Genomic DNA, 55916 nt, shown 5'->3' on the forward strand with positions numbered 1-55916 from the left:
GCGGCGGCCAGGCGCATCGCAGGGCTGGCTCGCCGCCTTGCCTCTTGGTAAAATACCGAATTGGGCGGCGCCCATGCAAGCGCACACGCCGCCATCACACGCAAATGGAAAGATCCGCATGAGCCACCCTACCGCCTTCTCCGGCAGCCTGTTCGTGGTCGCCGCGCCATCGGGCGCCGGCAAATCGACACTGGTCAATGCATTGCTGGCGCAAGAGCCCGGCATCAAATTGTCGATCTCGACCACCACGCGCGCCCCGCGTCCGGGCGAGCAGCATGGCCGCGAGTACTATTTCACGACGGCGGAAGACTTTGTCGCGCGCGCCGACCAGGGCGAATTCCTGGAATGGGCGGAAGTGCACGGCAATTACTACGGCACCTCGCGCATTATGGTGGAACAGCAAATGGCCGCCGGCACCGATATCCTGCTGGAAATCGACTGGCAGGGCGCGCGCCAGGTGCGCAAGCAATTTCCCCGCGCGGCCGGCATTTTCATCCTGCCGCCATCGATCGATGCGCTGGAAGAACGCCTGAACAAGCGCGGCCAGGACGAGCCGCACGTGATCACGCGCCGCCTGCTGGCGGCCGGCGGCGAAATCGCACACGCTCCCGAGTTCGAGTATGTTATTATCAATGAAGAGTTTACGGTCGCTTTGTCCGAACTGAGCGCGATCGTGAGAGCGGCCCGTTGCCGGTTTGCGCAACAAGCGGCCCGCAACGCATCGCTATTCGCCCAGCTGGGCCTGCACGCAGAGTAAAAACGCTGCAACGGCACGCCAGTTCACACAGCACCACGCAAAAATTTTAGGAGTTACTATGGCCCGTATCACAATCGAAGATTGCCTGAAGCAGATCCCTAACCGTTTCCAGCTGACCCTGGCTGCGACCTATCGCGCACGTCAGTTGTTGCAAGGCCACACCCCAAAGGTGGAAGCCAAGGACAAGCCTACCGTCGTCGCACTGCGTGAAATCGCTGCCGGTAAAGTCGGCATCGAAATGCTGAAAAAGGTCCCGATGTAAGTGGGAACCCGCGTGCCGGAACAGTGCTGACCCCTGGTTCTACCGTATCCTTTATTCACACTGTGAAGCAACGCGACGTTTTATGAGTCTGACCCCAGCCGACACGACTTCCGCAGCACTGCCGCCCCTGGCCTCGCGCCAGGCGGCAAAATCGCAGGGCGCTTCCGCGCCCGGCGCCGGCACGTCCGGCAGCAACACCCCCGCAGTACCGCCAGCGCCCGCCCTCGGCGTGGCTTCCGTCAGCCATCTGGCCGACAAGCTGGCCGAATACCTGTCTCCCGCCGACCTGAAAAAAGTCAAGGAAGCCTACCGCTTCTCCGACGAAATGCACCTGGGCCAGATGCGCCGCTCGGGCGAGCCGTATATCTCGCATCCGATCGCCGTCGCCGAAATCTGCGCCGACTGGAAGCTCGACGCGCAAGCCATCATGGCCGCCCTGCTGCATGACGTCATGGAAGACCAGGACGTCAAGAAGGAAGAATTGATCGAGCGCTTCGGCGCTCCGGTGGCGCACCTGGTCGACGGCCTGTCGAAGCTGGAAAAGATCGAATTCCAGAGCCAGATCGAAGCACAGGCGGAAAACTTCCGCAAGATGCTGCTGGCCATGGCATCCGACGTGCGCGTGATCCTGATCAAGCTGGCCGACCGCCTGCACAATATGCGCACCCTGGACTTCATGACGGCGGCGAAAAAACGCCGCATCGCCAGCGAGACCATGGAAGTGTACGTGCCGATCGCGCACCGTCTCGGCCTGAACAACATCTACCACGAGCTGCAGGACCTGTCGTTCTCGCACCTGTATCCGATGCGCTACCGCACCCTGGCGAAAGCCGTCAAGGCGGCGCGCGGCAACCGGCGCGAGGTGGTCAACAAGATCATGGAAGCGGTGAAAAGCACCTTGTCCATGGCCGAGCTCGAAGCCGACGTCACGGGCCGCGAAAAGACCCTGTACGACATCTATAAAAAGATGCGCAGCAAGCATTTGTCGTTCTCGCAAGTGCTGGACGTGTACGGTTTCCGCGTGGTGGTGGGCAGCTTTGCCGACTGTTACGTGACCCTGGGCACCCTGCACAGCCTGTACAAGCCCATGCCGGGCAAGTTCAAGGATTACATCGCGATCCGCAAGCTGAACGGCTACCAGTCGCTGCACACGACCGTCATCGGCCCGTACGGCACGCCCGTGGAATTCCAGATCCGCACGCAGGAAATGCACCGCACGGCCGAGTCCGGCGTGGCGGCGCACTGGCTGTACAAGAGCGGCGAATCGAACCCGTCCGACCTGCAGCAGCGCACCCATGCGTGGCTGCAATCGCTGCTCGACATCCAGCAGCAGACGGGCGACTCGGCCGAATTCCTCGAACACGTCAAGGTCGACCTGTTCCCCGATTCCGTCTACGTGTTTACGCCGAAATCGAAGATCATCGCCCTGCCGCGCGGCGCCACGGCCATCGACTTCGCCTACTCGATCCACACGGGCATCGGCGACCAGACCGTGGCCGTGAAAATCAACAACGAAACCTCGCCCCTGCGCACCGAGCTGCACAATGGCGACATCGTGGAAATCATCACCGATTCCTCGTCGCGCCCCAGCCCGACGTGGCTGTCGTTCGTGCGCACCGGCAAGGCCCGTTCGGCCATCCGCCACCACTTGCGCACGATCAACCTGCCCGAATCGATCGCCCTGGGCCAGCAACTGCTGTCACAGGCGCTGCACACCCTGAACATCGACGCCGACCTGCAAGCGCCATTGGTCGAACGCCTGCTCAACGAATCGAGCGCCAATTCCATGGACGAGCTGTACGCGGACATCGGCATCGGCAAGCGCATGGCCACCCTGGTGGCGCGCCACATCTTCGGCTTGATCGGCGGCGAAGCGGCCAGCATGCCCGTGGAACACAATAGCGGCAGCGAACTGGACCCCGTCACCATCTGCGGCAGCGAAGGCGTCTCGGTGCAACTGGCGCCCTGCTGCCTGCCGATTCCGGGCGACCAGATCATCGGCCAGCTGCGCCGCGACCAGGGCTTGCTCGTGCACACGAGCGACTGCTCGCAAGCGAAACGCCAGCGCGCCAAGGAACCGGACCGCTGGATCGCCGTGCGCTGGGGAACCGAACTGAACCGCCGCTTCGACTGCCGCATCAAGGTCTTGATCAACAGTGAACGGGGCATCCTCGCCCGCGTGGCCGCCGAAATCGGCGAATCGGACGCCAACATCATCTATGTCGGCATGGACGAAGACAAGGACAACGTGCTCGACCAGCTGCGCTTCACCGTGCAGGTCAAGGACAGGGTCCACCTGGCCGCCCTGCTGCGCAATGTGCGCAGAGTGGCCGGCGTCAACCGCATCCTGCGCGAGCGTAACTGATTCACGCGGCAAAAAGCTGGGGTCAGACCCGCCGGGGGAATACGTCCCAATGGGACGTATTCCGATCGCGAAGCGACTGACCCCGGATCTCCGCTGCGGGCTACCGGTTCAGTTCCGCAACGCGTCGTAAAAACGCCTGATCCCCCACCGCAAATTCAGCATTGACTGCTTCTCGCAGTTGTCCGATGCAGCGATCGCCTAATTCATCCTGAAATAACGATTGGTATGTCTTTTGCCGCTCAAGCACATCACATCCAAGTTGCATATATAAAGAATGCGGAGACAGCAGATCATCATGCACGCCCTGCGCATTGCTTCGATAACTGGACCAGCAATATTGACCAGGCAATGCCACGATACCGGCCCTGACAGGGTTAAGTTCGATATAGCGCTGGCAAATCAATAAATAACGCTCGCCCTGTACCAGGCAAGATTTGTAGCGGCCCTCCCACAAACTGCCGGTGCGGCCATAACGCCAGTTGAAATACTGCACATAACGCTGGTTCAGCATTTTCATCAGCAACGACAGGGACGTTGTGCTTTGCGTGGAAAGCAATAGATGCACATGATTATTCATCAGCACATACGCATGCAGATGGCATGGTGCAAGCGCCAAACAACTGTGCAGATAATCCAGATAACGCTGCTTGTCTTGCCCATCAAGAAAGCAGGCTTGGCGATTCACGCCACGTTGCACCACATGTAACGGAACGCCGGGCAAGACGAGCCGAAGGCGACGGGGCATGGCAACTCCTGATACCAACTGAATGGTCAGTGTGCCAGCGCGCGCCTCTGGCGTCCTGCGTCACCGCAAGCTTACCCCTCCCCCGGCGCCGGATACGTCACTTCCAGCAACTCCAGTTCCTGCTCGCCCAGCGGCGTGTTGAGGGTGATCACGTCGCCTTCGCGCGCCTTGGTGATGGTGCGGGCCATGGGCGAGACCCAGCTGATCTTGCCGTTCAGGGGGTCGAATTCGTCGATGCCGACGATGGTGATGGTGTGCGTTTCGCCGTCGCTGGTGCGGTAGGTTACCGTGGCGCCGAAAAACACCTGGTCGTTACCATGGTGCACGCTGGGATCGACGATGGCGGCCAGGTCCATGCGTTTGGTGAGGAAGCGGATGCGGCGGTCGATTTCGCGCAGCCGGCGCTTGCCATAGATATAGTCGCCATTTTCCGAACGGTCGCCATTCGACGCCGCCCAATGGACGATGCGCACCACTTCCGGACGGTCGACGTCGATCAGCTGCAGCAGCTCTTCCTTGATGCGCTGGTAGCCGGCCGGCGTGATGTAGTTCTTGGCGCCGGCGGGAATGGCCAGCGCCAGCGCGACCGCTTCTTCATCGTCGTCGTTGTCCGATTCTTTTACAAAGGCTTTATTCATCTGCCTATTGTAGCCCCGCCAGGAAGCCATGGGCACACGGGATGCGGGCGCAGGCGGGCTTTTTTGACGTATCATCGTGGCAATCGCGGCAAACGTGGGCCGCACACGGAGACGGATGAAAAAAATCTACAGAGTCAGGCGCTGGCTGTTCGCGCCGCTGGTCTACCTGGCCGCCATCTGCCTGCTGATCGAGGAATGGCTATGGGCGACGGGCGCGCGCATCATGCAGGTGGTGTCGCAATTTCCGCCCCTGCATGCGCTCGAAGCGTGGATCAAGCGCCTGCCGCCGTACTGGGCGCTGGCCATCTTCATGCTGCCGGCCGTGCTGCTGTTTCCCGTCAAGCTGCTGGCCCTGCTGGCGATCGCGCGCGGCCATGCGTTTTCCGGCATCGGCGTGATCGTCATCGCCAAGCTGGGCGGCGCGGCCGCCGTTGCGCGCCTGTATTCGCTGACGCGCCCTACCCTGCTCAGTTTGCCGTGGTTTGCGCGCTGGCATGGCCTCTTCATGGAAACCAAGGACCGCTGGATCGCCCGGCTGCGCGCCACGCGCCCGTGGCGCCGTGTCAGCCGCCTGTCGGCCGCCCTGGGCCGCGCCCGCCGCGCTTGGTGGCAGCGCTTGCGCAAGGGCACGCCAGGGCGTCATAATTCCCGCCCAGCCAGGGTGCTGCGCCGCTTTGCCGCCTTCTGGCGCGCCCGCCGCTGATGAAGAAAGGCAACTCCATGCACGACACTCCCCGGCTGGCCCCCGCCCTGCGCGCGGCGGCGCCGGAAATCTACCTGTACGACGCGGCCAGCTTGCAATTGCTGGACGCCAACGATGCCGCCTGCGACAACTTGCAGTATGCGCGCAAGGAATTGCTGGCGATGACGCCCTTCACGCTGGCGCCGCAGCTCGACGCGCAGCAGCTGGCCGCCGTGCTGGCCACTCTGGACGACAGCATCGGCGCGCAAGCCCGGCTGCACGTGCAGCAGCGGCGCTGCGATGGCAGCCTGTATTCGCTCAGCCTGCACCTGTCGCGCGCCCAGCGCCAGGGGCGCCCCCTGTTGCTGGCCGAGGGCGAAGACTTGCGTACGCCGCAGGCGACGGCCGCCGCCCTGGCGCAGGTGCAGTCGCGCTTCAACGCCATCGTCTCGAATACGCCGGGCCTCGTGTACCAGTTCTGCCTGCATGCGGATGGACGGGCGTCCTTTGCCTACCTGAGCGAAGGCTGCCAGGCCCTTCTGGGCCTGAGCCCGGCGCTGCTGCACGCGCGCCCGGAACTGTTTTACCAGTTGATCCTGGCCGACGACCGCGCCTCGTATCTGGAATCGATGCAAGCCTCAAAAAGCGCCTTGTGGAGCTGGAACTGGGAAGGCCGGATCTGGATCGATGCCTGGAAGGACGTCAAATGGATCAACCTGCGCTCGACGCCGCGCGCGCTGGCCGACGGCACGGTGCAATGGGAAGGCATCATGACGAATATCACGGAAAGCCGGCTCGAACAGATCGAAGTGCGCCAGTCGCGCGCGCGCCTGGCCGAGCTGACGGCGCATATCGACAAGGTCAAGGAACACGAACGCACGCGCCTGGCGCGCGAATTGCACGATGACCTGGGCGGCAATTTGACGGCGATCAAGATGGCGCTGGCCATGCTGGCGCGCCGCCTGCCGCCGGACGACCCGCTGCTGCAGGAAAAGGCCGACTATGTCGATGCCCTGGTCGACCGCAGCATCGACGCCGTGCACCGCATTTCGCTGGACTTGCGCCCCTCCATGCTGGACCTGGGCCTGGTCGCCGCGCTGGACTGGCAAGTCAAGGAATTCGCGCGCCAGGCCGGCATCGAGTGCCAGTTCATTTCCAACCGCCAGCACATCGAACTGGAGCTGGACCAGGCGACCAGCCTGTTCCGCATCGCCCAGGAGGCGCTGACGAATATCGCCAAGCATGCGCAGGCGAGCAAGGTCAGCGTGCGCCTGGCCAGGCAGCGCCAGCATATCAGCCTGACCATCGCCGACAATGGCGTCGGCATGCGCCTGTCCGACCGCGCCAAGCCGCAGTCGTTCGGCATCCGCGGCATGGCCGAACGGGCCAGCGCGCTGGGCGGCAGCCTGAGCCTGATGGATGGGCCGGACGGCGGCACCATCCTGAGCATAAAAATCCGTCTGACCACCCCGCGAGAGGCGATAATAGCGGCTGCAGCCAGTGCGCCCGCGCACAGCGGGCCGCCGCCAGACGCGGCCTAGTGGGTGAATTAGATAGGAAACAATGCAGTCATGAAAGAAAAAGCCACCATCCGGGTATTCATCGCCGACGATCACGCGATCGTGCGCGAAGGCTTGAAGCAAATCCTCGCCGACACGAAAGACATCATCGTGGCTGGCGAAGCCGAAAATGGCCACGACGCCATCAAACTGTTCCGCGGCTCGAAATGCCAGGTGTTGTTGCTTGACATCTCCCTGCCCGACCGCAGCGGCATCGAGGTACTCAAGCAGATCAAGAAGGAAAAGCCGGAACTGGCCGTGCTGATGCTGTCCATGCACCGCGAAGACCAGTACGCCATCCGTTCGCTCAAGGCGGGCGCGGCCGGCTACCTGACGAAACAGAGCGCGCCGCGCGAGCTGGTCACGGCCATCCGGCAAGTGGCGCAAGGGTTGAAATACATCAGCGCCTCGCTGGCGCAGGAACTGGCCAACACGGTGGGCGAAGACCACGAAACGGCCTTGCACGACACCTTGTCGGACCGCGAGTACCAGACGCTGGTCATGATTGCCTCGGGCAAGGCGGTGGGCGCCATCGCCGAAGAGCTCAAATTGTCCGTGAAAACCGTCAGCGAATACCGCGCCCGCTTGCTGGTCAAGATGAAGCTCAAGAACAGCGCGGAACTGACGCATTACGCCATCCGCAACCAGCTGGTGGATTGACGGCAAAGCGGCATGCCCGCTGGCATCGGGCGAATTGACAGGACTTATCCTTGCTTCTCGCACAATAAGTTCTTTGCCAACTCGCATATCATGAGGATAATGAGAAATATCTAAAAAGGCTGTGCCTACATGTCCAGTAAATTGCCATCCTCACCAGCAGGCGCTCCCGCTGGCGCCACGAATACCGCCGCCGCTGCGGCGATGAACCCGGCCGATATCGCCCGCGAAGCGTTTCGCCGCCTGGCCACGCGCCGCATCGCCCCCACGCCGAGCGCCTACCGCGACATCTACAATGAAATCGCGGGCATCAGCGAAGCGGCCGAGACGCCGGCTACGCCGGGAGCCGTGCTGGCCGCCAGCGCCCCCACGGAGAGCGGTGCGGAAAACGTCCTGACGCAATTCGCCGCCAAGATGAGCGAATCGGCGGGCGAACTGGGCGACTTTGGCAAGCGTTTCCAGCGCGCCCTGAAAGCGCGCGACTGGGATGGCTATGCACGTACCCTGGCGCAACTGGCCGAGAAACAGGTCAAGAAAAGCGGCGGCATCGAATTGCCGCCCCTGCCGGACGGCGAACAGACGCGCACCCTGCGTGAATTGCTCAGCCGCACCCTCGGCTTTGCCGTCGCCACCTTGCTGACGGGCACGCCCGCGCTCGTGGAAGAAGCCGAATCGCTGGGCGCGGCCATCAAGCTGGCCCACACGGAAGAAGCGCTGAACGAAGCGGCCCTGCGCCTGAAACAGCTGTGCTATCAGATCGAACTGAAAAGCGGCGACACGGCCGAGCAGCAGGAATTGCTGCTGCGCCTGTTCAAGCTGCTGCTGGACAACGTCAGCCAGTTGCTCGACGACGACAGCTGGCTGCGCGGCCAGGTCGACGCCGTGCAAAACCTGATCGCCGGTCCGCTCGACCAGCGCGCGCTGGAAGACGCCACGCGCAGCCTGAAGGAAGTCATCTACAAGCAAAGCCAGCTCAAGCACAGCCTGTCCGACGTCAAGCTGACGGTCAAAAACATGATGATGACCTTCATCGACCGCCTGGGGCAAGTGGCGGCCAGCACGGGCGACTTCCACGAAAAGATCGGCGGCTATTCGGAAAAGATCAGCCAGGCGGAAAATATCAGCGAGTTGAACAGCGTTCTCGACGAAGTCTTGCGCGAAACGCGCATGGTGCAGAACGAGGCCTTGCGCGCGCGCGACAAGATGGTGCTGGCGCGCCAGGAAGTGCAGGACGCGGAACAGCGCATCCACACGCTGGAAGCGAAGCTCCAGCATATGAGCGAGCTGGTGCGCGAAGACCAGCTGACGGGCAGCCTGAACCGCCGCGGCCTGGACGACGTGTTCGAGCGCGAGACGGCCCGCTCGGACCGCCGCGGCACGCCGCTGTGCATCGCCATGCTGGACCTGGACGACTTCAAGCGCCTGAACGACACCTATGGCCACCTGGCCGGCGATGCCGCGCTGAAGCACCTGGTGAAAATCGTCAAGGAAACCCTGCGCTCGATGGACGTCATCGCCCGCTTCGGCGGCGAGGAATTCCTCATCCTGCTGCCGGAAACCACGGTCGAAGCGGCCTCATCGACGATGACGCGGCTGCAACGCGAGCTGACCCGGCATTTCTTCCTGCACGACAACGAAAAAGTCTTGATCACCTTCTCCGCCGGCGTGGCCCTGCGTCTGCCCAACGAAGACCAGGCCGAACTGGTCAAGCGCGCCGACCGCGCCATGTACCAGGCCAAGCAGACGGGCAAGAATCGGGTGGTGGTGGCGGATTGAACCCTGCCCGCCCCCACGCCATGCCGTCCCGCTGCCCCAGCCGGACGGCATTTTTCATAATATAAACGACAATGTTTTCCTCGCTCTAGCGCACCGTCGGCATGCGCACGATATGAAAATAAAACTATTTTTACCCTCAAGTTTCTTTAAATCATGTCGTTTAGCGCGCGGCCAAGCACAAACTGAAGGGCTAAAAATTAAAATTTAAAGCTGTTTTCGCCATAAATTTTCCCGCAGAGCAACCGTTACCTTAAACAACAGCGGCTTGATTGTCCCGGAACAGCGGGGCAGGCCAAAGTGACTAGCACATAGCGCAATGTAGTACCTGTCTGGAGAATTATCATGGCTGCAGTAATTAATACCAACATCTCGTCCCTGAATTCGCAACGCAACCTGTCGACTTCGCAGTCGTCCCTGACCACCTCGCTGCAACGCCTGTCCTCCGGCTTCCGCATCAACAGCGCCAAGGATGATGCTGCTGGCCTGGCGATTTCCGACCGCATGACGTCGCAAATCCGCGGCATGACCCAAGCCACCCGCAATGCCAACGACGGCGTTTCGCTGGCCCAGACGGCTGAAGGCGCGTTGGCAAGCTCGGGCGACATCCTGCAACGCATCCGCGAACTGGCCGTGCAATCGTCGAACTCGACGAACTCGTCGAGTGACCGCCAGGCGCTGCAAACCGAGGTAGGCCAACTGAGCTCGGAACTGAACCGTATCGCCCAAACAACTTCGTTCAACGGCCAGGCGCTGCTGGACGGCACCATGGGTACGGCCAACTTCCAAGTCGGCGCAGATGCGAATCAGCTGATTTCGGCCAGCGGCGCAAACTTCCTGACCAATACCTACGGCAACAACCGTACGGAAACCGACGCTGCCCAAGTCAAGATCACCGCCACCAACACGGTAGCGGCAAAAGATGTCACGATCAACGGTTCGCTCGGTAGCGGCAAGTACACCACCGTGGCAGGCGACACGGCCAAGAGCATCGCCGCCGGCGTGAACAGCCAAACGTCGAAAACCGGCGTCACCGCCTCGGCCCGGACCGATATCGGCCTGACCCTGGGCCAGGGCGAAGCGTATTCGTTCACACTGAAAAGCGACAACACCAACGCAGTGGCGATCTCGTTCTCGGTCGGCACCGCCGGCGGCACGGCGAATGACTTCGCGGCAGGTATCAGCGCCATCAATGCGCAAACGGCTAACACCGGCGTGACGGCGCAGTACGACTCGGCCAACAAGGGCATCAAGCTGAGCCATTCGACCGGCAACGACATCGTCCTGACCAATACCGCAGCAGTCGCCAACACGACATTTACCGCCAGTACCTATAAAACCGATACGGCAACGGCCAAAGATGTCCTGACGGCAACGCCACTCGACATCAAGGGTGTCGGCGCGGTAGGCTTTGGTAACGGCCGCGTGACGTTCGACTCGGACAAGAGCTTTGAAGTCAAGGATGCCGGTTCGGGCTACGCCCTGGCCGCGACCTCGAGCCTGAAATCGGTTGCATCGCTGGACGTAACCACGTTCGACGGCGCCCAGCTGGCACTGAAAATCGCCGACTCGGCACTGGCTTCGGTCAACAGCCAGCGCGCCCAGTACGGTGCTTTGCAATCGCGCTTCGCCTCGGCGATCTCGAACCTGCAATCGACCACGGAAAACCTGTCCGCATCGCGCAGCCGCATCGTCGATACCGACTTCGCAGCAGAAACGGCCAGCATGACCCGTGGCCAGATCCTGCAACAAGCTGGTACGGCCATGCTGGCGCAAGCGAACTCGCTGCCAAACGGCGTCCTGAGTCTGCTGCGCGGTTAATCGTCGATTAGCTTCGCAACATCGCTGGACTCAGGTTCCCCTGCCGGATTTTTTCGGCAGGGGAATTTTCACTAGGAGAGCACCATGACTATCGACGCGATAGCGGCCGCCTCCGCGGCCAGAATAGACAAGAGTTACGCCGCGACGGACGCGTCGCCGGCACGCCCGGCAACACCCCCCCGCGCCACCACGGAGCAGAGCGCCGTCACCGCACAGCAAGCCAGCCGTGAACCGAGCCGCGAGCAGCTGGACCAGGCGGTATCGGACCTGAACCAGTCTTCGCAAATGAAGACGCAGGGCCTGGAGTTTTCCATCGATGAAGACAGCCAGCGCACAGTGGTCAAAGTGATCGACCAGGAAACCAAGGAAGTCCTGCGCCAGATTCCCTCGAAAGAAGCCTTGGCCCTGGCCAAGACCTTCGATGCGGCCAAAGGCTCCCTGATCAGCCAAAGCGCATAGAATAATGGCATTGCCCACGGCAGCGCAGCATCGTGGCAGCAGGCATCAGCAGTACACCGGGGCAAGGTAGTCCAACTACCCGGCCCCGCATTTCAATACAAGAAAGATAATATTTTCCATTTTCACCCTTCTTATTCCCCCGCCGCTGAAAACAGCGCGGTAAATCCCCCTCTCAAGTCCTGATTGATTCTGCCGATAACAGCTTATATTAGCGTTTTCCTAGGAGCATTCCGTGGCTATCACCCCTACAATATCATCGCCGGGCATCGGTGCCGGCGCCAGCGGCCTGGACGTGAACGCCCTCATCGAGAAGCTGATGGCTGCCGAAGCAGTGCCACTGAATGGCTTTGACAAGAAAACCGCGTCGTACCAGGCCAAACTCAGTGCAATGGGCACGCTCAGCGGTGCCGTCAGTGCTTTCCAGGGATCGCTGACGGGCTTGAGCAACAGCGCGAACTTCCGCGCCGTCAGCGCCACGCCAGCGGATTTGACGGTGATGACCGCCAGCGCCGGTGCCAAAGCCGTCGCCGGCAACTATAATATCAACGTCACTCAGCTGGCACAGTCGCAAACGCTGACGTCAGGTGGATTGAGCAACAAGCTCTCCACCATCGGCAGCGGCGCCAAAACGACCATTTCCTTCCAGCTCGGCTCCTTGACCGGCGGCACTTTCGGCCTGGCCGGCACCGCCTTTTCCGCAGCGACCATGCAGAATGGCATCAGCAATGGTTCCCTGATATTGAATGGCACTGCCATCCCCACCGACAGCGGCACGAAAAGCGCGCGCGCACTGGCCGATGCCATCAATGCCAAAAGCAACACCACCGGCGTGACGGCCACGGCGCAGCCGACCATCAGTCCGGCCACGCTGTTCAGCGGCTTCGGCAATGTTGCGACCGGTGCCGACGGCACTTACACGCTGTCCGTTGGCGGCGTCGAGATCACGACCCAAGGCAACGGTGTGGGCGCGGGAGCGGGCTTGACCGCCGCCTCGCTCGATACCACACTGGCAGGCCCGAACGCCGTTTCGAACGCGCTGGCGGCAGCCAACATCACGGTCACCGGCAGTGCAGCCGATGGCAGCCTGAAATTTACCCGTGCCGATGGATCCAACCTGGAAATCGAGGAAGTCGTCACCGGCACGGTGTCGGGCGGCATCGGCCATGCCACGGGCGCAGCCACGACAGGGTCGAATGCCACCTTTGGCAGCTCCGTGACATTGAGCTCCAGCAACGCAAGTCCGATTCTCATCGCCGGCAGCAATCCCGCGGCAGCCGGATTGACGGCTGGCAGCGGCGGCGCGTATATCGGCGCCTCGTTCGCGCAGGACGGCACGCAAGCGACGGGGTCCGTCGTGATCGATTCGACCAACAATACCTTGCAGGGCATCCGTGATGCGATCAATAACGCAGGTCTCGGCGTTACCGCCAGTATCGTTTCCGACGGCAGCGACAATCCCTACCATCTGGTGCTGAGCTCAACGAAGACCGGCGCCAATTCGACCATGAAAATTTCATTGGCGGCATCGGAAGGCCAAACGGTCGATCCCGCTCTGGCCAATTTGCTGTCCTATGACCCCGCAGGAACACAAAACCTGAAGCAAAATAGCGCAGCGCAGAATACATTGCTCAGCGTAAATGGTATTCCCATCACCAGCAGCTCAAACAGCATCGATAGCGCGATCGAAGGCGTCACACTCAATGTGATCAAGGTTGGCAGCACGTCGATGTCGGTGGCAAAAGATACATCGACCGTCAAAAACAGTATCAATTCCTTCGTCAAGGCCTACAACGACCTGAATACGGCGATTGCGAAATTGACGTCTTACGATGCAGAAACAAAGAAGGGCGGCGTCCTGCTCGGGGATTCGACGGCACAATCCATCCAGAGCCAGCTCAGGCGGCAGTTGAGTTCATCGATCACAGGCTTGAGCGGCGGCCTGTCGTCCTTGAGCCAGGTCGGAATTTCTTTTCAGAAAGATGGTAGCCTGGCACTCGATGGCACCAAACTGGACAAAGCTATCAGCAGCAACTTCGGCGATATTGGCGGCTTGTTTTCCGCTCTGGGAAAAACCTCCGACAGCACGGTATCGTTTAACAGCTCGACGGCGGCAACCAAGCCGGGCACCTATGCCCTGATCATCAGTACCATGGCCAGCCAAGGCAGCCTGAAGAGCACCGCACCGTTGCCTGCCAGCACCACTATCGCCAGCGATACGACCTGGAGCGTGACCCTCAATGACACCGACCCCAGCGCCGCAAAAAATACGGCGAAGGTCACCATTCCGGCTGGCACTTATACGCCGAAGCAACTGGCCTCGCTGCTGCAATCGTCGATCAATGGCGTCAAGGCGTTTTCTGATACAGGCTCAACGGTAACCGCTGCCGTCGAAGCCGACGGCACCCTGAAGATCGCCTCCAGCCGCTATGGTTCCGTTTCCAACTTTTCCATGGCCAGTTTGACGGGCACGCCTGTCGCCAATCTGTTTGGCGCCGCCACCTCCGTCAAAGGGACGGACGTGGCCGGCACCCTGGGCGGCCAACCCGTGGTCGGCTCTGGCCAGACACTGACGGGCGCCCCGGGTTCCACCGCGGAAGGCCTCAAGGTCGATGTCACCGGCGGCACCGTCGGCGACCGCGGCACGGTCAGTTTTTCCCAAGGCTATGCATATCAGCTCAACAACCTGGCGACCTCGTTTCTCGGTACCGACGGCATGCTGACCAACCGCAGCAAGGGTATCAACGACAGCATCAAGGCCGTTGCCACACAGCGCGACAAGTTTTCGGAAAAGCTGGGCGATATCGAGGCACGCTACCGCGCCCAATACACGCGCCTGGACGTGACGCTGAGCAAACTGCAGTCGACGCAAACCTATTTGACCCAGCAGCTGGCCGCCATCGCCGCCAACCGTTAAGCCCAATCGTCAGGAGAATATATGTTTGGAACCCAACAACGCGGCGTCAACGCCTATGCCAAGGTCGGCCTGGAAACGGGCATCGGCTCGGCCTCGCCGCACAAGCTGATCGTGATGCTGTACGACGGCGCCCTGGTGGCCGTGCTCAGCGCGCAGATGCACATGAAATCGGGCAATGTGCCGGAAAAAGGCAAGTCCATCTCGAAAGCCATCCAGATCATCGACAATGGCTTGCGCGCCAGCCTGGACAAGGACGCGGGCGGCCAGATCGCCGAAGGCCTCGACGCCCTGTATGAATACATGAGCGCGCGTCTGCTGACGGCCAACCTGCAAAACGACATTACCCTGCTGGAAGAAGTGCAGCGCCTGCTGACCGACCTGCGCGAAACCTGGAACGCCATCGGCGCCACGCCGGCCGCCATTCCCGGCGCCGATTTGAAACGTATGCCCAGCCTTGCGAGCGCCTGATCCATGATGACCCATCAAGAAGTCCTGACCACCTACGAAGCCATGCAGACCCTGACGGGCCGGATGGTGACCGCCGCCACCAACGCCGACTGGGACGAGCTCGAAGCGCTGGAACAGCGCATCAGCGCGCATGTGGCCGCGCTGAAGGCGAATGAAGCAAAAGTCGTGCTGGAAAGCGCCGGCCGCCAGCGCAAGGTCGCCCTGATCAAGCAGATCCTGGAAGACGACCGCAAGATCCGCGACCTGACCATGCCGTGGATGGCGCAATTGTCCAAGCTGATCAACAGCACGGGCACCGAGCGGCGCCTGGCCAACGCCTACGGCGTCTAAACGCCCACGGGGCAAGGCGAGCTATCATGTTGCCGAAGATGGATGCGATCGGCATGACGCCCCTGACCCCGGTCAAGCCCACGCGGGCTGCCGATGCCGTCGCCGACCCGCGCCAGGCCGAGTTCCAGCGCTCGCTGCAGGGACTGATCGGCAAATCCATGCAGGGACAGGTGCTGGCCCGCATGGGCGACGGCAGCTTTCTCGTGCGCGTGGCCGGTACGCCAGCCCGCATGCAGCTGCCCGCGGGCGCCCAGGCGGGCACGGAAATCCCGCTGACCTTGATTGGCATCAATCCCCGCCCCTCTTTTCAAATCGGCAATAACCGCGACCAGCCCGCCAGCGCCCTGCTGACGTATGCGGACGCGGAAGCCGAGCCCGAGGCTGCCGACCTGCGCGGCCCCCAGGCCGGCGCCGCCCAGGCCGGCACGCGCGCCAGCAGCACGGCCGCCACCCTGCTCAGCCGCGCACCGCTGACGCCAGCCAATCTGCTGCCCGCCTTGGCCGGCGACACGCCGGCGCCGGAGCTGAGCACGACCGCGCGCGCCATCAGCACAGTGCTCAGCCAGGCTGAAAGCGTGCCCGGCGCGCCCCTGTCCCTGGTCGGCAAGACGCCGCTGATGGCCACGCCAAACGCCGCCCCGGCCCAGGTGGCCCAGAAACTGCAGGATGCCGTCGGCAGCAGCGGCCTGTTCTATGAATCGCATGTGGCCGAATGGGCCGAGGGCAAGCGGCCGCTGGCCTCGCTGTTGCTGGAACCGCAAATGCAGAAGGCGGCACAGGGCGACGTCGTCAGGACGGGCACCGACCTGGCATCGGCGCAACTGATCAATTTGCAGCTGCATACGCACGAACAGGCGCGCGTGCAGTGGCAGGGCGAAGCCTGGCCCGGCCAGAAGATGCAGTGGGATATCAGCCGCGATGCGCCGGAAGGACAGCAGCACGAGAGCCGTGACGCCGACGAGGAAGCGACGGCCTGGCGCAGCAATGTGCGCTTCCAGTTTCCCCTGCTGGGCGACCTGGCCGCGCACGTGGTGTTGCAGGGCGGCAGCGTGGCCATCCAGCTGCAAGCGGGCAGCGAAGGCAGCGCCGATACCTTGCGCCAGCATGCGGCGCGGCTGGAAGCGTCGCTGGCCGCGGCCGGATGGCCATTGTCATCGTTGACGATCGCCGGCAAGCCGCAGGCGGCTGGAGAAGACGATGCTTGACGACACCAAGCGCAAGGTGCCGCAGACAGCCGTCGCCCTCGCTTACCAGAGCGGCACGCCGGCGCCCAAGGTGGTGGCCAAGGGCAGCGGCCTGATCGCGGACCAGATCATCAGCACGGCGCGCGAACACGGCGTCTTCGTGCATGAGTCGAAGGAATTGGTGGCGCTGCTGATGGATGTCGACCTGGACCGCCAGATTCCGCCCGGCCTGTATCGGGCGATTGCGGAACTGCTGGCCTGGTTATATCATATTGAATCTGCGAATGGCGGGCCGATTCCGCCGCCGCCCGACACCAGCGTCAACCTCACCGATACATAGACAGGCATCAATGCAAGCACATATTATGGATTCCGGTCTCGAAAACTGGCATGATTTTGAAGTGGAATCGCGGCGGGAAATCATTGCCTTGCTGCGCGGCATCAGCGAAAAGAACCAGCTGATCCGCATGCTGATCCACGGTGAGTCCGATGTGTGCGTCACGTCCATCCTGGAAGTCGATGCCGACCACAACACCGTCATCCTCGACCGTTCCGTGAACGCCGACCAGAACCGGCGCATGGTGGCCGCCACCGGTATTTCGTTTGAAACCTCGCTCGACAAGATCCGCATCCTGTTTGCCAGCGCCCTGGTGGAAGAGTGCAACCATGGCGGCACGCCCGCCCTGAAAATTGCCATACCTGAAACACTGATCCGCCTGCAGCGGCGCGAGTATTACCGCATGACGACGCCCGTGAGCAATCCCGTGCGCGTCTCGATTCCCCTGCCGCCCTCACTGGGCGGCGCCGACACCCTGTTTCCGCTGGCCGACATCAGCTGCGGCGGCATCGCCATCCTCGACAATAAACTGATGCTGGGCGAAACCATCGGCAGGGACTATCCCGGTTGCCGCATCGACCTGCCCGACGTCGGCATCGTCACCGCGACTTTGCAAATTCGCAATTCGCTGGACATGACCCTGCTCAACAATAAGCTGAACCGCCGCCTCGGCTGCCAGTTCGTCGACCTGCCGCGCAGCATGCTGGCGCACGTGCAGCGCTATATCACGCGCCTTGAACGAGAACGCAATGCGCGCATGGCGGGGCTGGGTTAATTCAATCCAGAGTCAAAGCTTAACGTTTCGCAAAAGCGTAGCGAGCGGCGATGATTTGCGGCCGAGACGCGCAGCTGTGCTATAGCACAGCGAGCATCGCAGGCCGCAAAGCGCGCCGCGCAGTAGCTTTGGCGATACGTTAAACTTGCATATTCATGATCTCATGATATGCAGCAACTAATTTATTCCTTACCTGCACCGTCGCCTGGAATTCGATGCTCGACTTTTGCATCGATACCATCACGTCCGACAGGCTGACCTTTTCGTCACCCATGGTAAAGCGCTGCCCCAGCGCCGACGAAGCCTGTTGCGCGCCGCTCACGGAATCGAGCGCGCTCTTGAAGGCATCGGCAAAATTCACCTTCGCCGCCGGCATCTCGGTCTGGATCGCCGGTATTTTCGCCTCCGGCCGCGTGGCCGCCGACTTCAGTTGCGCGATCATCGCCTCGATCCTGCTGCTATCGATACCGCCTGTTTTCACTTCGCCTCCCGATTCTGGTGTGCTTCATAACTGTTCCATGCCTGTTGCACCCAGAGAACAAAACCCTGGCTTGCAAGGCAACGACGGGTACAATAACTTCCGTCACATGTTGCCAGGGTTCCACAATACCAGCGCCAACGCCAGCCGCTCGGCCGAGCAGGCGGCAAAAGCGCCTTCTATTTGGACGATTGAAGCGCGTGACAGTGGCGGATAATTCTGCATATCGCCCCCTCCTCCAGTGGAAGCGGCCCCCACTCACTACCCAACATACGCGCCCCGGAAGGCAATCATGGCTGTAGCCGAAGAAATCGATGTGAACCGCATACCGCCGGAACCGGCGCCTGGCCGCTCGCCCGTGGAGTCCGTGCAAGCTTTCGCCAAGACGCCGATGGGCAAGAATTTCCTGCGCGGCCTGGGCGTGGCGGCACTGGTTGCCATCGGCGTGGCCCTGTACATGTGGAACCAGCCGCCCGAGTACAAGGTCCTGTTTTCCAACTACACGGACCGCGACGGCGGCGCCATCACCGCTTCGCTGGACCAACTGGGCATCAAGCACAAGTTTTCCGAAGGCGGCGGCGCCATTCTCGTGCCGTCCGAGCAAGTCCATGACGCGCGCCTGAAACTGGCCGCGCAAGGCTTGCCGAAGGGCGGCAACGTGGGCTTCGAGCTGATGGAAAACCAGAAGCTCGGTGTCTCGCAATTCCTCGAACAGGTCAATTTCCAGCGCGCCCTCGAGGGCGAACTGGCGAAATCGATCGAATCCGTGTCCGCCGTCGATACGGCGCGTGTCCACCTGGCGCTGCCCAAACCGTCCGTCTTCGTGCGCGAACAGCAAAAACCGACGGCTTCCGTGCTGCTGAACCTGCACCCGGGCCGCGGCCTGGACCAGCTGCAGGTGAGCGCCATCGTGCACCTGGTGGCGTCGAGCGTGCCGGAATTGCTGCCAATCAATGTCACCGTGGTCGACCAGGCCGGCACCCTGCTGTCGAACCAGGAAAAGGACAAGGACCGCGCCAACGGCATCAAGAGCCTGGACCCGAACCAGCTGAAATACGTGCAGCAATTGCAGCAAAGCGTGATCAAGCAGGTCGAATCGATCTTGCTGCCCATCGTCGGCGAAGGCAATGTGCGCGCCGAAGCGACGGCCGATGTCGATTTCTCGCAAAGCGAACAGGCGGCCGAAACCTACAAGCCGAACTCGCCGCCGGAAGCGTCCACCATCCGCAGCCAGCAAACGAGCGAATCGACGGGCGCCGGCAATGCCAACCCGTCCGGCGTGCCGGGCGCGCTGTCGAACCAGCCGCCAGGCGTGGCGACAGCGCCATTGACGGCCGAGGCGCCGGGCGCCCCGGCTGGCGCGCCGACGGCGCCGACACAGAAGGAATCGACGACCAATTATGAAGTCGACAAGACTGTGCGCTACGAGCAGAAATCCATGGGCGGCCTGCGCCGCCTGTCGGTGGCCGTCGTCGTCAACTACCGCCGCAGCTTCGACAAGGATGGCAAGGTCACGGTCAAGCCGATTTCCCCTGCCGAAATGGTCCAGATCAACAATCTGGTCAAGGAAGCGATGGGCTACAACAAGGAGCGCGGCGACAGCTTCAGCGTGGCCAACTCGCCGTTCGACGGCATCGACCGCGCGCCGGAAGGCAAGCTCGAGTGGTGGCGCGACCCGGCCAACTTGCCGCTGGCCAAGGAACTGGCGAAATTCCTCATCACGGCCCTGATCCTGCTGTACATCTTCATCAAGATCGTGCGCCCGATGCTGCGCCCCGTGATGCGCAAGATCGACGATTTCGGCGCTCCGCCGCCCGTCATCGAGCCGGAACTGGCCAAGGAGGGCGAGGAAAACGAAGTCCTGCTCAGCGAAGCGGAGCTGGAAGAGCTGGAAGAAGATACGGCGCGCGGTTATCGCGAAAACCTGGCGATGGCCAGAAAACTGGCGCAGGAAGACCCGCGCGTGGTGGCCAACGTAATCAAAGCATGGATAGGCAATAATGACTGAGACAACGGGACTGCAAAAAGCATCGATCCTGATGCTGGCACTGGGCGAGAGCGAAGCGGCCGAGGTCATGAAATTCCTCGGCCCGCGCGAAGTGCTGAAACTGGGCGCCGCCATGGCCACCATGAAGGGCATCGCGCACGAGCAGGTGGTCGAGGTGCTCGGCGACTTCCGCGCGCAGACGGAACTCAATTCCACCGTCGGCCTCGATTCGGACGAATACATCCGGCAAGTGCTCACCAAGGCGCTGGGCGACGACAAGGCGTCCGTGCTGCTGTCGCGCATCCTGGGCGGCAAGGATGCCTCCGGCATCGAATCGCTGAAATGGATGGATTCGCAATCCGTGTCCGAGCTGATCCGCAACGAACACCCGCAGATCATCGCCACCATCCTCGTCCACCTGGAACGCGACCAGGCCTGCGAAATCCTCGGCCACTTCACGGACCGCCTGCGCAACGACGTGGTCTTGCGCATCGCCACCCTGGACGGCGTGCAGCCGGCCGCCTTGCGCGAACTCAACGACGTGCTGACGAAACTGCTGTCGGGTAACGAAAACATCAAGAAATCGTCGCTGGGCGGCGTGCGCGCGGCAGCCGAAATCCTGAACTTCATGAGCGGCGAGCAGGAAGGCTCCGTCATGGACAATATCAAGAACTACGACAACGACATGGCGCAAAAGATCATGGACGAAATGTTCGTGTTCGACAACGTGATCGATATCGACGACCGCGGCATCCAGCTGCTGCTGCGCGAAGTGCAGTCGGAAATGCTGATCATCGCCCTCAAGGGCGCCTCGCAGGAACTGCGCGACAAGATATTCAAGAACATGTCGCAGCGCGCCGGCGAGATGATGCGCGAAGACCTCGAATCGAAAGGCCCCGTGCGCCTGTCGGAAGTGGAATCGCAGCAGAAACAGATCCTGCAGATCGTGCGCCGCCTGGCGGACGAGGGACAGATTGTCTTAGGCGGAAAAGGCGAGGATTCGTTTGTCTAATTTGATTCCCAAAGAGCAGCAAACCGCGTACCAGCGCTGGGAAATGACCTCGTTTGGCGACGAGCGCCCCAGCGTGGTGGCGGCGCGCAAGCTGCTCGAACCGGATCCCGAACCGGAATTCGATCCATTTGCCGAGCTGCACGAGGAAGAGCCAGCCCCGCCGCTCGAATACCCGACGCAGGAAGAACTCGACGCCATCCGCGAGGAAGCGCGCGCCACGGCCTTCGAGGAAGGCCGCGCTGCCGGCTATGCGGAAGGCCACGCGGCCGGGCATGCCGACGGCCATGCCGAATCGTATGCACAAGGCAAGGCTGCCTCGGCCGTGGAACTGGCGCACCTGCAAACCATCGCCGTCGATTTCGGCACGGCCGTGCACCATGCCGACGAACTGATCGCCAACGACGTGATGGAACTGGCCCTGCAGCTGGCCAAGGGCATGCTCAAGACCGCCTTGCCCGTGCGCCCCGAACTGATGCTGCCGATGGTGCGCGAAGCCATCGAATACTTGCCTGTGCTGCAACAACCGGCCTTGCTGATGCTCAATCCGGAAGACGCGCAAGTAGTACGCGACGGTATCGGCGATGAACTCGACAAAGGTGGCTGGCGCGTCATCGAAGATCCGTCCGTGGAACGCGGCGGTTGCAAGATCGACACGGCCAGCAATCAGATCGACGCGCAGGCATCCACCCGCTGGCAGCGCCTGACGCATGCGCTGGGCAAAGACCTGGACTGGCTGGCGCCGTGAGCGAGCCCGTCAAAGGCCCCACTGCCCATGCGGCGCGCTGGCGCGCCTACCTGAGCGATTGTTCGGCCGTGGTCGGCTTTGTCGAACCGATGCAAATTTCAGGCCGGGTCACGCGCGTGGCCGGCCTGGTGATGGAAGCGGTGGGCCTGCGCCTGGCCGTCGGCGCCGCCTGTACCGTGCCGCTGCCCAATGGCGGCCGGGTCGAGGCGGAAGTGGTGGGTTTTGAAGGCGACCGCCTGTTTTTGATGCCGCAAAGCGACGTCGAGGGCATCGTGCCCGGCACGCGCGTGTTTTCCGTCGAGCCGGCCATCCCCCGCCCCGGCAGCGTGGCGCACCCGCGCCGCCGCCCCAGCGACCGCGCGCGCCATCTGCCCGTGGGGCCGCAACTGCTGGGCCGCGTGCTCGACGGCGCGGGCCGTCCGCTTGACCAGCTGGGCCCGCTGCACACGACCGACAGCGCCCCCATCAACGTACGCCCCGCCAATCCCCTGGGCCGCGCGCCCATCGTCGATACGCTCGACGTGGGCGTGCGCTCGATCAACGCGATGCTGACCGTGGGCCGCGGCCAGCGCATGGGCCTGTTCGCCGGTTCCGGCGTCGGCAAGAGCGTGCTGCTGGGCATGATGGCCCGCTACACGGAAGCGGACGTGATCGTCGTCGGCCTGATCGGCGAACGGGGCCGCGAAGTGAAGGAATTCATCGAGCAAATCCTCGGCCCCGAAGGCCTGGCCCGTTCCGTCGTCGTGGCCGCGCCGGCCGACACGCCGCCGCTGATGCGCCTGCAAGGGGCCGCATATGCGACGGCGATTGCCGAACATTTCCGCGATCAGGGGCAAAATGTGCTGTTGATCATGGATTCGCTGACCCGCTACGCCATGGCGCAGCGCGAAATCGCCCTGGCCATCGGCGAGCCGCCCGCCACCAAGGGCTATCCGCCATCCGTCTTCGCCAAGCTGCCCGTGCTGGTGGAACGGGCCGGCAATGGCGAGGAAGGCGGCGGCTCGATCACGGCCTTCTACACCGTGCTGACCGAGGGCGACGACCAGCAGGACCCGATCGCCGACTCGGCGCGCGCCATCCTGGACGGGCATATCGTGCTCAACCGCCGCCTGGCCGAAGCGGGCCATTATCCCGCCATCGACATCGAGCAATCGATTTCGCGTGCCGCCCACTCGATCACCACGCACGAGCACCAGCAGCAGGCGCGCAAGCTGAAACAGCTGTATTCGCGCTACGAGCGCAGCCGCGACCTCATCAGCGTGGGCGCCTACAGCGCCGGCACCGACCCCGTGCTGGACCAGGCCATCGCCCTGCATGAAAAGATCGAGGCGTTTTTGCAACAGCAAATCACGGAGCGGGTCAGCATGGATGAGAGCTTGGGGCAACTTACCGCTCTATTCGACTGATTAGGACTTGCATAGCGGGAATATAATCAGCCATGGCTTCTCCTTCCCAACTTGCTACCCTGATCGACCTTGCCCAGCGCGAAACCGACGATTGCGCCAAGCGCCTGGGCGCGGCCCTGAAAGCGCTCGACGATTGCCGCCAGAAGCTCGACATGCTGTCCGGCTACCGCGACGACTATGCCAAGCGCTTCGAGGCGAGCATGAGCAACGGCATCACGCCCATGGCTTACCGCAACTTCCAGGCCTTCATGGTCAAGCTCGACAGCGCCATCCTGGGCCAGCAGCAAGTGGTCGAGCATGCGCAGACGCGCAGCGAGAATGAAAAGATGCGCTGGCAACTGGCCGAACGCAAGCGCATGTCGTACACCACCCTGAACAACCGGGCGCAGGAACAGGCGCTGAAGCTGGAAAACAAGCGCGACCAGAAAGCAATGGATGAGCACGCGGCGAGACAAGCCTATTACAAACGCTAAGCAACACTGAGGCAGCATCATGCAAACCCAGCCAACACCGATTTCCCAGATCATCTCGCCAAACGCCACGCCCGGTGCCGCCAACCGCAGCCAGCCATCCACCAGCGGCGCGGCGGGCGACTTCCAGCGCACCCTGAACCGCCAGATCGAGCAACGCCAGGCCAGCCGTAATATGGCGCAAGCCCCAGCGCCGGCGCCGGCACGCCCCGCCAGTCCTGCGGCCGCGCCAGCACCCGCGACGCCGGCGCCCGCCAATGAAGCGAAGCCGGCGCAAGCGGGCACCGAACAGGCGGCCAGCAGCGAGCAGCCGCCCGCACCAGCTACCGAGGCGGCGCCCCCCGCCAACTGCGACAGTGACAGCGCCACGGCAGAGGCCAGCGTGCCCGCCGTTCCCGCGACAACAGTCACGCCGCCAGCCGATCCGGCCGCCGAGATGCTGGCCCTCGTGGGCAGCATCCAGCTGGCCATCCAACCGCCGGCGCCAGCCGCCAAGGCCGTGCCGGAACTGCCGGCGCGCGCCAGCGTCAAGGCCGACGGCAAGGGCCTGGCAACCGGGCCGTTACTGGCAGCCGGCCAGGGCAGCGGCAAGGCCGCCGCCACCGTCATCGCGCAAGCGGACAGCGGCGACTTTGCCGACAGCCTGGGCCAGGCCCAGGGCAAGGCGGCCGCCACACCAGGCGCCAGCGTGCCGGCAGGCAAGGCCGAGCCGGGCAAGCTGACCGTCGACGCCCAGCTGGCGGCCACCGCCAAGGCGGGCGCCGCCGTAGCCGAACCCATCCTCAAGGAAACGCCTGCCGACCTGAGCCGCCTTGCGGCCCAGTTGCAGCCGGGCGCGCTGCAGCAGGCCGCGGCCGCCGTGGCCGTGCCGGCCGACAAGCTGACGGGCCGGGTCGGCTCGCCGGCCTGGGACCAGCAACTGGGGCAGAAAGTCGTGTGGATGGCGGCTGGCGGCGACCAGAGCGCCACCCTGACCCTGAATCCGCCCGATCTGGGGCCCGTGCAGGTGGTCCTGACGGTCACCAATGACCAGGCCGATGCCGCCTTCATGTCGGCCCAGCCGGAAGTACGCCAGGCGCTGGAAGCGGCCATGCCGCGCCTGCGCGAAATGATGAGCGAAGCGGGCATCGCCTTCGGCAGCGCCACCGTCTCGGCCGGCACGCCGGAACAGCAAAACAACGGCGAGCGCGCCGCCTCGGGCGAACGCCGTGGCAATGCTCAGGGTGGCGGCACCTCCGGCGGCGAGATCGCCATCGCGCCGGCAGCCGGCGGCCGCAGCCGACCCAGCCTGAGTGCCGTGGATACCTTTGCCTGACGACAATTCGTCGTCCGCAGGCCACAGGCGCGCGCCTCGGCATAACTTTTCGTATAAAAACAGCGAGTTGAGGGCGCTTCCGCCCTCTTTTCACTGCATCCTTCTGCGCAGAATTTGCCGATAATGACATAATGGCGTCGTGATCCACTTCCATGCACCCGAGTACCATTGAAAGCAAATCCAAAAATGAAAGCAGATCCGAAAGCAGATGCAGGCCTGGCCCCCGCCGGTGCCTCGAAAAAGAAGCTTCTGATCATCGTGCTGGCCTCGGTGCTGGTGGCCGGCGGCATCGGCGGCGGTGCCGCCTGGTACTTCTTGCATGGCAAGGCCGATAAAGAAGAAGCGGCGCCGAGCAAGAAAAAACACGCCGCTTCCAAGGCAGGTCCGCCCGTTTTCGTCCCCGTCGATGCCTTCACCGTCAACTTGCAGCCGGAAAATGGCGAGCAATATCTGCAGATCGCGTTTACCCTGCAGGTGGGCAGTCCGGAAGAAATGGATAGCATCAAGCTGAACATGCCGAAAGTGCGCAGCCGCTTGTTGCTGCTGCTGTCCGGCAAGAAGGCGTCCGAACTCAATACCGTGGAAGGCAAGCAGCAGCTGGCGGCCGAAATCATCAATCAGGTGAACCAGCCGTTCGAGGACAAAGGGCCGGAGCAGGACGTGACGGACGTATTATTTACCGCATTCATCATTCAATAAGCAGCCATGGCCGATAATTTCCTCTCCCAGGAAGAAGTCGATGCCCTTCTGAAGGGCGTCAACGGAGACCAGGACGACGCGCAGACGCCGGAAGATGTCACGGGAGTTCGTACCTACAACCTGGCAACCCAGGAGCGCATCGTGCGCGGCCGGATGCCGACGTTGGAAATTATCAACGAGCGTTTCGCCCGGCTGCTGCGCGTGGGCCTGTTCAACTTCCTGCGCCGCAGCGCCGAGGTGTCGGTCGGGTCCGTGCGCGTCTCGAAGTACAGCGAGTTCATCCGTAATCTGGTGGTGCCGACCAATCTGAACCTGGTGCACATGAAGCCGCTGCGCGGCACGGCCCTGATGGTCTTCGATCCGGGCCTCGTCTTCCTGCTGGTCGACAATCTGTTCGGCGGCGACGGACGCTTCCATACACGCGTCGAAGGGCGCGACTTTACGCAGACGGAGCAGCGCATCATCCTGCGCATCCTCGATATCGTCTTCGAGGCCTATACCAAGTCGTGGGAGCCGGTCTTCCCCGTCGAATTCGAATATATACGTTCAGAAATGAACACGCAGTTCGCCAACATCGCCACGCCGAACGAGGTGGTGGTGGCGTCCACGTTTACGGTGGAACTGGGTTCCGTTTCCGGACAAATCCACTTCTGCATGCCGTATTCGATGATCGAGCCGATCCGCGATTCGCTGACCTCGAGCCTGCAGGGCGAGGCGCTGGAAGTGGACAAGCGCTGGATCCGCCTGATGACGCAGCAGATCCAGATCGCCGAAGTCGAGCTGGTGGCCTCGCTGGGCACGGCGCGCGTGTCGTTCGACGAGATTTTGAACATGAAGGTGGGCGACATCATCCCCCTGAATATTCCCGAACTGATCGCCGCCACCGTCGACGGCGTGCCCGTGATGGATTGCACGTATGGCGTGTTGAACGGACAATATGCGCTGAAAGTCGAAAAGTTGCTGGCGAATGCCGACAATATGAATAACCATTAAGAAATACCCGGATCGCGCTGCGGTCCGTATCCGTACAACAGGAGAAACACATGTCTGACAACCAAGACGACCAAAGCGCGGAAGACGATTGGGGCGCGGCCATTGCCGAGCAGGCCAAGGCGGAAGCAGAAGCGCTGCAGAACCAGGCCGCCACTACGGCCAGCGCGGCGAGCGCCGCCGTGTTCAAGGACTTTTCCAAGCAGGCATCGAAGTCGGAAACGCACAACGATATCGATTTCATCCTCGATATTCCCGTGCAGCTGACGGTCGAACTGGGCCGCACCAAGATCGCCATCAAGAACCTGCTGCAACTGGCGCAGGGTTCCGTGGTCGAGCTCGACGGCCTGGCCGGCGAACCGATGGACGTGCTGGTCAATGGCTGCCTGATCGCCCAGGGCGAAGTGGTGGTGGTCAATGACAAGTTCGGCATCCGCCTGACCGACATCATCACGCCTTCCGAACGCATCCGAAAATTGAATAAATGAAGCCTGGCCTGTTGATTTCCACCGTGCTGCCGCTCCTGGCGGCATGCAGCATTGCCCACGCGGAACCGGCAGCCGCGTCGGCGCCGGCGGCCAGCGCCGCCAGCGCTTCCGTCGCGGCAGCAAGCGAGACACCGCCCGTTGCCGCAGCAACGGTGCCGGCCACCTCGCCTGCCGCCGCCCTGCCCGCCATGCCGGCGGGCGCGCCCATGACGATGGCGCCGACAAGCTCGGCCGGCAGCCTGCTGCAAACCATCTTCGCGCTGATGTTCGTGCTGGCCCTGCTGATCGGCCTGGCCTGGTTCATGAAACGCTATGGCCCCAAGGTCATGGGCGGCAACAACAAGATGCGCGTCGTCAGCTCGCTCAACCTGGGCGGACGCGAACGCATCGTCCTCGTTGAAGTGGCCGACCAGTGGATCGTCGTCGGCGCCTCGCCCGGCAGGATCAACGCGCTGGCCACCATGCCGCGCCAGGAAGGCGAGTTGCCGCAACTGGCGACGGCGCAAAACGGCCCCGCGGCCGCCAATTTTTCCGAGTGGCTGAAACAGACCATCGAAAAACGCAATGGGAAATAAGCAGCAGATGGCGTGGTCCACCTTGAAGACTCCCCTGACCTGGCTGCTGGCGGCCGCCGCCCTGGCCTTGCCGCTGTGGGCGCTGGCCGAACCGGGCATCCCGGCCTTCAACAGCACGCCGGCGCCGGGCGGCGGCCAGAATTACTCACTGCCGGTGCAGACGCTCATCCTGATGACGTCGCTCACCTTCCTGCCGGCGGCCCTCTTGATGATGACCTGCTTTACGCGCATCATCATCGTGCTGTCCCTGCTGCGCCAAGCCATCGGCACGCAATCGGCGCCACCGAACCAGGTGCTGGTGGGGCTGGCCCTGTTTTTGACCCTGTTCGTCATGGGCCCCGTGTTCGACAAGATCTACACGGATGCGTATCAACCGTATCAGGAAAACAAGATCAGCATGCAGCAGGCGATGGACAAGGGCGTCGATCCCCTGAAAACCTTCATGCTCAAGCAGACGCGCCAGGCCGACCTGGCCCTGTTCGCCAAGATGTCGCGCTCGGCGGCCCTGCAAGGTCCGGAAGACGTGCCGCTGCGCATCCTCGTGCCCGCCTTCGTCACCAGCGAACTGAAGACGGCGTTCCAGATCGGCTTTGCCATCTTCATCCCGTTTCTGATCATCGACATGGTGGTCGCCAGCGTGCTGATGTCGATGGGCATGATGATGATGTCGCCGGCGACGATCTCGCTGCCGTTCAAGCTGATGCTGTTCGTGCTCGTCGACGGCTGGCAGTTGCTGCTGGGCTCGCTGTCCCAGAGTTTTTACTAGGGGAAGTACGATGACACCCGAAAGCGTCATGACCCTGGGCCGCCATGCGATGGAAATCACCCTGATGGTGGCCGCGCCCATGCTGCTCGTCGCCCTCATCATCGGCTTGATCGTCAGTATCTTCCAGGCGGCCACGCAGATCAACGAGGCGACCCTGTCCTTCATTCCCAAGCTGGTCGGCATCTTCGTCGCCATCGTCGTGGCCGGCCCGTGGATGCTGTCCGTCATGCTCGACTACATGCGCCAGGTGTTCACGGGCATCCCGAACCTGGTCGGCTAGTGCAGCGATTGTTGCCATGCTGACCCTGTCGAGCATCGAACTGAACACGTGGATCGCAGCACTGCTGTGGCCACTTAGCCGCATCCTCGGCCTGATCGCGGCCGCCCCCCTGTTCGGCAACGCGGCCGTGCCGGCCACCGTCAAGGTGACCCTGGGCGCGCTGCTGGCCATGATCATCGCCCCCACCGTGCCGGCCTTGCCTGCCATCAACCCGATGTCCCTGCCCGGCCTACTGATCCTCACGCAAGAGATGCTGGTCGGGCTGGCCATGGGCTTTTCCATCCGCATCGTGTTTTCCGCCATCGAAATGGCCGGTGAACTCAGCAGTCTGACCATGGGCCTGGGCTTCGCCTCGTTCTTCGATCCGCAAACCAAGGGCAGGTCGTCCGCCATCAGCCAGTTCCTCGTCATGCTGGCCACCTTGATGTTTTTGACCGTCAACGGCCATCTGGTCTTGCTGGCGGCGCTGGCGGAAAGCTTCGTCAGCCTGCCGATTTCGTCGAGTCCCATCAGCGGCGGCGGTTTCCAGCAATTGGCGGCCTGGGGCGGGGAAATCTTCCGTTCCGGCCTGCAAATTTCGCTGCCCATCATCGCCGCCCTGTTGCTGACCAACGTGGCGCTGGGCATCTTGACGCGGGCCGCGCCGCAGCTGAACATTTTCGGTATCGGTTTCCCCGTCACCCTGGGCGTGGGCTTGCTGGTGATCGGCATGGTCCTGCCCTATCTGGCCACGCCGTTCCAGAACATGTTCCTGCGCGGCATAGAAACGGCGCGCTTGCTGCCGCGCGGCTTTGCCACGCGCGACCGGCCACCACCGCCGGCACCGCCGCATCCCTTGCGCCCGGCACTGCCTGCGCCTGCGCAGCTGCCGACCGCGCGCTGATCAAGGCTGCCAGCCCAGCGCGTGGCGCAACAGCAGCGCCGACAATACGAACATGGTCACGCCGATCAAGCCATCGAGCACTTGCCAGGCCCGGGGCCGCGCAAACCACGGCGCCAGCCAGCGCGCGCCATAGCCGAGCGAGGCAAACCACAGCAGGCTGGCCGCGCTGGCGCCGGCGATGAAGCAGCCACGCAGCGCGCCCGGTTGCTGGGCGCCGATGCTTCCCACCAACAATACTGTATCCAGATAGACATGGGGATTGAGCAAGGTAAATGCGGCCGCCTGGGCCAGGATGGCGCCCAGCGCCAGCCCGGCACCGCCTTCGGCCGCGCGCAGCTGCTGCGGCCGGCGCGCGCGCCGCAGCGCTTGCCAACCGTAGACGGCCAGGAAAACGGCGCCGCCCAATGCCAGCGCACTGGCCAGCAAGGGGCGCTGCCCCAGCGCATGGGCCATGCCCAGGACGCCGGCGGCAATCAGGGCCGCGTCGGCCAGCGCGCAAAACAGCACGATGGCGCCCACATGTTCGCGGCGCAAGCCTTGCCGCAAGACAAAGGCATTTTGCGAGCCGATGGCAACGATGAGTCCCAGGCCCAGGGTCAAGCCCTGGAGAAAGACGGAAAAAACGAGTGGGGTGGTGGCGGTCGAAAGTGTCATGCGGCGATCTTGCCAGCCGCACGCAATGAAGGCAAACTACCTTTACTGCAGTAAGTTAAGGAAAACTTCATTCATGCTCGATTATGCCGCCCTCGCCGCTTTGGCCGCCGTCCTCCGCGAAGGCAGTTTCGAGCGCGCCGCACGCGCCTTGCACGTGACGCCATCGGCCATTTCGCAGCGCATCCGCCTGCTGGAAGAGCGCGTCGGCTGCGCACTGGTCATACGCGACCAGCCCTGCCGCGCCACGGAAACGGGACGACGCCTGTGCCAGCACGTGGACCAGGTGCAGCTGCTCGAACAGGATTTGCAGGGCACCTTGCCGGCGCTGGCGCAGACAGCACTGGGCGTGTCGCGCGCCAGCGTGCCCGTCGCCGTGAATGCCGACAGCCTGGCCACCTGGCTGACGCCCGCCATCGCCGCCTTTGCGGCCGGGCACCCGGTGCTGCTGCAAGTGGCCGTCGACGACCAGGACCATACGGCCGAATGGCTGCGCAGCGGCGCCGTGCTGGCCGCCGTCAGCGCCACGGCCCGGCCCGCATCGGGCTGCAACAGCCGCCCGCTGGGCGCCATGCGCTACCTGGCCGCCGCCAGTCCCGCCTTCCTGCAGCGCTATTTTACCCACGGCGTCGGCGCCGCCAGCCTGGCGCTGGCACCCAGCCTCGTCTTCAATGCCAAGGACGAACTGCAGGCGCGCTGGGTGCGGCGCCTGTGCCACCGGCACGTGGAACTGCCGCGCCATGCCCTGCCTTCGTCGCATGCCTTCGTCACGGCCGCCCTGGCCGGCATGGGCTGGGGCTTGCACCCGCAGGCGCTGATCCAGCCGCATCTTGACAATGGCAGCCTGGTCGAACTGCTGCCGGATACCCCGCTCGATATCGCCCTGTACTGGCATACGGCGCGCGCCGCCTCCGGCCTGCTCGACGGCTTGAGCGCAGCCATCGTGGCCGCCGCCCGCACGGCCCTGCTGCCGCCCTGACGGACCGCCTCAATGTTGGTCGCTGCTGAATGCGAAGCGCCAGCGCCGCAGGTCGACGTTCAGGCGCAACTGGTGATGTTTGACCAGGTAGCGCACGCCGACGAGGGCTGCCGCCAGGCCCGACAGGGCACCGATGCCCAGCGCCCAGCGCGGGCCGAAGGTGTCGGCCACCCAGCCCACGATGGGCGCGCCCAGCGGCGTGCCGCCTGCCGAGATCGCCAAAAGGATGGCCATCACGCGGCCCCGCATGGCGGGCGCCGTCGACAGTTGCACGCTGCTGTTGACGCTGGTGGTAAACGTTTGCGCGGCGATGCCGATGACCACCAGCATCATGCCGAACAGCCAGTAATTGGGCATCACGGCGGCCAGCGCGCAGGCCAGCCCGAACAGCGCGGCCGCCCCCAGCAGCAGGGCCAGCGTGGGCTGGCCGCGCCCCGCCGCCAGCAGGGCGCCGGCCACGGAGCCGCATGCCATCACGGAGCTGAGCACGCCATACTGGCCGGCGCCCGCATGGAAAGCCGTCACGGACATGGTCGAGAGGAAAATCGGGAAGTTCAGGCCAAAGGTGCCGATCAGGAACAGCATCAGCAGGATGGCCATCAGGTCGGGCCGCTGGCGCACGTAGCGGAAACCCTCGCCCAGGCTGGCGCGCGTGGCCTTGACGCGCGGCGCATGGCGCAGCAGTTCTACGCGCAGCAGCAACAGCGAACCGATCACGGCGGCAAAACTGACGGCGTTGATGATGAAGACCCAGCCGCTGCCGACGCTGCTGATCAGCAAGCCGGCGACGGCAGGACCCAGCATGCGCGCCGCATTGAACGAGGTGGAGTTAAGCGCCACGGCGTTCGTCAGATCTTCCTCGCCGACGATTTCAGCCACGAAAGTCTGGCGCACGGGCGAATCGAAGGCCGTCACGCAGCCCAGCAGGAAAGCAAACACATACACATGCCACAGTTCTACCAGGCCGCTGATGCACAATATCCCGAGTCCCAGCGCCAGCAAGCCCATGGCCGCCTGCGTGCACAGCAGCAATTTCCTGCGGTCGAGCAGGTCGGCCGCCATGCCCGTCAGGGGCAGCAACAGCAGTTGCGGGCCGAATTGCAAGGCCATGACGATGCCGACGGCGCTGGCATTGTGCTGCGTCAATTCGCTCAGCACCAGCCAATCCTGCGCCGTGCGCTGCATCCACGTGCCGATATTCGACACGAGGGCGCCGCCGGCCCAGATACGGTAATTGGGAATGCGTAGCGAACGGAATGTGTTGTTCATCTGGGCGTGCGGGCTCCTTGCCGGGGTCGTGGTGAAAAATTCAGCGGATCACTCCGCCAAGCGTTTGAGTAAGGCCACCGCCTTGTCGAGCTCGGTGACTTCGGCCGGCGTGAGCCGGGTTTCGATGGTGCGCGCCAGCCAGTCTTCGCGTGCGGCGCGGCTCGCCGCGATCCAGGCGCGGCAGCTGTCCGTCAGGGTCAATAGCGTCTGCCGACCATCGAGCGGGTCGGGCGACCCCGTCACCATCCGCGCTTGCGTCAAGGCTTGCACGGTGGCGGCCATGGACTGGGGCCGCATGCCTTCGGCGCGCGCCAGGCTGCTGGCGGTGGCGGGGCCGTCGCGCTCGAGACGGCTGAGCACGGACGCCTGCGACATGCTGACGTCCCCCAGGTGCGCCTCTTCGCGCAGGCGGCGGCGCAATTTGCCGACCAGGATGCGCAATTCGCCGGCCAGTTGCAGAACTTGTTCGTGGTCTTCTTGCGCGGTGGTCATGGTGGCCGTGTGGTGTATCAACGGACTCCACTATAACATATATGCAGTTAGACTGCACAGTTTGCCTGCATATATTGCCAGAACAGCCAGATTCCGCGCGCAAAAAAGCCGGGGCGGGAGATGCACTCCCCGCCCCGGCTTGCCGGCCCATCCCGCGATGCCGGTGCGTCAGCTGATGTAATTGAACAGCGACAAGCCCGAGATCGAAGTGAACGATTTTTGCGCCGCCTGCAGGGTCACTTGCTGCTGGCTGAAGGTGGAAATGGCTTTCACCATGTCCAGGTCTTGCAGGTCCGACAAGGTGGTGGCGTACTGGATGTCGAGATCGTCGCCGGCGCTGTCGAGGTAATCGAGTTCCTTCATGCGGGAACCGACATCGGCGCGCACGGACAGCACATTGTCATAGGCCGTATCGAGGATATTGTGCGCGGCGTTCAAGCCGTTCGTCAGGCGCGCCTGGCCCGCATCGCCGCTGCCAGGCTGGCGCAGCACGCCGATCAGGTTTTTCACGGTGGTAAACAACGATTCCTTGGCGCTCGGCTCCAGGGTAAAGCTGTCCAGGTCGGCCGGCTTGCCCGTGATGTTCACTTGCTGGCCGTCGAAGGTGATGGCGTCGCCCGCCTTGTAGGGGATGGGCACGGCAGGATTGGGCACCGTCTGGCCCAGGGTGGCGTCGGTGACGGTATAGGTGGTGACGGCGTCCGTTCCCGTGCCCGTGACCTTGAAGTCGATCGAGTACTTGTGCCCCGTCAATGCCGACGGGTCCGTCACCGTGCCGCCCGAAATCACGCCCGAGCCGCCGCGCGTGAAGTTGGCGGTAGCGGCGGCCGTCGTGAACTTGCCGTTGCCCGTCAGGTTGTTTTCAAACACGGTGGCGCCGGAATCGCTGGTGGCCAGGTAGCGCGCCGAACCCACCTGCAATTCGCGCTGTCCCTGGTCGCCCACATAGCTGGCGCCCGTCGGCGTCTGGCTGAATGGCTGGGTCGTGGATTTGTAGCCGGAAAACAGGTAGCCGCCCGCGCCGTCGGCCGTATTCGCGATGCCCAGCAAGTCGGTCAGCCGGCCTTCCAGCTCTCTCGCCAGCGTATCGCGGTCGACATCCTTCAGGGAAGGGTTACCGGCCTTGAGCACCAGGTCCTTCACGTCGGCGATCAGCGAGGTGGTGCTGGCCAGCGCCAGCTCTTCCTGCGACAGGAAGTTCTTCGCATTCGAACGGTTCGTCACGAACTGGGTGTTGATCGATTGCGACTGCGTCACTTCCAGCGCGCGCGCCGAGGCGATCGGATCGTCGGCCGGCGTCAGGTTGCGGCGGTTCGACGACAGCTGCATCTGCGTACGGTTCAAGGCGCCCTGCAGATTGTTCAGCTGCGAGCTGCCCTGGTCATAAATCATTCGTGTGCTGATGCGCATGATGCTGCCCTTCCAGAAAGCCGCCGCGCGCTATGTCGCGGCAAAAATTGATTAACGTCCCAGGCCGATGACCACATCGAACAGGGTGCTGGCGATCTGCATGACCTTGCCGCACGCCTGGTAGGACTGCTGGTAACGCAGCAGGTTGGCCGCCTCTTCATCGAGGTTGACGCCGGAAACGGCCTGCTGCTGGGTGCTGACCTGCTGCAGCAAGGCCAGGCTGGCCAGGCCGCTCACCTGCACTTCGCGCGTCTTGTTGCCCACGAAGCTGACGGTTTGCGCATACGAACCCTGGAACGTGGCATTGCCGCCATCGAGGATATTCTTCGTCTGCAAGCCCGCCAGCAGCGCGGCATTGCGGTTGTCGCCCACGCCGCCCGTATTGGGCTTGATGACGAAGGTATCGCCCTGCGCCGGCGTGCCCGTCATACTGACATTGATGCCGCCAAAGCTGAAGTTGTCGCCTTCCGTGTAGGGGATGTTCGCCGTGCCGGCCGGATAGGTCGTGGTCGCGCCATTCAAGCCCTTGACCGTCACCGCCTGGCCCGCCGGGAAACCCGTCAGCGAGGTGGTCGCCTTGTCATACGTCAAGGTCAGTGGACCGGTCAGGGCATTGCCCGGCGTCAGGTAGGCCTTGTCGACGGAGCCGGCGCTGAGCTTGCCGGAACCCGTATTGGCCACCGGCGCCGAGGTGGCGATCGGCGCGGCGGCCGCGATCTTGTTGCGGTCGGTGATCAGCACGTTCAAGCCGGCCGCGCCATTCGCCGTGGGTTTGATGACGTAGTTGTCGCCTTGGGCGGCCGTGCCCGAGATCGAGAAATCGACGCCGTCGATGGTTTGCGGCCCCGTTTGCGGATACGGATTGATGATGGTGTGCGTGCCGTCGGATTCGCGCGTTACCACATAATTGCTGCCGTCGTATTTCAGGCTGTAATCGCTGGCCGTCAGCTTGGTCGGGTCGCTGACCTTGGCCGACAGCACCGTGGTGCTGCTGGCGTTGTTGCCGCGGTCGGCACCGATCACGGGGTCGGGTATCTTGAAAAAATCGCCGCCCATGGCGCCATTCAAGTCCTGGCCCAGCTTGTGCTGGTCGTTGAAGGTGCTGGCCAGCGCGATGGCGACCTTGCCCAGCGAGTTCTGGACATTGTCCAAGGTACCGCTGCGAAATTCCAGCAAGCCGCCCAGCGAACCGCCGGTCAGGGAACTGTCCGGCAGCACGGTGACGGTGCTGCCCGTGACATAGCCCACCTCGATGCGGTTCGGGTCCGTCCGCGAAGGCGTGGCCGCCAGTTCGAAGCTGCGGTCCGCCACCACCAGGGGCTGGCCGGCGCCGATGGAAATGGTGACGGTATTGTTGGCGGCGGGCTGCACCGTCGCCTTCACATATTTGTTCAATTCCGTGATCAGCTGGTCGCGCTGGTCCAGCAGATCGTTGGGCTGGTTGCTGGCATCGACCGACAACTGGGAAATCGACTTGTTCAGCTCGGCGAGCTGCTTGGCATAGGTATTGATCACCGTCACATTCGACGTGATCTGCGAATTGACGCCGTCACCGATCTCCGTCAGGCGCGCGCTCAGACCCTGAAAGCGCGAAGCGAGCGAGCCGGCGCTCGACAGCAGCGCCTGGCGCGACGCGACCGACGAGGGATTCGAGCTGAAATCCTGCACGCCCTTGAAGAAATCCTGCATGGCGGGCGACAGACCGGCCGTGGGATCGGCCAGCAGATTGTCGATCTGGCTGATCTGCGTGTAATACGTGTCGAGCGCACTGGTCGCGCTTTGCGCGGAATTGACCTGAGTGGCCATGAAGCTGTCGTACTGGCGCTTGATCTGCGACACTTCCGTGCCCGTGCCGACAAAGCCATAGCCGGCATAGTTGGACTGCGACGTCTGCTGCAGCACCACCTGGCGGCTGTAGCCGGCCACGTTGGCGTTGGTGATGTTATGCCCGGTCGTCGACAGGCCCACCTGCGCTGCAAGCAAACCGCTCTTACCGATGCTGAGTAGATTCGAAGTCATGGTGTCTTATTGGTTACCGTCAAATGTATTTACGGCAGCCGCGGCGAAAACTTGAAGCGCGCGGCTTGCGCAGGGGACAGGCGGGGAATTAGCCGACCAGCGAATTTTTAATAATTTTTGTCAATTTGGCAGCGTAATTCGGGTCCGTCGCGTAGCCGGCCTTTTGCAAGCCCTGGGCAAACGTGCTGGCGTCGCCCGCGCTGGCCAGCACTTTTTCGTAGCGCTTGTTGTTGGTAATCAACTGCGCATAATCCTTGAAGCTGTCCGCGTAGCTGTCGTAGGCGCGGAATTTTTCCACCTTGCGCTGCGCCTTGCCATTTACATATTCCGTGGTGACGGCTTCCGTGACCTTGCCCTTCCAGTCGCTCGACGCCTTGATGCCGAACAGGTTGTGGCTGCTGCTGCCGTCGCGGCTGATGATTTCGCGCTTGCCCCAGCCCGTTTCCAGCGCCGCCTGGCCCAGCATGAACTTGGCCGGGATGCCGGTGGCGCGGCTCGCCTCTTCCGCATGCACGCCCAGCTTTTCCTGGAAGGCGCGCACGTGCGGCGCCTGCGTGGCGTTGGCCTTGTCGCTCAGGGTCTTGCCGGTGGCGGCGGCGCTGCCTGCCCCCTCGGTCAGCGCGCCCTGCTGCTGGCGGAACGCGGCCAGGGCCTGCGCCATGCTCGACGAACGGGGCGACGGCGCTTCGGCGCCGTCGGCGGCCAGCGCCTGGTTCGACGACGACAATTGACGGATCAGCACGTCCGCCAGGCCCGTGCCCCGCTTGGCCAGGTTCTGGCTCGTCTGCTGGTCCAGCATCGAGGTGTACATCTTGCTCTGCTGGCTATCCATGATGCCGTCCTGCGGCGTGGCCTCGCGCATGCTTTTCATCATCATGTTGATGAACATGGCTTCGAATTGCGTGGCCGCCTCTTTCAGGGCGGCGGGGTCCTTCGCCTTGGCGGACTGGCGCAAGCCATCCATGCCCTTGACGTCATAGGCGGCGGTATTGCTGAGGTCGGTTTGGCTGATCATGGCGTGTCCATCAAATGATTTCGAGTTCGGCGCGCAGCGAACCTGCCGCCTTCATCGCCTGCAGGATGGCCAGCAAGTCTTGCGGCGAGGCGCCGATGGCATTCAAGGCCTTGACCACGTCGGACAGCGAAGCGCCGCCCTTGACCAGCATCACCTTGCCCGGTTCCTTCTTGATATCGATCTGCGCCGTCTGCGTGACCACCGTGCGTCCGCCCGACAGCGGCGCCGGCTGGCTTACCTGCGGCTCGACATTGATGGTGACGGACAGGTTGCCATGCGAAATGGCGCACGTTTCCAGCGTCACGGACTGGTTCATCACGACGGAACCGGTGCGCGCATTCATGATGACCTTGGCCGCCAGGCGGGCCGGATTGACTTCGATGCTTTCCAGCTGGCCCAGGAAGGACACGCGCTGGTCGCTGCCGCCCGGCGACTGCACCTGGATCACGCGCCCGTCCAGCGCGGCGGCCGTGCCGGCGCCGTAGCGGCTGTTGATGGCGTCGACCACGCGGCTGGCCGTGGCGAAATCGGTGGCGTTCAATTCCAGGCGTATCGTGTTGTTGGCGCCCAGCACCGAAGGCACGGTACGCTCGACCGTGGCGCCGCCCGAAATGCGGCCCACGCTCAGGTGATTGATGACGACGGAGCTGCCGGCCGCCTGCGCGCCCACGCCGCCCACCAGCACGTTGCCCTGCGCCATGCCGTACACCTGGCCGTCGGCGCCCTTCAATGGCGTCATCAATAAAGTGCCGCCGCGCAAACTTTTCGCATTGCCCATCGACGAGACCGTCACGTCGAGCAGCTGGCCCGGTTGGGCAAACGCGGGCAAGGCCGTCGTCACCATCACGGCGGCCACGTTTTTCAGCTGCAAACTGGTGCCTTGCGGCAAGTTAATGCCCTGCTGCTGCAGCATCGCCGCCACGCTCTGGATGGTGAATGGCGTTTGCGTGGTCTGGTCGCCGCTGCCGTCGAGGCCGACGACGAGGCCATAGCCCATCAGCTGATTCTGGCGCACGCCGGCGATGCTGGCCAGGTCCTTGATGCGCTCGGCCTGCGCCACGGGCGCCAGCAGGGAGATGGCCAGGCCGAAAACAGCGGCAAAGCGGGGGAAAGTAAAAGTGGCCATGATCAGAACGGCAGCAGGCTGAGGAAGAAGCGCGACGCCATCGAGGCCATTTCGGCGCGGTCGATCTGACTGTTGGTACGGTATTCGACGCGCGCGTCGGCCACCTGGGTCGATGGCACGACGTTGCCCGTGCCGATGGTATCGGGATTGACCATGCCCGAGAAGCGGATGAATTCCGTGCCCTTGTTCATGGCGATCTGTTTCTCGCCGGCCACGATCAGATTACCGTTCGGCAGCACTTCAATCACCGTCACGCCGATCGTGCCGGAAAAGGTATTGCTGGCGGACTGGTTGTCGCCGTCCGCAAACTTGGTGGCGCCATTCGCCGAGACGGTGCCGCCCAGACGGCCCTGCAGCATGCCTGGCGTGGAAAAGCCCACGCTGCCCGACTTGTTGCCGGAACTGGCGCCCGCCTTGACGGCATTCGTGCGCTCGGTGATGGCGATCGTCATGGTGTCGCCCACGTGGCGCGCGCGGCGGTCTTCGAAGGCGGGACGGTAGGTCGACGGCTGGTAGATGGAACCATTGCTGACGACCACGGGTTCGGGCATCGGCGCGCGCGTGGTGGTCGGGTACTGCACGATCGAGGTGGGCGTGATGGCGCAGCCGGACAGCAGGACTGCGGACAACAGGGCGATGATGGGGTATTGCATGACGAACCTCCGCTGCCATCCGGCGGCGGATGGCATGACGACTATGAAAATTAAAGTTGCGACAATTTCTGCAGCATTTGATCGGACGTGGTGATGGCCTTGCTGTTGATCTCGTAAGCGCGCTGCGTCTGGATCATGTTGACCATTTCCTCGGCCACGTTGACGTTCGACGTTTCGATATAGCCCTGCATCAGCACGCCGGCGCCGTTGGTGCCCGGGGTGTTGGTCTGCGCCACGCCGGAGGCGCCCGTTTCCATGTACAGGTTTTCGCCCTTCGATTCCAGGCCGGCCGGATTGACGAAGGTGGTCAGCTGCAGCGAGCCGATTTGCGATGGTGCAACAGTGTCGGGCAAGGTGACGGAGACGGTGCCGTCGCGCGCCACGGTCAGGCTCAGCGCATTGGTCGGCACGGTGATGGCGGGCTGGATGACGAAACCTTCGGAAGTGACGAGCTGGCCGTTGGCATCGGTCTGGAAGGAGCCGTCACGCGTGTAGGCGGTGGCGCCGTCCGGCAGCAGCACCTGGAAAAAGCCGGTGCCGTTGACCATCACATCGCGTGAATTGCCCGACGCCTGGGGATTGCCCTGCGTATGGATGCGTTCGGTAGCCACGGTGCGTACGCCCGTGCCGATCTGCAGGCCCGATGGCAGCTGGGTCTGCTGCGACGATTGCGCGCCCGGCTGGCGCACATTTTGATACAGCAAGTCTTCAAACACGGCGCGCGACTTCTTGAAGCCCGTGGTGCTGACGTTGGCCAGGTTATTGGCGATCACGTCCATCTGCGTCTGCTGCGCTTCCAGGCCGGTTTTGGCAATCCAAAGGGAACGAATCATGATTTTTCTCCAATAACAGCGCTAGACTATTTCTATGTGACCATTATGCGGTGGTCCCCATCAATTCAAAGCGAGGATCTGGGTGGCTTTCGCCGCGTTATTCTCGGCATTCTTCAACAAGCTCATTTGCGTTTCGAACTGGCGCGCCAGGGCGATCATGCTGACCATGGAGTCGACGGGGCTGACATTGCTGCCTTCCAGGGCACCGGTGGTCAGCTTGACGGCCTGGTCGGCCTGCGCCACCGTGCCATCCTTCAGACGGAACAGGCCGTCGTCGCCGCGCACCAGTTGCTGCTCGGGCGGGTTGACCAGCTTGATGCGTCCCAACACCGTCGACGGGCCTGGCGGCACGTCCGTGGATATCGTGCCCACCGTACCGTCGCTGGCGATGGCCACCGTCACGCCGGGCGGAATGGCCATGGGGCCCGTATCGCCCTGCACCATCAGGCCCGACTGCGTCTGCAGCATGCCGTTTTCATTGAGCTTCAGGGCGCCGTTGCGCGTGTAGGCTTCGGAACCGTCGGCCGACTGCACCGCGATCCAGCCGCCGTTTTCCACGGCCACGTCGAGCGCGCGGCCCGTGTGCTGCATCGGGCCTTGCGTGAAGTCGGAACCGACCGTCGAATCGACGACGAAGGCGCGCGTCGGCATCATGCCGTCGGCCACCACGGGCACGGCGCGGAACGAGTCGAGCTGAGCGCGGAAACCCGTGCTGGTGGCGTTCGCCAGGTTGTTCGCCGTGGTCGCCTGCTTGTCCAGGATGTGCTTGGCGCCGGAGCCGGCGGTGTAGATGAGACGGTCCATTTTTTATTTCTCCTGTTGCCTTCAACCCAAGGCAGAAAGCTGGGGTCAGACCCGGCGGGTCTGACCCCGGTACTATTAACGCAGGTTGACGAGTGTTTGCATGACGGAATCCTGCGTCTTGATGGTCTGCGCATTCGCCTGGTAGGCGCGCTGGGCCGTGATCATGTTGACCAGTTCGGCCGTCAGGTCCACGTTCGACACTTCCACGGCCGAGGCGCGCAAGTCGCCCAGGCCGCCCGAGCTCGGCTCGCCCGTCATCGGGCTGCCCGAGGTCGAGCTTTCCGCCCAGGCATTGTTGCCCAGCGGCTCAAGGCCATTCGGATTGGAAAACTTGGTCAGCACCACCTGGCCCAGGTCGCGCGTCTTGCCATTGTTGTACTGGCCCTGGATCACGCCATCGGAACCCACGACGAAACGGTCCAGCTGGCCAGCCGCATAGCCATCGGCCACGGTGCGCTTTTCGCTGGTGGACGAACTGAGCTGGGTCGAATTGGTGAAGTCGACCTTGATCGCCAGATTCGCGTTCGCGCCCGTGGCGGGGAAGACGGGCAGGTTGACCGTCACCGGCAGGGTTTGCGGCGGCGTCAGGGCCAGCATGGCGGCCTTGTCCAGGCTGCCGACGCTGTTGAACACCAGCGACGCCGACTTCACGGCGGGCACTTCCGTCACCGCAGAGATCCTGCTGTCGATCTGGTCCGGCGTGAGGCTGGAATTGACGCCGTTGGGCACGGCGCTGCCATAGGTGGCGCTGATGGCGGCAAGCTGGGCCGGGCTGGCGCCGGCCGCGGCGGCGGCGGTGCGTATGGCGACACCGGCCGCATTGCCATAGGCAACGGCGGCGGCCGTGATATTGGCGGGCACCAGCGGCACGGCCGTGACGGCGGCCTGATAGGCGGCGCGCGCGGCCAGCGAGGCGGCATCGGTTTGCGCAGCGGCGACCACTTTCGCGCTGGTGATTTCCTTGCCGTCAGTGGCCGTGTAGACATCCCAGGTATTGGTACCCGTCTTGACGTAGAAATTGGACATGGTGTGGGAGTTGCCCAGCGAATCGTAGACGGGCACGGGGAATTGCTTGGTCCACGACTTTTGCTCGCCCACGGTGAACGGCACCACGGTCGGCATGGCCGAATTGGAATCGAGGTTGACCTGGGTATCGACCTTGGTGGTCGCCTGCGGCGCCATGTCGGACGGGTCGATCTGCAGCGGCACGGTGGCGCCGGCCAGGATCTTGCCGTTCACATCGGCCGGATAGCCCGTCAGCTGGGCTTTCTGGGCATTGACGATGAAACCGTTCTTGTCGACCTGGAACTGGCCGTTGCGCGAGTACTGGATGGCGCCGTTCACGCTGGTGCGGAAGAAACCGCCGCCGTTGATGGCGATGTCGAGCGGATTGGACGAACTTTCCAGGTTACCCTGGTTGAACAACTGCGCCACCTGCGACACGGACACGCCGATACCGGGCTGGTTGCCGCCCACGCCATACAGCGAGTTGGCATAGATGTCGGCGAACTGCGCCTGCGATTGCTTGAAACCCACGGTGGCCGAGTTGGCGATGTTGTTACCGATGACGTCCAGCGATTTGGCGGCGCCGTTCAAGCCGCTCAGGCCTTGTTGGAAAGACATTGTGTTCTCCTGGTAGAAAATAGGGGTAGAGGGTCTACGCTACAAATGAGCGGCTTACAAAATCTGTTTCACATCGGCCATGGTGATACTGCCCACGCCCGGCACATTTAACTTCACGCCGCCGGCGCCCGTCGACACGCTGGCAACCGAACCGAACATCAGCGCCGCCGCATCGGTCAGCTTGGCGCCGCCCCGCTTGGCTTCCACCGAGAACGTATAGGCGCCGTCAGGCAGCACGATGTTCTTGCCGTCCTTGTCGAGCTCGGCCGTGGAGCCGTTCCAGCCCAGCGGCAAGGTACCCGCGTCCTGCGGGCCCAGGTCGATGGAATGGACTTCCTTGCCCGTACTGTTGTAGATGGTGACCTTGACGCTGTCGGCCGGCGTCGCCAGGTCCACGCCCAGCAGGGCCGCGCTCTTGCTCAGGTTAATGCTCTTGCCTGCAGTCAAGACGCCGTGGCCGATGATATTGGCCGCCTGCATGGATTCGGCTTGCTGGTAGCTGGTCTTGAGCGTTTCCAGCGTGGTATTGAGCTTGTTGACGCCCGTCACCGTGGACAGCTGGGCCAACTGGCTGGTCAGCTGCGCATTGTCCAGCGGGTTCATCGGATCCTGGTTTTGCAGCTGGGTCACCAGCAGAGTCAGGAATTTGTTCGTTTCTTCCTCGACGCTGCCCTTCGCGGCCGTGGTCTTCTTCGGATTCATCGTCGCCATCAGGTCGGTGGTGACGGTTTTGCTCGTATCGATGGTTGCCATAATGGTCAGTCAGCCTTATTGGCCGATGGTGAGGGTTTTCAGGAGCAGCGACTTGGCCGCGTTCATGGTTTCCACGTTGGTCTGGTACGAGCGCGAGGCCGACAGCATGTTGACCATCTCGTCGACCGTGTTCACGTTGGGCATGGTGACGTAGCCCTTCTCGTCGGCCAGCGGATTCTTCGGGTCGTAGACCAGCTTCATCGGCGACGGATCTTCGATCACCTTCTGCACCTTGACGGCCGTGGCGCCGTTGGCCATGGGCACGGCTTCGAACACCACCTGCTTGGCGCGGTAGGCTTCGCCCGTGGCGCTGGTGGCGCTGTCGGCATTGGCCAGGTTGCTGGCCACCGTGTTCAGGCGCTGCGCCTGGGCGCTCATGGCCGAACCGGAAACATTGAAAATATTAAATAGCGACATGATTATTGTCCTCCCTGGATGGCCGTCAGCATGCCCTTGATCTGCGAGTTGAGGAACGTTACGGCCGCCTCGTAGCGGATGGCGTTATCGGCAAAGGCATTGCGCTCGAGGTCCATGTCGACCGTGTTGCCATCGACAGCGCCCTGGGCCGGCGCGCGGTACAGCAGCGGCGTGCCGTCGGCCAGGGTCTCGACCTTGCCGCCCGTGCTGCCCCCCACGGCGGCGGCGACGCCCTTGCCCGGCATATGCTGCGGCGCCGTACCCTTCAGGGCCGGCTGCACGCCATCCTTGCGCGCCATCGCTCCCTTCAGCGCGCTGGCGAAATCGACGTCGCGTGCCTTGTAGTTGGGCGTGTCGGCATTGGCGATATTCGAGGCGAGCAATTCCTGGCGCGTCGAGCGCAGGCTCAGCGCCGTCTCGTTGAAGCGCATGTAATCGTCGAGTTTCCCTATCATGTCAGGCTCCGGAAAGATCTGCCACTGGCGCCTGAGATGGCGGAAGGATGGCGGTATAGTGATGACAGGAAACATAGTACGGCGCCCGCCGGCAAGACCATCGCCGGATCAGACCGTACTTTTACCCCTTAATCGTCGCTTCAAACGGGGCGGCGCGCACTATCATGGCACTATTCCAGAGGCCTATACCATGAAAACACCGCTTGCTTTCTTCTTCGCTCTTGCCGCCCTGCCACTGCTGGCGCAGGCGCAAAACGCCGGCCGGCAGACGCCGGAAGCGCTGCGCAACAGCGTGGAACAATTCCTGCAAGTGCAAAGCAACGGCTTGCCGGGCAAGGTGACGGTCACCGTCGGCGCCGTCGATCCGCGCCTGAACCTGGCCGCCTGCCCCGCGCCGCAAGCCTTCATGGCGCCAGGCGCGCGCGCCTGGGGCAAGACGACCGTGGGCGTGCGCTGCACGGCCCCCTCCAACTGGACCATCTATCTGCAGGCGAACGTGGCCGTCGTGGGCGACTATGTGGCCAGCGCCGTGCCGCTGGCGCAAGGGCAAGCCATCGATGCCAGCCAGCTGGTGACGATGCAGGGCGACCTGGCAGCATTGCCGGCAGGCATCGCCACAGACATGGCCCAGGTCGTGGGCGCCAGCACGAATATTTCCTTGCCGCCAGGCACGCCGATGCGCCTCGACACCCTGCGCCGCAAGCCGGTGGTGATACAGGGCCAGCTGGTGCGCGTCGTTTCCAGCGGCAACGGTTTCCAAGTGGCATCAGAAGGACGCGCCATCAGCAGCGCCGGCGACGGTCAGACGGTACAGGTGCGCACGCAGAGCGGCCAGCAGATCAGCGGCGTGGCGCGGGCTGGCGGCATGGTGGAGGTCGCCTTTTAAACTCGGATGGACAGCGATATTGTGGTCTGGCGCACTAAAGTTTCGGAAGAAGGTGCCGATAAAGACACATATCCCGGAGTTTTTTGACTTCGACCAGACGAGGATCACGCTGTGAAAATTACCGATAACACCATTAAAAGCAATCCCGGCCTGCCGGTGGCGCCCGCGAATACCTCGGGCGCCCGGAATGCCGAGAAAGCCCAGGCAACACCGACAACGTCGGACAATGTACGCCTGTCGCCGCAAGGACAGGCATTAGCGGCCAGTGCAACTGCCGGCAGCGGCGCCGTGTTCGACACGAAGAAAGTCGAACGCATCAAGCTGGCGATCGCCGACGGCCAGTTCCAGGTCAACTCTGAAAAAGTGGCGGACGGTCTCCTCGACACGGTCAAGGACTTGCTGCACTCACGAAATAGATAGGTTACCTCATGCAATCAGTGACTCCGTTTTCCAGCCTGCGCGACGAGCAACAGCTCATGACCACATTGCTGGCATTGATGAAAGAAGAACAGCGGCATCTGGTTGCGGCTGACATCGATGCAATCACGGAGCTCACGGCCCGCAAGACGGCGCTCGTCGGGCAATTGAGCCAGCTGGCGGCGCAACGCCACCAGGCGCTGGCGGCGGCGGGCTTCACGGCCGCCGAAGCGGGCATGGAAGACTGGCTGGTCAGCACCAGCGACGCCGAGGCGGCGCCCCTGTGGAAAGCCCTGCTCGAGACGACGCGCGAAGCGAAGGAACAGAACCGGCTGAACAGCCTGCTGGTCAACAAACACATGCTGCACACGCAAGGCGCCCTGAACGCCATGCGCCCCACTGCCCAAAGCGGCAATTTCTACGGCCCCAGCGGCCAACCGATGGCAAACACGGCCAGCCGGCGCGTCGTCATCGGCTAAGCGCCTCCCGTCTTCCCCCAGCGCAGGCAACAGCAGCGACAGGCACAGTAATAAGCCATTGCTGCACGCCTGACGCCGTCCCGAACAGCGGCCCCATATCACGACCATCCTGCACATCACCGCCGCGCAGCCCCTCCAGGGAGGCTGCGGCGGAGCCGGCATGCCCGCACTCCCGCCACAACGCCGCACGCAGAAACAACAGCGCGCCCCTTCACGCCCACACATTTGAGCACGCTCAAACTTGAGGGGAATGATGACTATATGCTAATCCCTAGCATACGCCGCACCAATACATGGTGGGACTTTCCTCGCCGACACGAACATCATTCCCGCAGGCATAGCTAATCCATTGCACGCGTCCGGCTTGCGCTTTTGCGCTGCGCCATGACGCACACCACTTCAACTGCAAGTACACAGGAGCATGATATGAACTCTCTCTCAGTAACCAAGGCTGGCGCGGCGCTGCTGCTCGGCTGCACCCTGCTGGCGCCAGCCGCGCAGGCCGAGACGCAAGCCGTGTTCTACAACCATCTCGTATCGACGGCCGTGGTGGCCACGCCGCTGCTGGCGCAAGACACCTTGTTCGTCGACACCTTCACGACAGAGCGCGGCTCGCTGCTGCAAACGACCACGTTTACGGTCGGCAGCGGCGTGCAATCGTTCACGGGCAACGCCGCCTGGCTGGTCACGGGCGCCAGCGAATTCGGTCCCCGCCTGACTGGCGTCAACATTGACTTGTTCGACTCCAGCAACAACCTGGTGCAATCGGATACGTTCACGGGCGTACTGGGCAGCTTCGCCCATTCCACCTTCAACGGCCTGCTGGGACCTGGCACCTATACCCTGGTAGCAAGCGGCCTCGGCGTGCGTGATTCCGTGCTGGACATTTCCATCACTACGGCCGTGCCCGAACCGGAAACCTACGGCATGCTGCTGGTGGGACTGGGTCTGATCGGGTATAGCGTACGGCGCCGCAAGACGGCTGCCTGACCCGCACCCGGCGCCTGCAAGCACTGCCGTAGCTGGCAGACCTGGCGCCGGTGCGGCGACGCCATGCACGGACTGGCCTATGCACGGACTGGCTTATGCACGGGCCAGCCTGTGCAGGGGCTGGTCTACGCACTCAACCGTGCGTGGGCCGGCCCGTATGCTGACGGAATTTCGCGGCGATGCCATTCGCCTTGATCAGGGCGGCGGCCTGCTGCTCGGGTGTCAACTCGTTTTGCAGCCAGTGCCAGTAGCTGTCCTGGTAGGGATTCGTGGTGCCGGGCGTGAGGATGTCGTCGTAGACCATGCGCAGGGCCAGCAGGTAGCCATACGCTTGCGGCGCGTCTTTCTGCACCACGTCGCCATCGCGCAGGTAGGCCATCATCAGGGTCGACACGCTGGTCAGTTCCGCCTCATCCGCCTGCGCCGTCAGCTGGGCGATGGCTTGCCGCTTCCATGCCTGCACCAGCGGATCATCGGGACGGTTGCGCAGCGCGCTGCGGTCGCCGAACGGACCTTCCGACAGGAACAGGGTAGCCGCGCCCGGTACGCCGCCTTGCGCGGCAGTGGCCAGGTAGCCGAGGCGGTCCTCGCGCTGGCGCTGCGTCAGACCCGCGCACAGCTGCTGCTGGGCGGTTTTTTCTTCCACCGTCATCTCGCGCCCCAACTCGAATTCCATCCCCGGCAAGCGGTTTTCGCGCTGGAAGACGATGCAGTCGTCGATCAGGTTGTAGGCCGCATACGCGTCCTCCGGCTTGCCGCTGGCGCCCAGGCGTTCGAGCCGCTGTGCCAGGGACACGACAACGGGCGCGGCATCGGCGACCGGGGTGGCGTCGATATTCAAATACGACGCCAGGCTGCGTCCCGCCGGCGCGCTGGCGGCAGCGGTGGCGCCAGCGTCCGGCGCGCCGCCATCGGGTGCGGGCCAGTACACGAGCGCCAGCACTGCCGCGATGGCAGCGGCGATGGCGATACCGGTCAGTTTGCTGTTCATATGAGGTCGCGCATAAAAGGAAAAGCACGTTACCACAGGCGCACGGCAGCAGGCCGCACGCCTCCGCACGCTCAGCCGCCGGCCTTTTTCGGCTGGTGGCCCAGCTTGGCCAGCGCCGCCATCACCGTTTCGACATGGTCGCCCTGCACTTCGATCACGCCATCCTTGACCGTGCCGCCAGAGCCGCATTGCGTGCGCAGCTGCTTGCCCAGCAGGGCCAGCGCGATGGCGTCCAGCGCCAAGCCCTTGACCACGGTCACGCTCTTGCCGCCCCGGCCCTTGGTCTGGCGCGACACGCGCACCACGCCATCGCCCGCCGGCGCCGTCTTGGCTTGCGCCTTGCACGCGCATTGCGCCAGCGGCTGGCGGCAGGCGGGACACATGCGGCCCGTTTCAGTGGAATAGACGAGACCGCCCAGGGAGCTGCTTTTCATGATGGAGAGATAATAGGTAGAAATAAAGGAAAGATGGCCGCGCTTGTAGCAAGCGGCGGCGTTCAGTTGGCGGGAACCGGTGCCGGCGCCACAGGCGCCGTCGGCACTTCCGTCACCGTTTCCGGGATGCCCGAGAGGATCGTCACGGCGACCCGGCGGTTGCGCGCGCGCCCTTCCGGGGTTTCGTTGGGCGCCACGGGGATATTGTCGGCGTGGCCCACCGCCGTCAGGCGCGACGCCTGCACGCCGCTGGCGATGAACAGGCGCACCACGGCGCTGGCGCGCGCGGCCGACAATTCCCAGTTCGAGGCAAAATTGGAATTGCTGATCGGCTGCACGTCCGTATGCCCTTCCACCTGCACGTCGTGCGTGTCATCCTTGAGCAGCACGGCGACGGCGCGCAGGGCCTGGTCCGATTCCGCCGTCAGGCGCGCCGCGCCCGGGTCGAACAGCACGCTGGCATTGATTTCCACGCTCACGCCGCGGCTCGTCTGCGTGACCCGCACCTTGCCTTCCTTGACCAGCGGCGCCAAGGTGGAAGTGAGGTCCTGCGCCAGGCGCGTCATGTGTTCGCGCTCGCGGCGGATGGCTTCCGTGCGGCGTTTCAGGGCGGGGTTCGGCAACGGGATCGCCTGCGGCGCTTCCATGATGATGGGCGGCGCGCCCTTTTCCAGGCTGAAGGCCTGGCCGATGGCATTCTGGAAGACGCGGTACTTGCCCTCGTTGACTTGCGAAATCGCGTACATCACGACGAAGAACGCGAACAGCAAAGTGATGAAGTCGGCATACGAGATCAGCCAGCGGTCCTGGTTGTCCGGTTCCTCGTCATACTTCCTGCGCGCGCGCCGCATCATGGTCAGTGCTCGTGCAGCAGGCTGGACACGCGCTCTTCGATGATGCGCGTATGGTCGCCCGTGGCGATGTCGTACAGCACGGCGGCCGTGATTTCATACTGCAGCACGCGGCGCGAGACGATGGCCTTGAGTTTATTGGCCACCGGCAGGAACAGCAGATTGGCCAGGCCCACGCCATAAATCGTCGAGACGAAGGCCACGGCGATGCCGCTGCCCAGTTTGCTCGGGTCGGTGAGGTTTTCCATCACGTGGATCAGGCCCAGCACGGCGCCCAGGATGCCGATGGTGGGCGAATAGCCGGCCGCCGATTCCCACACCTTGACGGCCTGGCGCTCGGCCATTTCGTAGGCGGAAATTTCCACGTCGAGCAGCTGGCGCAGCTTGTCGGGCGCGATGCCGTCGACGATCATGCGCAAGCCCTTGGCGTTGAAGCGGTCGGCCGTGTTTTCCATCAGGCGCTCGAGCGCCAGCGGGCCGTCGCGGCGCGCCGTCAGGCTCCATTGACCGATGTCGCGCGCCAGCGCGGCGCGCGTGTCGGCGGGCGGCAGGAAGACCCAGCGCAGCATTTCCAGGCCGCGCACGAAGGTGCGCAACCGCGTCTGCAGCAGCACGGCGCCGAAGGTGCCGATGATGACGATGGCGAAGGCGGCCGGCTGCAGCAGGGAGGCCATCTTGCCGCCTTCCAGTGCCTGGCCGACCAGCAGGCCCGCCAGCGCCAGCGCCAGCCCGATTACGCTGGACCAGTCCACGCCTGCTCCCTCAAGGTTGCGCGCAGGCGCGCGACGGCCTGGGTATGCAGCTGCGAGACGCGCGATTCGGAAACGCCCATCACCGCGCCGATCTCCTTCAGGTTCAGCTCTTCTTCGTAATACAGGCCCATGAGTATTTTCTCGCGTGGTGGTAGCGCGTCGATGGCATCGATCACGGATTGCCGGAAATCGGTATCGAGCAGGGAACGCAAGGGGTCGCTGTCCTCGTCCACGCAGTGGCGGTCGAGGAAGCTGTCATTGCCGTCCGGATCATGAAAGTCTTCGTAATACACGAGCTGGTGGCCGCCGCCGTCGCCCAGCATTTCCTGGTAGTCGGCCAGCGACATTTTCAGCAGTTTCGCCACTTCCGATTCCGTCGGCGGATGGCCGAGGCGCTGCTGCAAGGTGCTCATCGCCTCCTCGATCTTGCGCATGTTCTGGCGCATGCTGCGCGGCAGCCAGTCGCTGGTGCGCAATTCGTCGAGCATGGCGCCGCGGATGCGCAGCACGGCATAGGTCTCGAACTGCGCGCCATGCGTCTCTTCATAGCGGCTAATGGCATCGAGCAGGCCGATCATGCCGGCCTGGATCAGGTCATCGACCTCGACCGAAGGCGGCAATTTCGCCTTCATATGGTGCGCCAGACGCTTCACCAGCGGAATGTGCTCCGTCAGCAAATAGTCCTTGTTCGATTTCCCTTTGACCGTGTACATAGGCTGCTTATTGTTTTCTCATCTTATCTGGTGCTGCGGTTCGATTCAGGCGCTGAACTGGTGCGGGCTCCCCGTCTGGTACAAGGTGCCGCCAAGCACCGGCGCCGCCGAACGGGCCAGCCGCTCGGCCAGTCCGCGAAACGCCACCGAGGCGCCCGCCAGCGGAAACGCATCGACCACGCTGCGGCCCAGGCGCGCCGCGCGGTGCAGATATTCATCGGCAGGCACCGAACCCATCGAGGTCAGCTTCACGGCCAGGTAGCGGCTCGCCGCCTGTGCCATATTATCGTATACCACTTTTGCCTCGGATTCGGAAGCGCCCGTGACGAGAATGCCGAATGGACGGCGTCCCAGTTCCTGGCTCAGGCGCTTGATCAGGCAGTACGCCGCCTTGATCGAGGTGGCGCTGGTCGACACTTGCACCACGATATCCGACGAGGCCATCAAGGGCACGGGGAAGCAATCGCCCTCGTCGGCCACGACGCCGTCGACCAGCACGATGCCGCTCTGGCGCGCCAGCACCTCGAAAGTCTTGCCCAGGCGGCGCAGTTCGTCCTCGCCCGCATAGTCCATGCTGTCCATCAGGTGGTTGCGCGCGCCCAGGCTGGCCACGCCGAAGCCTTGCGGCACCTGATGGATGACCTGGTTCAGGCCGCACTGCTGGCGCGCCACGTCGCGCAGGCTGGCGCCGTGCGCCAGTCCCAGGCGTGCAGCCACGCCATCGCTGCCGCCGCTGGCGTCAAGCAGCAGCACGTCATTGCCGCCATAGGCGAGCGAAGCGCCCAGGTTGACCAGCATGGCGCCCTTGTCGTCCTGCGGCGTGGCCGAGAGGAACGTCATGACGCGCGGCTGCGGGCCGGCCAGCATGCGGCGCAAGCCCTCGGCCTGGTCGAAATCGAAATTAGCCAAGGTGCACCCCGCGCGCTTCATTGTTGCGGGCGGCCGCCTGCGCCATCAGGAGCGGCAGTTCGGCGTCGGAAAACTGCGTGGCCGCCGAGTCGCGCTTGAGCTTGAAGGCGCGGTCGATCAGGTAGCCGCGGTCGGCCAGGTACAGGTCTTCCGGCACGCGCTGGCCGTTCGACACATAAAACAGGTTCAGCTTCTGGCGGATCACCACGTCGAGCACGTTGCCGATCGACGCCGCTTCATCGAGCTTGGTCATGATGCAGCCGGCCAGGCCGCTGCCCTGGTAGGCGCGCACTACTTCGTTCAACGTTTCCTGCGTCGCCGTGGAGTTCAGGCACAGCAAACGCTTCACGTCGGCGCCGGCGCCCGACAGCATGGCCACCTGTTCCGTCACCATCTGGTCGCGCTGGCTCACGCCCACGGTATCGATCAGCACCGTGTGCTTGTTCTTGAGTTCCTTCAGGGCGATGCGCAAGTCCGCTTCGTCCTTCACCGAATGCACCATCACGCCGAGGATCTTGCCGTAGATGCGCAGCTGTTCGTGCGCGCCGATACGGTAGGCGTCCGTGGTGATCAGGGCCAGCTTTTCCGGGCCGTGGCGCATCACGCAGCGGGCCGCCAGCTTGGCCGTGCTGGTGGTCTTGCCGACACCGGTCGGGCCGACCAGCGCGAACACGCCGCCCTGCTCCAGCATGGCGTCTTCATTGGCGACCGTGTTCAGGTTGCGGCTCAGGACGGTCTTGATCCAGCGCATGCTTTGCGCACCGTCGAGGCCGGCGGGCAGCTTGTCGATCAGGTAGCGCGCCAGGCTGGCCGAGAAGCCGGCCGCCAGCATTTCGCGCAGCACGACGGCTTTTTGCGGCTCGCGCTGCTGCGTCGAACCCCACGAGATTTCCGCCAGCTGGGTTTCCATCATGCCGCGCATGGCGCGGATTTCATTCATCATGCCGCTCATCTCGGCGGCGGCGTTTTCCTTGACGTGCGCCAGCGCGCTGGCCATCATCTGCTGCATGCGGGCCATGTCCACTGGCTCGCCGGCTGCCTGGCGCGGCGCGGCAGGACGGGGCGCGGCCGGGCGCTGGGCCGGGGCGGCCGGACGCTGCGGCGTGGCGAACTGGGTCTGCAACTGGGGACGGGGCTGGGCCATTTCGGACGCGGCCGGCGGCGACGCCAGCGAAGCGGCATCGTCATTGGCCAGCGCGAGGATTTCCACCACGCCATCGGTCTGGCGGTTCGACAGGATCACGGCGTCGGGACCCAATGCTTCGCGCACCTTGCGCAGCGCATCGCGCGACGAGGCGCCCGTAAATTTCTTCACATTCATGACCGGCCTCCCAAGGCGGGGGTGGCGCAATATTGGCTGAACTGTGTGACCATCATCGACTCCTGTTGCTTGGGTGCTGTCTTCCACATGGACACAGATCACCCGGACAGTTTCTATTATTAGCGATGCTTGCAGGAAATGATCGAAGGAACAGGACGGGAAAGTACCCGTTATTCAGTTTGCCGGCAGGAAATTGATGTTTATTTGACCAAAAGCAAGGGCTGAGAAGCTGGGGTCAGACCCCCACTAACGCTAACGCAAAGCTCCGCGCTAACGCTGGAGGGGGTCTGACCCCGGTACTAATGCTGTCGACTATTGCGCCCCCACCAGCGCCGTGACGCGGATCGTCTTGGTTTCCGGCACTTCCGCATGCGACAGCACTTTGAGCTGCGGCAAGGCGCGGCGCAGGAAGCGCGACAGCAGGGCGCGCAGCGGCGCCGGCACCAGCAGCACGGGCGTCAGGCCCAGCGCTTCCTGCTGCTGCGCGGCCAGGCCCGCCTGGTGGGCGATGGTATCGGCCAGGCCCGGCTCGATGCCGGCGCCGTCGCCGCCATTGCCCATCGCCTGCATCAGCAGGCGCTCCAGGCGGCTGTCGAGGGTCATCACGGACAACTCGGCCGCACCGGGGAACAGCTGCTGCACGATGGCGCGGCCCAGCGAGACGCGCACCAGCGCCGTCAGGTCGTTCGGGTCTTGCGTATGGACCGTATGCTCGGCCAGGGTTTCGATGATGGTGCGCATGTCGCGGATGTGCACGCCCTCGGCCAGCAGGTTCTGCAGCACTTTCTGCAGGGTCGACAGCGACAGCATCTTCGGCACCAGGTCTTCCACCAGGCGCGGCGCATCCTTGCCCAGGTGGTCGAGCAGCGACTGCACTTCCGCGCGGCCCAGCAGCTCGGACGCATGCGAGGTGATCAGGTGATTCAAGTGCGTGGCCACCACGGTGCCCGCATCGACGACCGTGTAGCCCATCGATTGGGCCTGGTCGCGCAGGCTGGCGTCGATCCAGGTGGCAGGCAAGCCGAACGCGGGGTCGCTCGTGGCCAGGCCCGGCAAGGTGCCGCTGGCCATGCCGGGATTGATCGCCAGGAACTGGCCGTTGAACGCTTCGCCCACGCCCACTTCCACGCCCTTGAGGGTGATGCGGTAGGCGGACGGCTTCAATTCCAGGTTGTCGCGGATATGCACGGGCGGCGCCAGAAAACCCACTTCCTGGGCAAATTTCTTGCGGATGCCTTTGATGCGCTTGAGCAATTCGCCACCCTGCGTCTTGTCGACCAGGGGGATCAAACGGTAGCCCACTTCCAGGCCCAGGGTGTCGACGGGCATGATGTCTTGCCAGCTGGCTTCTTCCTGCTCGGGCGCCACCGTGGCTGGCGGCGCTTCGGCCGGCTTTTCGGCCGCCGCCTTTTCCTGCGTGCGTTTCTTGCTGATCAAATAGGCGGAGCCGGCCAGCAATGACGCCAGCAGGATGAAGACCATGTTCGGCATGCCGGGGATCAGGCCCATGCCGCCGATGATGCCGGCAGTAATGTACAGCACTTGCGGTTTCGCAAACAATTGCCCCACCAACTGGGTGCCAATGTCCTGTTCGCTGGCCACGCGCGAGACGACGATACCGGCCGCCGTGGAAATGATCAGCGAAGGAATCTGCGCCACCAGGCCGTCACCGATGGCCAGCAGGGTGTAGTTCTTCAGTGCATCGGCAAAGCCCATGTCATGCTGCAGCAAGCCCACCAGCAAGCCGCCGACGATATTGATGACGGTCACCATGATGCCGGCGATGGCGTCGCCGCGCACGTATTTGCTGGCACCGTCCATGGCGCCGTAGAATTCCGCTTCCTGCGCCACTTCCGTGCGGCGGCGGCGCGCTTCGTCTTCGCCGATCAGGCCGGCGTTCAGGTCGGCATCGATGGCCATCTGCTTACCAGGCATGGCGTCCAGCGCGAAGCGGGCGCCCACCTCGGCGATACGGCCCGCCCCCTTGGTCACGACGGTAAAGTTGATGATCGTCAAAATGATAAACACCACGATACCGACCGTGTAGTTGCCGCCAATCAAGAAGTGACCGAACGCTTCGATCACTTTACCGGCCGCGTCGGCGCCCGTATGGCCTTCCGTCAGCACCACGCGCGTGGACGCCACGTTCAGCGACAGGCGCAGCATGGTCGACACGAGCAGGATGGTCGGGAAGGCCATGAAGTCGAGCGGCTTGACCGTGTACAGCGCCGTCAGCAACACGATGATGGACAGCGCGATATTAAAGCTGAAGAAAATGTCGAGGATGAAGGCCGGCAGCGGCAACACCATCATCGCCAGCAGCATGATGATGATGATCGGCGCGGCGACACCCTTGCTGGCATTGTTGCCCATTCCGCTGAGCCAGGCTGGCAATCTCAGGCCGTTCATGGTGTGCTTCCTTTATTCTTGTCTGCCGCGTCTGCCGCGGGTTTGGTCTGCGATGCGGGGTCGAGCGGATCGAGCTCGGGCGGCACGTCGAGTTTTTTCGGCTTGTCGGGGCGCTCGCCATGGCCGTTGCCGTAGCTGCGCAGCTGGAACACGTAGGCCAGTACTTCGGCCACGGCGCCATACAGCGCCTCGGGAATCTCGTCGCCGATGTCCGTGTGCTTGTACAGCGCGCGCGCCAGGGCTGGCGCTTCCAGGATGGCGACCTTGTGTTCGCCCGCCAGTTCGCGGATCTTCGCCGCCACTTCATCGATACCCTTGGCCACCACCTGCGGCGCGCCGCGCGAATTCTCGCCATACTTCAAGGCCACGGCGTAGTGGGTCGGATTGGTCACCACCACGTCGGCCGTCGGCACGTCGGCCATCATGCGGCGGCGCGACATTTCAT

59 protein-coding genes and 1 pseudogene (1 of these 60 only partly in view) are annotated in these 55916 nt (G+C 63.5%); 34 read left to right on the top strand and 26 right to left on the bottom strand.

Going from position 1 to position 55916, the window contains the following annotated elements; genetic code table 11:
- The first annotated feature begins 118 nt into the window (after positions 1-118).
- The 3 genes from gmk (at position 119) to AC1RBA_RS09810 (ending at position 3384) form a co-directional block, all read left to right on the top strand.
- Complete coding sequence (gmk, locus tag AC1RBA_RS09800; protein ID WP_080753685.1) at positions 119-757, top strand: guanylate kinase; 639 nt, start codon at positions 119-121, stop codon at positions 755-757.
- 58 nt (positions 758-815) lie between these two features.
- Complete coding sequence (rpoZ, locus tag AC1RBA_RS09805) at positions 816-1019, top strand: DNA-directed RNA polymerase subunit omega (RefSeq protein ID WP_010400723.1); 204 nt, start codon at positions 816-818, stop codon at positions 1017-1019.
- 82 nt (positions 1020-1101) lie between these two features.
- Positions 1102-3384, top strand: a complete 2283-nt coding sequence (locus AC1RBA_RS09810; RefSeq protein WP_099408924.1) for a RelA/SpoT family protein — start codon at positions 1102-1104, stop codon at positions 3382-3384.
- 100 nt (positions 3385-3484) lie between these two features.
- On the opposite strand, the gene AC1RBA_RS09815 is transcribed toward AC1RBA_RS09810, so the two are convergent.
- Positions 3485-4129 carry a transposase gene (locus AC1RBA_RS09815; RefSeq protein WP_071653818.1) on the bottom strand — a complete coding sequence of 215 codons (645 nt, stop codon included), beginning with the start codon at positions 4127-4129 and terminating at the stop codon, positions 3485-3487.
- Between the two features lie 71 nt (positions 4130-4200).
- Positions 4201-4767 carry a transcription elongation factor GreB gene (gene greB, locus AC1RBA_RS09820; RefSeq protein ID WP_070222382.1) on the bottom strand — a complete coding sequence of 189 codons (567 nt, stop codon included), beginning with the start codon at positions 4765-4767 and terminating at the stop codon, positions 4201-4203.
- 115 nt (positions 4768-4882) lie between these two features.
- Here greB and AC1RBA_RS09825 point away from each other — a divergent pair, with 115 nt between their 5' ends.
- From AC1RBA_RS09825 to AC1RBA_RS09880, 12 genes are all read left to right on the top strand, one after another.
- Positions 4883-5470: a hypothetical protein gene (locus AC1RBA_RS09825; protein WP_492417922.1), complete on the top strand. Its 588-nt coding sequence runs from the start codon at positions 4883-4885 to the stop codon at positions 5468-5470.
- A 17-nt stretch (positions 5471-5487) separates the two neighbouring features.
- Positions 5488-6990 carry a sensor histidine kinase gene (locus AC1RBA_RS09830; RefSeq protein WP_492417924.1) on the top strand — a complete coding sequence of 501 codons (1503 nt, stop codon included), beginning with the start codon at positions 5488-5490 and terminating at the stop codon, positions 6988-6990.
- A gap of 30 nt (positions 6991-7020) precedes the next feature.
- Positions 7021-7668, top strand: coding sequence for a response regulator (locus tag AC1RBA_RS09835; RefSeq protein WP_034753998.1), 648 nt, complete (start codon positions 7021-7023; stop codon positions 7666-7668).
- A 201-nt stretch (positions 7669-7869) separates the two neighbouring features.
- The gene (locus AC1RBA_RS09840) at positions 7870-9441 is read left to right on the top strand and encodes a diguanylate cyclase (RefSeq protein ID WP_070222378.1); all 1572 of its coding nucleotides are present in this window, start codon (positions 7870-7872) and stop codon (positions 9439-9441) included.
- A gap of 342 nt (positions 9442-9783) precedes the next feature.
- Positions 9784-11259 carry a flagellin N-terminal helical domain-containing protein gene (locus AC1RBA_RS09845; RefSeq protein ID WP_492417926.1) on the top strand — a complete coding sequence of 492 codons (1476 nt, stop codon included), beginning with the start codon at positions 9784-9786 and terminating at the stop codon, positions 11257-11259.
- Positions 11260-11343: 84 nt separating this feature from the next.
- Positions 11344-11718, top strand: coding sequence for a flagellar protein FlaG (locus AC1RBA_RS09850; protein WP_230502640.1), 375 nt, complete (start codon positions 11344-11346; stop codon positions 11716-11718).
- 232 nt (positions 11719-11950) lie between these two features.
- Positions 11951-14632 carry a flagellar filament capping protein FliD gene (fliD, locus tag AC1RBA_RS09855; protein WP_230502638.1) on the top strand — a complete coding sequence of 894 codons (2682 nt, stop codon included), beginning with the start codon at positions 11951-11953 and terminating at the stop codon, positions 14630-14632.
- 21 nt (positions 14633-14653) lie between these two features.
- On the top strand, positions 14654-15100 hold the full coding sequence (gene fliS, locus AC1RBA_RS09860; protein ID WP_230502636.1) for a flagellar export chaperone FliS: 447 nt from the start codon (positions 14654-14656) through the stop codon (positions 15098-15100).
- A gap of 3 nt (positions 15101-15103) precedes the next feature.
- Positions 15104-15430, top strand: a complete 327-nt coding sequence (locus AC1RBA_RS09865; protein ID WP_492417929.1) for a flagellar protein FliT — start codon at positions 15104-15106, stop codon at positions 15428-15430.
- Between the two features lie 26 nt (positions 15431-15456).
- Entirely contained in the window at positions 15457-16635 is a 1179-nt protein-coding gene (gene fliK, locus AC1RBA_RS09870) for a flagellar hook-length control protein FliK (protein WP_492417931.1), read from the top strand.
- On the top strand, positions 16628-16954 hold the full coding sequence (locus tag AC1RBA_RS09875) for an EscU/YscU/HrcU family type III secretion system export apparatus switch protein (RefSeq protein WP_035821344.1): 327 nt from the start codon (positions 16628-16630) through the stop codon (positions 16952-16954). The genes fliK and AC1RBA_RS09875 overlap by 8 nt, the downstream gene beginning before the upstream one ends.
- A 25-nt stretch (positions 16955-16979) precedes the next feature.
- A complete protein-coding gene (locus tag AC1RBA_RS09880; protein WP_083287058.1) occupies positions 16980-17726 on the top strand; it encodes a flagellar brake protein in 747 nt (248 codons plus the stop codon).
- Positions 17727-17865: 139 nt separating this feature from the next.
- Here the strand turns inward: AC1RBA_RS09880 and fliE are convergent, their stop codons facing one another.
- On the bottom strand, positions 17866-18168 hold the full coding sequence (fliE, locus tag AC1RBA_RS09885) for a flagellar hook-basal body complex protein FliE (protein ID WP_230502628.1): 303 nt from the start codon (positions 18166-18168) through the stop codon (positions 17866-17868).
- Here fliE and AC1RBA_RS09890 point away from each other — a divergent pair.
- The 14 genes from AC1RBA_RS09890 to fliR all read left to right on the top strand — a co-directional run bounded on the left by AC1RBA_RS09890 (position 18065) and on the right by fliR (position 29820).
- Positions 18065-18421, top strand: coding sequence for a hypothetical protein (locus AC1RBA_RS09890; RefSeq protein ID WP_254670553.1), 357 nt, complete (start codon positions 18065-18067; stop codon positions 18419-18421). The two genes, fliE and AC1RBA_RS09890, sit on opposite strands and share 104 nt — an antisense overlap.
- Positions 18422-18496: 75 nt before the next feature.
- Positions 18497-20212: a flagellar basal-body MS-ring/collar protein FliF gene (gene fliF, locus AC1RBA_RS09895; protein ID WP_070289137.1), complete on the top strand. Its 1716-nt coding sequence runs from the start codon at positions 18497-18499 to the stop codon at positions 20210-20212.
- Positions 20205-21203: a flagellar motor switch protein FliG gene (gene fliG, locus AC1RBA_RS09900; protein WP_034754023.1), complete on the top strand. Its 999-nt coding sequence runs from the start codon at positions 20205-20207 to the stop codon at positions 21201-21203. The genes fliF and fliG overlap by 8 nt, the downstream gene beginning before the upstream one ends.
- Before the next feature lie 43 nt (positions 21204-21246).
- Positions 21247-21948 carry a flagellar assembly protein FliH gene (locus tag AC1RBA_RS09905; protein WP_492418138.1) on the top strand — a complete coding sequence of 234 codons (702 nt, stop codon included), beginning with the start codon at positions 21247-21249 and terminating at the stop codon, positions 21946-21948.
- 89 nt (positions 21949-22037) lie between these two features.
- Entirely contained in the window at positions 22038-23354 is a 1317-nt protein-coding gene (gene fliI, locus AC1RBA_RS09910; protein ID WP_227742184.1) for a flagellar protein export ATPase FliI, read from the top strand.
- Positions 23355-23386: 32 nt separating this feature from the next.
- Positions 23387-23827: a flagellar export protein FliJ gene (gene fliJ / locus AC1RBA_RS09915; RefSeq protein WP_070220122.1), complete on the top strand. Its 441-nt coding sequence runs from the start codon at positions 23387-23389 to the stop codon at positions 23825-23827.
- 19 nt (positions 23828-23846) lie between these two features.
- Positions 23847-25139: a flagellar hook-length control protein FliK gene (locus AC1RBA_RS09920; protein WP_492417933.1), complete on the top strand. Its 1293-nt coding sequence runs from the start codon at positions 23847-23849 to the stop codon at positions 25137-25139.
- A 186-nt stretch (positions 25140-25325) separates the two neighbouring features.
- On the top strand, positions 25326-25838 hold the full coding sequence (gene fliL / locus AC1RBA_RS09925; protein WP_070220126.1) for a flagellar basal body-associated protein FliL: 513 nt from the start codon (positions 25326-25328) through the stop codon (positions 25836-25838).
- 6 nt (positions 25839-25844) lie between these two features.
- Positions 25845-26831, top strand: a complete 987-nt coding sequence (gene fliM / locus AC1RBA_RS09930) for a flagellar motor switch protein FliM (protein ID WP_070220128.1) — start codon at positions 25845-25847, stop codon at positions 26829-26831.
- Between the two features lie 50 nt (positions 26832-26881).
- Positions 26882-27316: a flagellar motor switch protein FliN gene (gene fliN, locus AC1RBA_RS09935; protein ID WP_070220130.1), complete on the top strand. Its 435-nt coding sequence runs from the start codon at positions 26882-26884 to the stop codon at positions 27314-27316.
- On the top strand, positions 27313-27891 hold the full coding sequence (gene fliO, locus AC1RBA_RS09940) for a flagellar biosynthetic protein FliO (RefSeq protein ID WP_230502624.1): 579 nt from the start codon (positions 27313-27315) through the stop codon (positions 27889-27891). Before fliN ends, fliO begins: the two co-directional genes overlap by 4 nt.
- Complete coding sequence (gene fliP / locus AC1RBA_RS09945) at positions 27881-28657, top strand: flagellar type III secretion system pore protein FliP (RefSeq protein WP_070220134.1); 777 nt, start codon at positions 27881-27883, stop codon at positions 28655-28657. Before fliO ends, fliP begins: the two co-directional genes overlap by 11 nt.
- Positions 28658-28667: 10 nt before the next feature.
- A complete protein-coding gene (gene fliQ / locus AC1RBA_RS09950; protein WP_034754044.1) occupies positions 28668-28937 on the top strand; it encodes a flagellar biosynthesis protein FliQ in 270 nt (89 codons plus the stop codon).
- A gap of 16 nt (positions 28938-28953) precedes the next feature.
- Positions 28954-29820 (top strand): flagellar biosynthetic protein FliR, encoded by an 867-nt coding sequence (gene fliR / locus AC1RBA_RS09955; RefSeq protein ID WP_492417936.1) that lies wholly within the window; start codon positions 28954-28956, stop codon positions 29818-29820.
- On the opposite strand, the gene AC1RBA_RS09960 is transcribed toward fliR, so the two are convergent.
- A complete protein-coding gene (locus tag AC1RBA_RS09960) occupies positions 29821-30474 on the bottom strand; it encodes a LysE/ArgO family amino acid transporter (protein WP_070289131.1) in 654 nt (217 codons plus the stop codon). It abuts the gene before it with no gap.
- Positions 30475-30547: 73 nt separating this feature from the next.
- Here AC1RBA_RS09960 and AC1RBA_RS09965 point away from each other — a divergent pair, with 73 nt between their 5' ends.
- Positions 30548-31450, top strand: coding sequence for a LysR family transcriptional regulator ArgP (locus tag AC1RBA_RS09965; RefSeq protein WP_492417938.1), 903 nt, complete (start codon positions 30548-30550; stop codon positions 31448-31450).
- Between the two features lie 9 nt (positions 31451-31459).
- Here the strand turns inward: AC1RBA_RS09965 and AC1RBA_RS09970 are convergent, their stop codons facing one another.
- The 13 genes from AC1RBA_RS09970 to flgB all read right to left on the bottom strand — a co-directional run bounded on the left by AC1RBA_RS09970 (position 31460) and on the right by flgB (position 44319).
- On the bottom strand, positions 31460-32719 hold the full coding sequence (locus tag AC1RBA_RS09970) for an MFS transporter (protein ID WP_492417940.1): 1260 nt from the start codon (positions 32717-32719) through the stop codon (positions 31460-31462).
- 48 nt (positions 32720-32767) lie between these two features.
- Positions 32768-33211 (bottom strand): MarR family winged helix-turn-helix transcriptional regulator, encoded by a 444-nt coding sequence (locus AC1RBA_RS09975; protein WP_070312130.1) that lies wholly within the window; start codon positions 33209-33211, stop codon positions 32768-32770.
- A 168-nt stretch (positions 33212-33379) separates the two neighbouring features.
- On the bottom strand, positions 33380-34621 hold the full coding sequence (flgL, locus tag AC1RBA_RS09980) for a flagellar hook-associated protein FlgL (RefSeq protein ID WP_070220145.1): 1242 nt from the start codon (positions 34619-34621) through the stop codon (positions 33380-33382).
- Between the two features lie 51 nt (positions 34622-34672).
- Positions 34673-36640 carry a flagellar hook-associated protein FlgK gene (gene flgK, locus AC1RBA_RS09985; RefSeq protein WP_070220147.1) on the bottom strand — a complete coding sequence of 656 codons (1968 nt, stop codon included), beginning with the start codon at positions 36638-36640 and terminating at the stop codon, positions 34673-34675.
- A gap of 88 nt (positions 36641-36728) precedes the next feature.
- Positions 36729-37655 carry a flagellar assembly peptidoglycan hydrolase FlgJ gene (flgJ, locus tag AC1RBA_RS09990; RefSeq protein ID WP_099408912.1) on the bottom strand — a complete coding sequence of 309 codons (927 nt, stop codon included), beginning with the start codon at positions 37653-37655 and terminating at the stop codon, positions 36729-36731.
- Positions 37656-37665: 10 nt separating this feature from the next.
- Entirely contained in the window at positions 37666-38781 is a 1116-nt protein-coding gene (locus tag AC1RBA_RS09995; RefSeq protein WP_070220151.1) for a flagellar basal body P-ring protein FlgI, read from the bottom strand.
- A 2-nt stretch (positions 38782-38783) separates the two neighbouring features.
- Complete coding sequence (locus AC1RBA_RS10000) at positions 38784-39434, bottom strand: flagellar basal body L-ring protein FlgH (protein WP_070220153.1); 651 nt, start codon at positions 39432-39434, stop codon at positions 38784-38786.
- A gap of 50 nt (positions 39435-39484) precedes the next feature.
- Positions 39485-40267, bottom strand: a complete 783-nt coding sequence (gene flgG / locus AC1RBA_RS10005; RefSeq protein ID WP_070220155.1) for a flagellar basal-body rod protein FlgG — start codon at positions 40265-40267, stop codon at positions 39485-39487.
- A 60-nt stretch (positions 40268-40327) separates the two neighbouring features.
- The gene (locus AC1RBA_RS10010; RefSeq protein ID WP_034787153.1) at positions 40328-41071 is read right to left on the bottom strand and encodes a flagellar basal body rod protein FlgF; all 744 of its coding nucleotides are present in this window, start codon (positions 41069-41071) and stop codon (positions 40328-40330) included.
- Between the two features lie 75 nt (positions 41072-41146).
- The gene (locus AC1RBA_RS10015; RefSeq protein WP_070220157.1) at positions 41147-42694 is read right to left on the bottom strand and encodes a flagellar hook protein FlgE; all 1548 of its coding nucleotides are present in this window, start codon (positions 42692-42694) and stop codon (positions 41147-41149) included.
- A 54-nt stretch (positions 42695-42748) separates the two neighbouring features.
- Positions 42749-43447, bottom strand: coding sequence for a flagellar hook assembly protein FlgD (locus tag AC1RBA_RS10020; protein ID WP_070220159.1), 699 nt, complete (start codon positions 43445-43447; stop codon positions 42749-42751).
- A gap of 15 nt (positions 43448-43462) precedes the next feature.
- Positions 43463-43864, bottom strand: coding sequence for a flagellar basal body rod protein FlgC (gene flgC / locus AC1RBA_RS10025; protein WP_034754081.1), 402 nt, complete (start codon positions 43862-43864; stop codon positions 43463-43465).
- 2 nt (positions 43865-43866) lie between these two features.
- Complete coding sequence (gene flgB, locus AC1RBA_RS10030) at positions 43867-44319, bottom strand: flagellar basal body rod protein FlgB (protein ID WP_070220161.1); 453 nt, start codon at positions 44317-44319, stop codon at positions 43867-43869.
- Positions 44320-44509: 190 nt separating this feature from the next.
- On the opposite strand from flgB, the gene flgA reads away from it, so the two are divergent.
- The 4 genes and pseudogenes from flgA to AC1RBA_RS10050 all read left to right on the top strand — a co-directional run.
- Complete coding sequence (gene flgA, locus AC1RBA_RS10035; RefSeq protein WP_121670254.1) at positions 44510-45205, top strand: flagellar basal body P-ring formation chaperone FlgA; 696 nt, start codon at positions 44510-44512, stop codon at positions 45203-45205.
- A gap of 111 nt (positions 45206-45316) precedes the next feature.
- Complete coding sequence (flgM, locus tag AC1RBA_RS10040; RefSeq protein ID WP_034754089.1) at positions 45317-45625, top strand: flagellar biosynthesis anti-sigma factor FlgM; 309 nt, start codon at positions 45317-45319, stop codon at positions 45623-45625.
- 8 nt (positions 45626-45633) lie between these two features.
- Positions 45634-46101: a flagella synthesis protein FlgN gene (locus tag AC1RBA_RS10045; protein WP_070220165.1), complete on the top strand. Its 468-nt coding sequence runs from the start codon at positions 45634-45636 to the stop codon at positions 46099-46101.
- Positions 46102-46590: 489 nt separating this feature from the next.
- Positions 46591-47091 (top strand): annotated as a pseudogene (locus tag AC1RBA_RS10050) (FxDxF family PEP-CTERM protein); the annotation flags it as partial.
- A 133-nt stretch (positions 47092-47224) separates the two neighbouring features.
- Here AC1RBA_RS10050 and AC1RBA_RS10055 read toward each other — a convergent pair.
- The 9 genes from AC1RBA_RS10055 to flhB form a co-directional block, all read right to left on the bottom strand.
- Positions 47225-48082, bottom strand: coding sequence for a hypothetical protein (locus tag AC1RBA_RS10055; protein ID WP_492417943.1), 858 nt, complete (start codon positions 48080-48082; stop codon positions 47225-47227).
- Positions 48083-48153: 71 nt separating this feature from the next.
- Entirely contained in the window at positions 48154-48516 is a 363-nt protein-coding gene (locus AC1RBA_RS10060) for a translation initiation factor Sui1 (protein WP_099408905.1), read from the bottom strand.
- A gap of 62 nt (positions 48517-48578) precedes the next feature.
- On the bottom strand, positions 48579-49367 hold the full coding sequence (motD, locus tag AC1RBA_RS10065; protein WP_070220198.1) for a flagellar motor protein MotD: 789 nt from the start codon (positions 49365-49367) through the stop codon (positions 48579-48581).
- 5 nt (positions 49368-49372) lie between these two features.
- Positions 49373-50119, bottom strand: a complete 747-nt coding sequence (locus AC1RBA_RS10070; RefSeq protein WP_046685945.1) for a flagellar motor protein — start codon at positions 50117-50119, stop codon at positions 49373-49375.
- Positions 50101-50832 carry an RNA polymerase sigma factor FliA gene (locus tag AC1RBA_RS10075; protein WP_010400804.1) on the bottom strand — a complete coding sequence of 244 codons (732 nt, stop codon included), beginning with the start codon at positions 50830-50832 and terminating at the stop codon, positions 50101-50103. The genes AC1RBA_RS10070 and AC1RBA_RS10075 overlap by 19 nt, the downstream gene beginning before the upstream one ends.
- A 45-nt stretch (positions 50833-50877) precedes the next feature.
- Complete coding sequence (locus tag AC1RBA_RS10080; RefSeq protein WP_070220170.1) at positions 50878-51741, bottom strand: MinD/ParA family ATP-binding protein; 864 nt, start codon at positions 51739-51741, stop codon at positions 50878-50880.
- On the bottom strand, positions 51734-53062 hold the full coding sequence (gene flhF / locus AC1RBA_RS10085; RefSeq protein WP_070220172.1) for a flagellar biosynthesis GTPase FlhF: 1329 nt from the start codon (positions 53060-53062) through the stop codon (positions 51734-51736). The genes AC1RBA_RS10080 and flhF overlap by 8 nt, the downstream gene beginning before the upstream one ends.
- A gap of 312 nt (positions 53063-53374) precedes the next feature.
- Positions 53375-55471, bottom strand: coding sequence for a flagellar biosynthesis protein FlhA (gene flhA / locus AC1RBA_RS10090; RefSeq protein WP_070289125.1), 2097 nt, complete (start codon positions 55469-55471; stop codon positions 53375-53377).
- A protein-coding gene (flhB, locus tag AC1RBA_RS10095; protein ID WP_070220176.1) for a flagellar biosynthesis protein FlhB crosses the window boundary here: on the bottom strand, positions 55468-55916 show its 3' end. The gene runs 745 nt beyond the window's last position; 449 of the gene's 1194 nt are visible here — the last part of the coding sequence; its start codon lies beyond the right edge, outside the window — the gene reads right to left on this strand; its stop codon occupies positions 55468-55470. The genes flhA and flhB overlap by 4 nt, the downstream gene beginning before the upstream one ends.

This window comes from Janthinobacterium sp. GW823-FHT03B06, assembly GCF_058796955.1.

Excerpts from the sequence above, each read along its gene's own strand:
- gmk (WP_080753685.1), top strand. The coding sequence starts at position 119 with ATGAGCCACCCTACCGCCTTCTCCGGCAGCCTGTTCGTGGTCGCCGCG.
- rpoZ (WP_010400723.1), top strand. The coding sequence starts at position 816 with ATGGCCCGTATCACAATCGAAGATTGCCTGAAGCAGATCCCTAACCGT.
- AC1RBA_RS09810 (WP_099408924.1), top strand. The coding sequence starts at position 1,102 with ATGAGTCTGACCCCAGCCGACACGACTTCCGCAGCACTGCCGCCCCTG.
- AC1RBA_RS09815 (WP_071653818.1), bottom strand. The coding sequence starts at position 4,129 with ATGCCCCGTCGCCTTCGGCTCGTCTTGCCCGGCGTTCCGTTACATGTG.
- greB (WP_070222382.1), bottom strand. The coding sequence starts at position 4,767 with ATGAATAAAGCCTTTGTAAAAGAATCGGACAACGACGACGATGAAGAA.
- AC1RBA_RS09825 (WP_492417922.1), top strand. The coding sequence starts at position 4,883 with ATGAAAAAAATCTACAGAGTCAGGCGCTGGCTGTTCGCGCCGCTGGTC.
- AC1RBA_RS09830 (WP_492417924.1), top strand. The coding sequence starts at position 5,488 with ATGCACGACACTCCCCGGCTGGCCCCCGCCCTGCGCGCGGCGGCGCCG.
- AC1RBA_RS09835 (WP_034753998.1), top strand. The coding sequence starts at position 7,021 with ATGAAAGAAAAAGCCACCATCCGGGTATTCATCGCCGACGATCACGCG.
- AC1RBA_RS09840 (WP_070222378.1), top strand. The coding sequence starts at position 7,870 with ATGAACCCGGCCGATATCGCCCGCGAAGCGTTTCGCCGCCTGGCCACG.
- AC1RBA_RS09845 (WP_492417926.1), top strand. The coding sequence starts at position 9,784 with ATGGCTGCAGTAATTAATACCAACATCTCGTCCCTGAATTCGCAACGC.
- AC1RBA_RS09850 (WP_230502640.1), top strand. The coding sequence starts at position 11,344 with ATGACTATCGACGCGATAGCGGCCGCCTCCGCGGCCAGAATAGACAAG.
- fliS (WP_230502636.1), top strand. The coding sequence starts at position 14,654 with ATGTTTGGAACCCAACAACGCGGCGTCAACGCCTATGCCAAGGTCGGC.
- AC1RBA_RS09865 (WP_492417929.1), top strand. The coding sequence starts at position 15,104 with ATGATGACCCATCAAGAAGTCCTGACCACCTACGAAGCCATGCAGACC.
- fliK (WP_492417931.1), top strand. The coding sequence starts at position 15,457 with ATGTTGCCGAAGATGGATGCGATCGGCATGACGCCCCTGACCCCGGTC.
- AC1RBA_RS09875 (WP_035821344.1), top strand. The coding sequence starts at position 16,628 with ATGCTTGACGACACCAAGCGCAAGGTGCCGCAGACAGCCGTCGCCCTC.
- AC1RBA_RS09880 (WP_083287058.1), top strand. The coding sequence starts at position 16,980 with ATGGATTCCGGTCTCGAAAACTGGCATGATTTTGAAGTGGAATCGCGG.
- fliE (WP_230502628.1), bottom strand. The coding sequence starts at position 18,168 with ATGATCGCGCAACTGAAGTCGGCGGCCACGCGGCCGGAGGCGAAAATA.
- fliF (WP_070289137.1), top strand. The coding sequence starts at position 18,497 with ATGGCTGTAGCCGAAGAAATCGATGTGAACCGCATACCGCCGGAACCG.
- fliG (WP_034754023.1), top strand. The coding sequence starts at position 20,205 with ATGACTGAGACAACGGGACTGCAAAAAGCATCGATCCTGATGCTGGCA.
- AC1RBA_RS09905 (WP_492418138.1), top strand. The coding sequence starts at position 21,247 with ATGACCTCGTTTGGCGACGAGCGCCCCAGCGTGGTGGCGGCGCGCAAG.
- fliI (WP_227742184.1), top strand. The coding sequence starts at position 22,038 with ATGCAAATTTCAGGCCGGGTCACGCGCGTGGCCGGCCTGGTGATGGAA.
- fliJ (WP_070220122.1), top strand. The coding sequence starts at position 23,387 with ATGGCTTCTCCTTCCCAACTTGCTACCCTGATCGACCTTGCCCAGCGC.
- AC1RBA_RS09920 (WP_492417933.1), top strand. The coding sequence starts at position 23,847 with ATGCAAACCCAGCCAACACCGATTTCCCAGATCATCTCGCCAAACGCC.
- fliL (WP_070220126.1), top strand. The coding sequence starts at position 25,326 with ATGAAAGCAGATCCGAAAGCAGATGCAGGCCTGGCCCCCGCCGGTGCC.
- fliM (WP_070220128.1), top strand. The coding sequence starts at position 25,845 with ATGGCCGATAATTTCCTCTCCCAGGAAGAAGTCGATGCCCTTCTGAAG.
- fliN (WP_070220130.1), top strand. The coding sequence starts at position 26,882 with ATGTCTGACAACCAAGACGACCAAAGCGCGGAAGACGATTGGGGCGCG.
- fliO (WP_230502624.1), top strand. The coding sequence starts at position 27,313 with ATGAAGCCTGGCCTGTTGATTTCCACCGTGCTGCCGCTCCTGGCGGCA.
- fliP (WP_070220134.1), top strand. The coding sequence starts at position 27,881 with ATGGGAAATAAGCAGCAGATGGCGTGGTCCACCTTGAAGACTCCCCTG.
- fliQ (WP_034754044.1), top strand. The coding sequence starts at position 28,668 with ATGACACCCGAAAGCGTCATGACCCTGGGCCGCCATGCGATGGAAATC.
- fliR (WP_492417936.1), top strand. The coding sequence starts at position 28,954 with ATGCTGACCCTGTCGAGCATCGAACTGAACACGTGGATCGCAGCACTG.
- AC1RBA_RS09960 (WP_070289131.1), bottom strand. The coding sequence starts at position 30,474 with ATGACACTTTCGACCGCCACCACCCCACTCGTTTTTTCCGTCTTTCTC.
- AC1RBA_RS09965 (WP_492417938.1), top strand. The coding sequence starts at position 30,548 with ATGCTCGATTATGCCGCCCTCGCCGCTTTGGCCGCCGTCCTCCGCGAA.
- AC1RBA_RS09970 (WP_492417940.1), bottom strand. The coding sequence starts at position 32,719 with ATGAACAACACATTCCGTTCGCTACGCATTCCCAATTACCGTATCTGG.
- AC1RBA_RS09975 (WP_070312130.1), bottom strand. The coding sequence starts at position 33,211 with ATGACCACCGCGCAAGAAGACCACGAACAAGTTCTGCAACTGGCCGGC.
- flgL (WP_070220145.1), bottom strand. The coding sequence starts at position 34,621 with ATGCGCATCAGCACACGAATGATTTATGACCAGGGCAGCTCGCAGCTG.
- flgK (WP_070220147.1), bottom strand. The coding sequence starts at position 36,640 with ATGACTTCGAATCTACTCAGCATCGGTAAGAGCGGTTTGCTTGCAGCG.
- flgJ (WP_099408912.1), bottom strand. The coding sequence starts at position 37,655 with ATGATCAGCCAAACCGACCTCAGCAATACCGCCGCCTATGACGTCAAG.
- AC1RBA_RS09995 (WP_070220151.1), bottom strand. The coding sequence starts at position 38,781 with ATGGCCACTTTTACTTTCCCCCGCTTTGCCGCTGTTTTCGGCCTGGCC.
- AC1RBA_RS10000 (WP_070220153.1), bottom strand. The coding sequence starts at position 39,434 with ATGCAATACCCCATCATCGCCCTGTTGTCCGCAGTCCTGCTGTCCGGC.
- flgG (WP_070220155.1), bottom strand. The coding sequence starts at position 40,267 with ATGATTCGTTCCCTTTGGATTGCCAAAACCGGCCTGGAAGCGCAGCAG.
- AC1RBA_RS10010 (WP_034787153.1), bottom strand. The coding sequence starts at position 41,071 with ATGGACCGTCTCATCTACACCGCCGGCTCCGGCGCCAAGCACATCCTG.
- AC1RBA_RS10015 (WP_070220157.1), bottom strand. The coding sequence starts at position 42,694 with ATGTCTTTCCAACAAGGCCTGAGCGGCTTGAACGGCGCCGCCAAATCG.
- AC1RBA_RS10020 (WP_070220159.1), bottom strand. The coding sequence starts at position 43,447 with ATGGCAACCATCGATACGAGCAAAACCGTCACCACCGACCTGATGGCG.
- flgC (WP_034754081.1), bottom strand. The coding sequence starts at position 43,864 with ATGTCGCTATTTAATATTTTCAATGTTTCCGGTTCGGCCATGAGCGCC.
- flgB (WP_070220161.1), bottom strand. The coding sequence starts at position 44,319 with ATGATAGGGAAACTCGACGATTACATGCGCTTCAACGAGACGGCGCTG.
- flgA (WP_121670254.1), top strand. The coding sequence starts at position 44,510 with ATGAAAACACCGCTTGCTTTCTTCTTCGCTCTTGCCGCCCTGCCACTG.
- AC1RBA_RS10045 (WP_070220165.1), top strand. The coding sequence starts at position 45,634 with ATGCAATCAGTGACTCCGTTTTCCAGCCTGCGCGACGAGCAACAGCTC.
- AC1RBA_RS10055 (WP_492417943.1), bottom strand. The coding sequence starts at position 48,082 with ATGAACAGCAAACTGACCGGTATCGCCATCGCCGCTGCCATCGCGGCA.
- AC1RBA_RS10060 (WP_099408905.1), bottom strand. The coding sequence starts at position 48,516 with ATGAAAAGCAGCTCCCTGGGCGGTCTCGTCTATTCCACTGAAACGGGC.
- motD (WP_070220198.1), bottom strand. The coding sequence starts at position 49,367 with ATGCGGCGCGCGCGCAGGAAGTATGACGAGGAACCGGACAACCAGGAC.
- AC1RBA_RS10075 (WP_010400804.1), bottom strand. The coding sequence starts at position 50,832 with ATGTACACGGTCAAAGGGAAATCGAACAAGGACTATTTGCTGACGGAG.
- flhF (WP_070220172.1), bottom strand. The coding sequence starts at position 53,062 with ATGAATGTGAAGAAATTTACGGGCGCCTCGTCGCGCGATGCGCTGCGC.
- flhA (WP_070289125.1), bottom strand. The coding sequence starts at position 55,471 with ATGAACGGCCTGAGATTGCCAGCCTGGCTCAGCGGAATGGGCAACAAT.